This is a genomic window from Sediminimonas qiaohouensis DSM 21189 (assembly GCF_000423645.1).
GTDB classification, from domain to species: Bacteria; Pseudomonadota; Alphaproteobacteria; order Rhodobacterales; family Rhodobacteraceae; genus Sediminimonas; species Sediminimonas qiaohouensis.
Map to the genome: position 1 here is coordinate 223,941 of NZ_AUIJ01000002.1, position 54,554 is coordinate 278,494.

59 protein-coding genes and 1 tRNA gene (2 of these 60 cut by a window edge) are annotated in these 54,554 nt (G+C 63.7%); 31 read left to right on the forward strand and 29 right to left on the reverse strand.

Annotation, left to right across the window (positions count from 1 at the left end):
- Positions 1-736, reverse strand: partial view of an aldehyde dehydrogenase family protein gene (locus G568_RS0103495; RefSeq protein ID WP_026756724.1) — the 5' end (the start) only. Its footprint begins 743 nt before the window's first position; the window shows 736 of its 1,479 coding nt (coding positions 1-736); the start codon lies at positions 734-736; its stop codon lies off the left edge, out of view.
- Between the two features lie 251 nt (positions 737-987).
- Between G568_RS0103495 and G568_RS0103500 the strand changes: the two genes are divergently transcribed.
- Positions 988-2,673 carry a sigma-54-dependent Fis family transcriptional regulator gene (locus tag G568_RS0103500; RefSeq protein WP_026756725.1) on the forward strand — a complete coding sequence of 562 codons (1,686 nt, stop codon included), beginning with the start codon at positions 988-990 and terminating at the stop codon, positions 2,671-2,673.
- 17 nt (positions 2,674-2,690) lie between these two features.
- Here G568_RS0103500 and G568_RS0103505 read toward each other — a convergent pair whose 3' ends face one another.
- The 5 genes from G568_RS0103505 to glnH all read right to left on the reverse strand — a co-directional run bounded on the left by G568_RS0103505 (position 2,691) and on the right by glnH (position 6,771).
- Positions 2,691-3,629, reverse strand: a complete 939-nt coding sequence (locus G568_RS0103505; RefSeq protein WP_026756726.1) for a MurR/RpiR family transcriptional regulator — start codon at positions 3,627-3,629, stop codon at positions 2,691-2,693.
- Positions 3,577-4,599, reverse strand: coding sequence for a C45 family autoproteolytic acyltransferase/hydrolase (locus tag G568_RS0103510; RefSeq protein ID WP_037373575.1), 1,023 nt, complete (start codon positions 4,597-4,599; stop codon positions 3,577-3,579). The genes G568_RS0103505 and G568_RS0103510 overlap by 53 nt, the downstream gene beginning before the upstream one ends.
- Positions 4,589-5,317: a glutamine ABC transporter ATP-binding protein GlnQ gene (gene glnQ, locus G568_RS0103515; protein ID WP_026756728.1), complete on the reverse strand. Its 729-nt coding sequence runs from the start codon at positions 5,315-5,317 to the stop codon at positions 4,589-4,591. Before glnQ ends, G568_RS0103510 begins: the two co-directional genes overlap by 11 nt.
- Complete coding sequence (gene glnP, locus G568_RS0103520; protein ID WP_026756729.1) at positions 5,314-5,970, reverse strand: glutamine ABC transporter permease GlnP; 657 nt, start codon at positions 5,968-5,970, stop codon at positions 5,314-5,316. The genes glnQ and glnP overlap by 4 nt, the downstream gene beginning before the upstream one ends.
- A 63-nt stretch (positions 5,971-6,033) precedes the next feature.
- Positions 6,034-6,771 (reverse strand): glutamine ABC transporter substrate-binding protein GlnH, encoded by a 738-nt coding sequence (gene glnH / locus G568_RS0103525; protein ID WP_026756730.1) that lies wholly within the window; start codon positions 6,769-6,771, stop codon positions 6,034-6,036.
- Positions 6,772-6,983: 212 nt separating this feature from the next.
- On the opposite strand from glnH, the gene G568_RS0103530 reads away from it, so the two are divergent.
- The gene (locus G568_RS0103530; protein WP_026756731.1) at positions 6,984-7,769 is read left to right on the forward strand and encodes a beta-keto acid cleavage family enzyme; all 786 of its coding nucleotides are present in this window, start codon (positions 6,984-6,986) and stop codon (positions 7,767-7,769) included.
- On the opposite strand, the gene hemP is transcribed toward G568_RS0103530, so the two are convergent.
- Entirely contained in the window at positions 7,753-7,929 is a 177-nt protein-coding gene (gene hemP, locus G568_RS19890) for a hemin uptake protein HemP (RefSeq protein WP_084627327.1), read from the reverse strand. The genes G568_RS0103530 and hemP overlap by 17 nt on opposite strands.
- A 20-nt stretch (positions 7,930-7,949) precedes the next feature.
- On the reverse strand, positions 7,950-8,111 hold the full coding sequence (locus tag G568_RS20185; protein WP_157084261.1) for a hypothetical protein: 162 nt from the start codon (positions 8,109-8,111) through the stop codon (positions 7,950-7,952).
- Between the two features lie 257 nt (positions 8,112-8,368).
- On the opposite strand from G568_RS20185, the gene G568_RS0103540 reads away from it, so the two are divergent.
- Positions 8,369-10,507, forward strand: a complete 2,139-nt coding sequence (locus G568_RS0103540; RefSeq protein ID WP_037373578.1) for a protein-disulfide reductase DsbD family protein — start codon at positions 8,369-8,371, stop codon at positions 10,505-10,507.
- Positions 10,508-10,520: 13 nt separating this feature from the next.
- Here the strand turns inward: G568_RS0103540 and G568_RS0103545 are convergent, their stop codons facing one another.
- Entirely contained in the window at positions 10,521-11,225 is a 705-nt protein-coding gene (locus G568_RS0103545; protein ID WP_245582870.1) for an NnrU family protein, read from the reverse strand.
- 87 nt (positions 11,226-11,312) lie between these two features.
- A complete protein-coding gene (locus G568_RS0103550; RefSeq protein ID WP_245582871.1) occupies positions 11,313-11,993 on the reverse strand; it encodes a 5-formyltetrahydrofolate cyclo-ligase in 681 nt (226 codons plus the stop codon).
- Positions 11,994-12,090: 97 nt separating this feature from the next.
- On the opposite strand from G568_RS0103550, the gene G568_RS0103555 reads away from it, so the two are divergent.
- The 8 genes from G568_RS0103555 to G568_RS0103590 all read left to right on the forward strand — a co-directional run bounded on the left by G568_RS0103555 (position 12,091) and on the right by G568_RS0103590 (position 19,573).
- Positions 12,091-12,513 (forward strand): Rrf2 family transcriptional regulator, encoded by a 423-nt coding sequence (locus tag G568_RS0103555; RefSeq protein ID WP_026756735.1) that lies wholly within the window; start codon positions 12,091-12,093, stop codon positions 12,511-12,513.
- A 148-nt stretch (positions 12,514-12,661) separates the two neighbouring features.
- Positions 12,662-13,414: a CbiX/SirB N-terminal domain-containing protein gene (locus G568_RS0103560; RefSeq protein WP_051202699.1), complete on the forward strand. Its 753-nt coding sequence runs from the start codon at positions 12,662-12,664 to the stop codon at positions 13,412-13,414.
- A gap of 204 nt (positions 13,415-13,618) precedes the next feature.
- Positions 13,619-16,504: a monovalent cation/H+ antiporter subunit A gene (locus tag G568_RS18185; RefSeq protein WP_425423399.1), complete on the forward strand. Its 2,886-nt coding sequence runs from the start codon at positions 13,619-13,621 to the stop codon at positions 16,502-16,504.
- A gap of 1 nt (position 16,505) precedes the next feature.
- Positions 16,506-16,850, forward strand: a complete 345-nt coding sequence (locus G568_RS0103570) for a Na+/H+ antiporter subunit C (RefSeq protein WP_026756737.1) — start codon at positions 16,506-16,508, stop codon at positions 16,848-16,850.
- On the forward strand, positions 16,847-18,403 hold the full coding sequence (locus G568_RS0103575) for a monovalent cation/H+ antiporter subunit D (RefSeq protein ID WP_026756738.1): 1,557 nt from the start codon (positions 16,847-16,849) through the stop codon (positions 18,401-18,403). The genes G568_RS0103570 and G568_RS0103575 overlap by 4 nt, the downstream gene beginning before the upstream one ends.
- A gap of 20 nt (positions 18,404-18,423) precedes the next feature.
- Positions 18,424-18,915: a Na+/H+ antiporter subunit E gene (locus G568_RS0103580; protein ID WP_026756739.1), complete on the forward strand. Its 492-nt coding sequence runs from the start codon at positions 18,424-18,426 to the stop codon at positions 18,913-18,915.
- Positions 18,912-19,181, forward strand: coding sequence for a K+/H+ antiporter subunit F (locus tag G568_RS0103585; protein ID WP_026756740.1), 270 nt, complete (start codon positions 18,912-18,914; stop codon positions 19,179-19,181). The genes G568_RS0103580 and G568_RS0103585 overlap by 4 nt, the downstream gene beginning before the upstream one ends.
- A gap of 11 nt (positions 19,182-19,192) precedes the next feature.
- Positions 19,193-19,573 carry a Na+/H+ antiporter subunit G gene (locus G568_RS0103590; RefSeq protein WP_026756741.1) on the forward strand — a complete coding sequence of 127 codons (381 nt, stop codon included), beginning with the start codon at positions 19,193-19,195 and terminating at the stop codon, positions 19,571-19,573.
- Here the strand turns inward: G568_RS0103590 and G568_RS0103595 are convergent.
- Positions 19,570-20,823 (reverse strand): glycerate kinase type-2 family protein, encoded by a 1,254-nt coding sequence (locus G568_RS0103595; RefSeq protein ID WP_037373580.1) that lies wholly within the window; start codon positions 20,821-20,823, stop codon positions 19,570-19,572. The genes G568_RS0103590 and G568_RS0103595 overlap by 4 nt on opposite strands.
- A gap of 85 nt (positions 20,824-20,908) precedes the next feature.
- On the opposite strand from G568_RS0103595, the gene G568_RS0103600 reads away from it, so the two are divergent.
- The 3 genes from G568_RS0103600 to G568_RS0103610 all read left to right on the forward strand — a co-directional run bounded on the left by G568_RS0103600 (position 20,909) and on the right by G568_RS0103610 (position 23,672).
- On the forward strand, positions 20,909-22,243 hold the full coding sequence (locus G568_RS0103600) for a site-2 protease family protein (protein ID WP_169576937.1): 1,335 nt from the start codon (positions 20,909-20,911) through the stop codon (positions 22,241-22,243).
- A 107-nt stretch (positions 22,244-22,350) separates the two neighbouring features.
- On the forward strand, positions 22,351-23,001 hold the full coding sequence (locus G568_RS0103605) for a dienelactone hydrolase family protein (RefSeq protein WP_026756744.1): 651 nt from the start codon (positions 22,351-22,353) through the stop codon (positions 22,999-23,001).
- On the forward strand, positions 22,998-23,672 hold the full coding sequence (locus G568_RS0103610; RefSeq protein ID WP_026756745.1) for a phosphoribosyltransferase: 675 nt from the start codon (positions 22,998-23,000) through the stop codon (positions 23,670-23,672). The genes G568_RS0103605 and G568_RS0103610 overlap by 4 nt, the downstream gene beginning before the upstream one ends.
- Before the next feature lie 150 nt (positions 23,673-23,822).
- Here the strand turns inward: G568_RS0103610 and G568_RS0103615 are convergent.
- Positions 23,823-23,898: transfer RNA gene (locus G568_RS0103615), tRNA-Thr, on the reverse strand.
- Positions 23,899-23,950: 52 nt separating this feature from the next.
- Positions 23,951-25,603, reverse strand: coding sequence for an ABC transporter permease (locus G568_RS0103620; RefSeq protein WP_051202733.1), 1,653 nt, complete (start codon positions 25,601-25,603; stop codon positions 23,951-23,953).
- Positions 25,604-25,701: 98 nt separating this feature from the next.
- On the opposite strand from G568_RS0103620, the gene G568_RS0103625 reads away from it, so the two are divergent.
- Entirely contained in the window at positions 25,702-26,577 is an 876-nt protein-coding gene (locus tag G568_RS0103625; protein WP_026756747.1) for a hypothetical protein, read from the forward strand.
- Positions 26,578-26,582: 5 nt separating this feature from the next.
- On the opposite strand, the gene G568_RS0103630 is transcribed toward G568_RS0103625, so the two are convergent.
- The gene (locus G568_RS0103630) at positions 26,583-26,843 is read right to left on the reverse strand and encodes a DUF2312 domain-containing protein (RefSeq protein ID WP_026756748.1); all 261 of its coding nucleotides are present in this window, start codon (positions 26,841-26,843) and stop codon (positions 26,583-26,585) included.
- Positions 26,844-27,013: 170 nt separating this feature from the next.
- Here G568_RS0103630 and G568_RS0103635 point away from each other — a divergent pair, with 170 nt between their 5' ends.
- Positions 27,014-27,229: a hypothetical protein gene (locus G568_RS0103635; protein ID WP_245582872.1), complete on the forward strand. Its 216-nt coding sequence runs from the start codon at positions 27,014-27,016 to the stop codon at positions 27,227-27,229.
- 6 nt (positions 27,230-27,235) lie between these two features.
- Here G568_RS0103635 and G568_RS0103640 read toward each other — a convergent pair whose 3' ends face one another.
- Both G568_RS0103640 and G568_RS0103645 read right to left on the reverse strand, forming a co-directional pair.
- The gene (locus G568_RS0103640; RefSeq protein ID WP_169576938.1) at positions 27,236-29,335 is read right to left on the reverse strand and encodes a 3-hydroxyacyl-CoA dehydrogenase NAD-binding domain-containing protein; all 2,100 of its coding nucleotides are present in this window, start codon (positions 29,333-29,335) and stop codon (positions 27,236-27,238) included.
- Positions 29,336-29,441: 106 nt separating this feature from the next.
- Positions 29,442-29,768, reverse strand: a complete 327-nt coding sequence (locus G568_RS0103645; protein WP_026756751.1) for a TraR/DksA family transcriptional regulator — start codon at positions 29,766-29,768, stop codon at positions 29,442-29,444.
- Positions 29,769-29,942: 174 nt separating this feature from the next.
- Between G568_RS0103645 and G568_RS0103650 the strand changes: the two genes are divergently transcribed.
- From G568_RS0103650 to G568_RS0103665, 4 genes are all read left to right on the forward strand, one after another.
- Positions 29,943-30,806, forward strand: a complete 864-nt coding sequence (locus G568_RS0103650) for an MBL fold metallo-hydrolase (protein ID WP_037373643.1) — start codon at positions 29,943-29,945, stop codon at positions 30,804-30,806.
- 91 nt (positions 30,807-30,897) lie between these two features.
- Positions 30,898-31,323, forward strand: coding sequence for a YeeE/YedE family protein (locus G568_RS0103655; protein ID WP_026756753.1), 426 nt, complete (start codon positions 30,898-30,900; stop codon positions 31,321-31,323).
- Positions 31,323-31,754, forward strand: a complete 432-nt coding sequence (locus tag G568_RS0103660; protein WP_037373644.1) for a DUF6691 family protein — start codon at positions 31,323-31,325, stop codon at positions 31,752-31,754. The genes G568_RS0103655 and G568_RS0103660 overlap by 1 nt, the downstream gene beginning before the upstream one ends.
- Positions 31,755-31,763: 9 nt before the next feature.
- Positions 31,764-32,198 carry a protein tyrosine phosphatase family protein gene (locus G568_RS0103665; protein ID WP_026756755.1) on the forward strand — a complete coding sequence of 145 codons (435 nt, stop codon included), beginning with the start codon at positions 31,764-31,766 and terminating at the stop codon, positions 32,196-32,198.
- Positions 32,199-32,234: 36 nt separating this feature from the next.
- Here the strand turns inward: G568_RS0103665 and G568_RS0103670 are convergent, their stop codons facing one another.
- From G568_RS0103670 to G568_RS0103690, 5 genes are all read right to left on the reverse strand, one after another.
- A complete protein-coding gene (locus G568_RS0103670; RefSeq protein WP_169576939.1) occupies positions 32,235-33,365 on the reverse strand; it encodes a FliM/FliN family flagellar motor switch protein in 1,131 nt (376 codons plus the stop codon).
- Positions 33,366-33,440: 75 nt separating this feature from the next.
- Complete coding sequence (locus tag G568_RS0103675) at positions 33,441-36,125, reverse strand: sensor histidine kinase (protein WP_026756757.1); 2,685 nt, start codon at positions 36,123-36,125, stop codon at positions 33,441-33,443.
- The gene (locus G568_RS0103680) at positions 36,125-36,424 is read right to left on the reverse strand and encodes a hypothetical protein (protein ID WP_026756758.1); all 300 of its coding nucleotides are present in this window, start codon (positions 36,422-36,424) and stop codon (positions 36,125-36,127) included. Before G568_RS0103680 ends, G568_RS0103675 begins: the two co-directional genes overlap by 1 nt.
- The gene (locus tag G568_RS0103685; RefSeq protein WP_026756759.1) at positions 36,421-36,789 is read right to left on the reverse strand and encodes a response regulator transcription factor; all 369 of its coding nucleotides are present in this window, start codon (positions 36,787-36,789) and stop codon (positions 36,421-36,423) included. The genes G568_RS0103680 and G568_RS0103685 overlap by 4 nt, the downstream gene beginning before the upstream one ends.
- 69 nt (positions 36,790-36,858) lie before the next feature.
- Positions 36,859-38,190: a helix-turn-helix domain-containing protein gene (locus G568_RS0103690; protein WP_026756760.1), complete on the reverse strand. Its 1,332-nt coding sequence runs from the start codon at positions 38,188-38,190 to the stop codon at positions 36,859-36,861.
- 219 nt (positions 38,191-38,409) lie between these two features.
- Between G568_RS0103690 and G568_RS0103695 the strand changes: the two genes are divergently transcribed.
- The 7 genes from G568_RS0103695 (at position 38,410) to G568_RS0103725 (ending at position 46,135) form a co-directional block, all read left to right on the forward strand.
- Positions 38,410-39,756, forward strand: a complete 1,347-nt coding sequence (locus G568_RS0103695) for a substrate-binding protein (protein WP_026756761.1) — start codon at positions 38,410-38,412, stop codon at positions 39,754-39,756.
- A 131-nt stretch (positions 39,757-39,887) separates the two neighbouring features.
- Entirely contained in the window at positions 39,888-40,919 is a 1,032-nt protein-coding gene (locus tag G568_RS0103700; protein ID WP_026756762.1) for a branched-chain amino acid ABC transporter permease, read from the forward strand.
- A gap of 4 nt (positions 40,920-40,923) precedes the next feature.
- A complete protein-coding gene (locus G568_RS0103705; protein WP_026756763.1) occupies positions 40,924-42,138 on the forward strand; it encodes a branched-chain amino acid ABC transporter permease in 1,215 nt (404 codons plus the stop codon).
- Positions 42,139-42,150: 12 nt separating this feature from the next.
- Entirely contained in the window at positions 42,151-42,909 is a 759-nt protein-coding gene (locus G568_RS0103710; protein WP_026756764.1) for an ABC transporter ATP-binding protein, read from the forward strand.
- Positions 42,910-42,922: 13 nt separating this feature from the next.
- The gene (locus G568_RS0103715; RefSeq protein WP_026756765.1) at positions 42,923-43,678 is read left to right on the forward strand and encodes an ABC transporter ATP-binding protein; all 756 of its coding nucleotides are present in this window, start codon (positions 42,923-42,925) and stop codon (positions 43,676-43,678) included.
- A 68-nt stretch (positions 43,679-43,746) separates the two neighbouring features.
- Positions 43,747-45,696, forward strand: coding sequence for an acetate--CoA ligase (acs, locus tag G568_RS0103720; RefSeq protein WP_026756766.1), 1,950 nt, complete (start codon positions 43,747-43,749; stop codon positions 45,694-45,696).
- Between the two features lie 166 nt (positions 45,697-45,862).
- Positions 45,863-46,135, forward strand: a complete 273-nt coding sequence (locus G568_RS0103725; RefSeq protein ID WP_026756767.1) for a glycine zipper 2TM domain-containing protein — start codon at positions 45,863-45,865, stop codon at positions 46,133-46,135.
- Between the two features lie 66 nt (positions 46,136-46,201).
- On the opposite strand, the gene G568_RS0103730 is transcribed toward G568_RS0103725, so the two are convergent.
- Both G568_RS0103730 and G568_RS0103735 read right to left on the reverse strand, forming a co-directional pair.
- Positions 46,202-47,005 (reverse strand): 3-hydroxybutyrate dehydrogenase, encoded by an 804-nt coding sequence (locus G568_RS0103730; RefSeq protein ID WP_026756768.1) that lies wholly within the window; start codon positions 47,003-47,005, stop codon positions 46,202-46,204.
- A complete protein-coding gene (locus G568_RS0103735; RefSeq protein WP_037373584.1) occupies positions 46,998-48,530 on the reverse strand; it encodes a class I adenylate-forming enzyme family protein in 1,533 nt (510 codons plus the stop codon). The genes G568_RS0103730 and G568_RS0103735 overlap by 8 nt, the downstream gene beginning before the upstream one ends.
- A gap of 110 nt (positions 48,531-48,640) precedes the next feature.
- On the opposite strand from G568_RS0103735, the gene G568_RS0103740 reads away from it, so the two are divergent.
- The 4 genes from G568_RS0103740 to aat all read left to right on the forward strand — a co-directional run bounded on the left by G568_RS0103740 (position 48,641) and on the right by aat (position 51,868).
- On the forward strand, positions 48,641-49,183 hold the full coding sequence (locus tag G568_RS0103740; RefSeq protein ID WP_245582876.1) for a LuxR C-terminal-related transcriptional regulator: 543 nt from the start codon (positions 48,641-48,643) through the stop codon (positions 49,181-49,183).
- Positions 49,184-49,323: 140 nt separating this feature from the next.
- Positions 49,324-49,815: an acetyl-CoA carboxylase biotin carboxyl carrier protein gene (gene accB / locus G568_RS0103745; RefSeq protein WP_026756771.1), complete on the forward strand. Its 492-nt coding sequence runs from the start codon at positions 49,324-49,326 to the stop codon at positions 49,813-49,815.
- Between the two features lie 10 nt (positions 49,816-49,825).
- Positions 49,826-51,175, forward strand: coding sequence for an acetyl-CoA carboxylase biotin carboxylase subunit (gene accC / locus G568_RS0103750; protein WP_026756772.1), 1,350 nt, complete (start codon positions 49,826-49,828; stop codon positions 51,173-51,175).
- Positions 51,176-51,217: 42 nt separating this feature from the next.
- Positions 51,218-51,868, forward strand: coding sequence for a leucyl/phenylalanyl-tRNA--protein transferase (gene aat / locus G568_RS0103755; protein ID WP_026756773.1), 651 nt, complete (start codon positions 51,218-51,220; stop codon positions 51,866-51,868).
- Here aat and G568_RS0103760 read toward each other — a convergent pair.
- The 6 genes from G568_RS0103760 to G568_RS0103785 all read right to left on the reverse strand — a co-directional run.
- A complete protein-coding gene (locus tag G568_RS0103760; RefSeq protein WP_245582874.1) occupies positions 51,832-52,227 on the reverse strand; it encodes a DUF2155 domain-containing protein in 396 nt (131 codons plus the stop codon). The genes aat and G568_RS0103760 overlap by 37 nt on opposite strands.
- Positions 52,224-52,691, reverse strand: coding sequence for an outer membrane lipid asymmetry maintenance protein MlaD (mlaD, locus tag G568_RS0103765; RefSeq protein ID WP_026756775.1), 468 nt, complete (start codon positions 52,689-52,691; stop codon positions 52,224-52,226). Before mlaD ends, G568_RS0103760 begins: the two co-directional genes overlap by 4 nt.
- A gap of 13 nt (positions 52,692-52,704) precedes the next feature.
- Complete coding sequence (locus tag G568_RS0103770) at positions 52,705-53,088, reverse strand: NADH:ubiquinone oxidoreductase subunit NDUFA12 (protein ID WP_026756776.1); 384 nt, start codon at positions 53,086-53,088, stop codon at positions 52,705-52,707.
- Between the two features lie 93 nt (positions 53,089-53,181).
- Positions 53,182-53,823, reverse strand: a complete 642-nt coding sequence (locus tag G568_RS0103775) for a helix-turn-helix transcriptional regulator (protein WP_084627330.1) — start codon at positions 53,821-53,823, stop codon at positions 53,182-53,184.
- Positions 53,705-54,163: a hypothetical protein gene (locus tag G568_RS20190; RefSeq protein ID WP_157084263.1), complete on the reverse strand. Its 459-nt coding sequence runs from the start codon at positions 54,161-54,163 to the stop codon at positions 53,705-53,707. Before G568_RS20190 ends, G568_RS0103775 begins: the two co-directional genes overlap by 119 nt.
- A gap of 86 nt (positions 54,164-54,249) precedes the next feature.
- Positions 54,250-54,554, reverse strand: the 3' portion of a protein-coding gene (locus tag G568_RS0103785; protein WP_026756779.1) for a hypothetical protein. The gene runs 226 nt beyond the window's last position; 305 of the gene's 531 nt are visible here — the last part of the coding sequence; its start codon lies beyond the right edge, outside the window; the stop codon is at positions 54,250-54,252.

Below are 54,554 nucleotides of genomic sequence, written 5' to 3' on the forward strand. Positions count from 1 at the left end.
CCACCTTCGCGCCCACCTCGGGAGATCCGGTGAACGACACCATCGCGATGTTGGGATCCTCGCACATGGCGGCGCCCACATCCGCGCCGCCCGGCACGATATGCAGCAGGCCACTGGGCAGGCCGGCATCCTCGAACGCGCGGGCAATCATCACGCCGCCGGTGATTGGCGTGCGCGGATCGGGCTTGTGCACGACGGCGTTTCCGGTTGCCAACGCCGCGGCGATGGCGCGGATCGACAGGATCAGCGGGAAGTTGAACGGAGAGATCACGCCGACGACGCCATGGGCCACGCGGATCAGCTCCTCGCTCGCGCCGCGGCCATCGACCGAGGCAAGCGTTTGCGTCTGGTTTTCCTGCGCGGCCTCGGCGGCGGCGCGCAAAAACCCTGCGCTGTGCTCGATCTCGATGCCAGCCTTGGGCGGGATCGAGCCCGTCTCGCGGATGATCCACGGGATCAACTCGCCTGCGTTGGCCTCGAGGATCTCGGCGGCCTTGTTGAGGATCGCCGCGCGATCTGCGGGGGCGGTTGCCTCCCACGCCGGCTGTGCGGCGCGGGCGGCTTTTGCCGCGGCGCACAGGTCCGCGGGCGTGGCGCGGCCGATGGAGGCGACATGCGCGCCGTCCGCGGGGGCCGTCACCTCATCCGCACCGCCCGAGCCATCCACCCAGCCGCCTGTGTAAATCTTTCCGCTCCACGTCCCGTCATCGAAAAATGAAAATTGCGCGCCGTCCATGGTCTACCTCCCTGGGTTTCTTGCAATTGGGCCATCTGCACACCGTCCTCCACGGTTGAGCCATGCAGCGGACCCCTTGTTTCAGGCAGGTACTGGGCAAAGGATTCACACGATTTCATAGATAAATTTTGTTCATCACTATAACATTTGACGTTACATATTGCTTTAACATGTAAAATATTTCTTGCGATGCGTCGCCAGCACTTCATTATTTGGTGAAACGGGACGCCCTGACATAAGGATTTGATGAAATGGACACGCGTATCTCGCTCACGGAGGCGTCCCGCAGGGCACCGGCGATTCTTGAAAGAGGCGACAGCCTGCTGCTGGACGAAGGCGCGCCCCCCACTTTGAACGACCTCGCCGGCGCCCTTCAGTTCGCCCTTGGCGACGGGCGCATCTGGCTCAATGACGAGCGCATGGTGATGCTGTCGACCAACGTGTTGGGCACGCTGCGCGCGAAGATGATCCAGGATGTCGGCATGGACCGCACGCGCGAGGCCTGCATGCAGGTGGGCTGGGCGCAGGGGGTTCAACTGGCCGAGTTGGTCGCGAAACGGTTCAAGCAGAAGAACGTGACGGCCGCGCTGGCGGCGGGGCCCCGGCTTCATACCATGAAGGGGTATGCCAAGGTTGTGACGAAACGGTTCGAATTCGACGCCTCGAAGAAGGAGTATCTTGGCGAATTCCACTGGCACGACAGCGTCGAAGGCACCGAGTATGTGCGCCATATCGGCATATGCGATTGCCCGGTCTGCTGGATGCAGGTGGCCGTGCCGTCGGGGTATACCAGCACCCTGCTCGGGTATCCGGTGATATTCCGAGAGATGGAATGCGTGGGCCAGGGCGCCGCGCGCTGCGTGGTCATCGGCAAGGACGCCGACAGCTGGGGCGACGAGGTGTCCGAACTGGACACCTTCGGCATAAGGGGAAGAAGCCCCGCCAAATCAGGTCCCTGGGTGCCGCCAAGCGATTTCACCGTCTCGCAAGGGCCGACCCTTCGGGATATGGATAGCATCGTGGGCAAGTCGGCCTCGATCCAGCGGGCGCAGCGCCTTGTCGACAAGGTTGCCGCGTTTCGCGAGCCAGTCCTCTTGATGGGCGAGACGGGCACCGGCAAAGAGCATTTCGCGCGCTACCTTCACAAATGCGGGGTGGATGCCGACGGACCCTTTGTGCCGGTCAATTGCTCGGCCTTCACCGGCACGCCGGAGGCCGAAGCCGAAACCCTGTTCGGCGCTTCCGGCCTTTTGAAAAAGGCGCATGGCGGGACGCTGTTCTTGAATGATTTAGTCGCTCTACCGGCGGGGATGCAGGCCAAGCTTGCGCTAGAGCTGCATGACCGGGACCGCACGCAACGCCCTTACAGGATTGTTGCGGCCACCGGGGTGCACCCGCTGGACGCGGTGACAGAAGGCGCACTTCGCGCGGATTTGCAGTACTTCCTTTCGGTCCTGCCGATCCAGATCCCGCCGCTACGAGAGCGCCGCGATGATATCCCCGAACTGATCAAGCACTTCCTGAACCTGCACCGGGCAAGACATTCCAAGCCCTTGGACGGGTTGACCGGGCCGCTTTACGATATGCTGCTGCGCTATGATTATCCCGGCAACCTGCGGGAGCTGTCGAACCTGATCGAGCGCGGCGTGATCTATGCCGAGCCGGGCGGCATGATCGACATCGCCCACGTCTTTTCAGTCATCGAGAGAGCGCCGCAGAACGCGGGCCGCGTGCACAAGAACGGGGGATTCTACCGGCCGAAGCCCAGCGCCGAGGTCTACGGCAGCCGAACCCTCGAAGATATCGAGGTTGAAGCGGTGCGATCGGCATTGATCGAGGCGGATTGGAATGTCTCGGGCGCCGCGCGCAGGCTTGGGCTGTCGCGGGCCAAGCTCGACTACAGGATGAAGAAATTCGGCATCGAGCGCGATCTTTAAGGCCTTCGTGCGGGGGATTACAGCTCGATCGAGAGGCGTTTGATCATCCTGTCGCGCTCGGCCAGGGCATCCTTGGCGGCGTCCGGCATGACGGCGGCGCAGCCATTGATCACGCATTCCGACACGGCGATGAAGCTGGTCAGGGAATTGGAAATGAAGCTGCTGGCATGCGGGATACCAAGCGCCGCGCGCGACGTGTCCACCAGCGGCGACGACACCGTATCGGTCAGCGCCACCACCGCCACGCCCTTGTCTGCGGCGGCGCGGGCTACCTCGACCACCTGCGCCGAATAGGGCGCGCAACTGGTGGTGATCAACGTGTCGCCCGGTGCCAGCGCCGCGACGCCCTCGGCGGTGCCAAGCGAATTGCCATCCAGCAGGTTGACGTCCGAGCGGATCATCCGCAGGCCGTAGACAAGGAAGCTGGCAACCGCGTGAAACTGCCGGATGCCGTGCACCGCCACGCGCGGCGCGGTGGTGATAAGGCGCACGGCCTCGTCAAACGCGGCGCTGTCGAACCCTTCGACAAAGCGGTCGATATTGGCCTGGTTCTCGCGGCATAGCTGCGTCGCACCGGCCCGGCTCGGCGCATCGCCGCTTTCCAGCGCGGCGCGCGCCTGCCGGGTGTAGAACGCCCCCGGCGCCGCCATTGAGGCGCTGAGCAGCACCTCCTGGAACGCGGCAAAACCGGAATAACCAAGCGTGCGCGCCAGCCGCGTTATGGTCGAGGGGTTGACCTCAAGGCGGTTGGCCAGCGCGGTGATCGACAAAAGCGAGGGATCGCCCTGAAGATCAAGAATACGGCCAAGCGCCGTGCGCGCCTTGGGGCCAAGAACGATATCGGATTCGCCGCGCGCGATGCGCAACAGCAGATCACGCAGCCCCGCGACCGTGTCCGGCGCCTCAGGCGCGTTCGTAGCCGCCTGAGCAGGCGGGCGTTTCCGAGATCCGGTCATAAACTGTCCACTTCAGGCCCTGTTGTCCAACATGAACAAGGGCAGTCGCAAGCGTATTCTCGCAATCGGGATCGTCGGCATCGTCCCGACGGATCGGCAGGCCGCCGCCGCCCGTGTCCCGCAAGATCGCCAGCGGCGCGGCATCGGGCCGCGACACCAGCGTCTCGGCGCGCGCCTGGCGGTCATGCGACGACTGCGTTATCGTTTGCGGCACATCGAGGTGCAGCGCGTGATTGGCGTGCGCCATCGGCTGCGTCACCTCGCGGATCGCCGGGGCGCCGGTGCCGAACTCCACGCTGACGATCCGCCCTGCCCCGGCCTGGGCCAGCGTGAAGTGAAACCCCCCGCTTGGCGGCGCGGCGCTCAGTATCGCAAGCGCCCCGTCGATACCGGCGGCCTGCAACACGGCGCGGCCCAGAACCATGCGCGGCATGCGCGGCGTGATCGCCGTCAGGCGCAGGTTGTTGACCGCCTGCACCAACCCGCCATCCGTTACCGCAAAGGTATGCCCCGGCAGGGAGCCGGGATAGCAAAACGCGGTGAACCCCGGCTCATCTCCAGGCTGCACCCTGGCCATGAAACAGGCGCCGCGAAAGAACGGCAATCCGTCCTCGTTATGGGCGACGACGGGGTTTGTGCCGGGCAACGCAACCGTGGTGCACCCATCCGGCACGCTGGCAAGCAGATCGCCCCGGCAGTTCCACGCCATGACCTCCGCTATTGGCAAATCAAGCCCCTTGGCCATGCCCCGCAGCTCTTGCCAGATACCGGGATATGCGGCGCGAACGGCGCGCGTCATGTCGGCCACGCGGGGGCGCAACCGCGGCGCGTTCACGGACTTCCAGATATCCGATCCGATCAGATGGCGATGCACCGCGCCGCGCCCGGCGCGGCCCAAGGCATAGCCCACCTCGTCCGGCGTGCCGGTTGCATGCACCCGGCCCAAATCGCCCCGGGCGTTATTCGACATGTTGCAAAAAGTCCTTCATCCGGTCGTTGGGCGGGGTATCGATCACCTCGCGCGGGGTTCCATCGACGGCGATCTTACCGTGCTCCATGAAGATCAGGCGCGTGCCGACCTGTTTGGCAAAGCTCATCTCGTGGGTGACGACGACCATTGTCATCCCCTCCTGCGCAAGCGCCCGCATGACGTTGAGCACCTCTTGCTTGAGCTCGGGATCAAGCGCCGAGGTCGGCTCGTCGAACAGCATCACCTTGGGCTTGATCGCCAGGGCGCGGGCAATCGCGACGCGCTGCTGTTGACCACCCGAAAGCTCGGCCGGATAGTGATCGGCCTTGTCGGCCAACCCGACCTTGACCAGCAGATCGCGCGCCTGCTCGCGCGCTGCGGACCGGGACAAGCCGCGCACCTTTTGCGGCCCGAACGCCACGTTTTCCAACGCGGAGAGCTGCGGAAACAGGTTGAATTGCTGGAACACCATGCCCGCCTCTTGCCGGATCTCGCGCAGTATCCGGGCGCCTTGGGTGACGCTGTTGCCATCGACCACCAGGTCGCCGCCCGTGATCATCTCAAGGCCGTTTATGCACCGCAGCAGAGTTGATTTACCAGAGCCGGAAGGGCCGACCAGCACGACAACCTCGCCCTCGTCGATCGACAGCGTGACCTCGTCCAGAACCTTGAGTGGGCCAAAATGCTTGGAGGTATTGCGAAACTCGATGATGCTCATAGGATCCTCATGCGTTTCTCGATGGTGCGCAGGATCAGGCTCAGGCTGCCGGTCATGATCAGGTAGATCACCGCGACTGCGGACCATATCTCAACGGCACGAAAGTTGGCGGCCATGATTTCCTGCCCTGTCCGGGTCAACTCGCCCACGCCGATCACGATGAAAAGCGATGTGTCCTTGAGACTGACGATGAACTGATTGCCCAGTGGCGGGATCAGGCGGCGAAACGCCAGTGGCCCGACGATGTATGTCAGCACCTTCCAGTATGGCAGCCCGATCGCCAGCCCCGCCTCGGTCAGGCCGCGGCCGATGGACAGGAACGCGCCGCGGACGATCTCGGCGATGTAGGCGCCCGCGTTGACGACGATCGCCAGTACCGCGGCCGTCATCGGATCGATCCGCAGATCGGCCAGCACCGGCAGCGCGAAGTACAAAAACATCACCTGCACCACGATCGGCGTACCGCGGATCACCTCGATATAGGCGAACGCGATCATGTTGAGGATGCGCCCCCCGTAGGCGCGCATCAGCCCCGCAAGAGTGCCCAGCACGAGCCCCCCGACAAGGCCGACGACGGTGATGTACAGGGTTGTCCTGGCGCCGGCAAACAGTTGCGGCAAGTAGTCCAGGATGACGGACCAATCCGTTTCCATGGCGGTTTCCTTTGTCATGGAGGGGGCAGGCGCACCGGGCGCCCGCCCCTTCTGTTTGCGCGATCAGTTGGAGGGCGCGGAGCCGAACCACTTGGAATAGATGGCGTCATAGCGGCCATCCGCGCGCATCTTGGCAAGCGCCTCGTTCACCGGGCCGACCAAATCGCTGCCCTTGGGGAACCCGATCCCGTATTGATGGGCCATCATCTGTGTGCCCACGGCCTTGACCTGCCCGTTTCCGGCCTTGGCGATGTAATAAAGCACGTTGGGCGTGTCATGCATCGCGGCATCGACGCGGCCGGTGCGCAGCTCAAGATAGGCGTTGTCGATGTTGGGGAACTTGCGCAGCTCGGTGCCCTCGAAATTCTCTTCGGCATAATCGGACGCCGACGTTCCCGTTTTCACCGCAAGCGTTTTGCCATCAAGATCGGCAGGGCCCGAGACATCGCTATCGCTGGGAACCATCAGCAGAAAGCCACTGTCATAATAGCCGTCGGAGAAATCGATCACTTCCTCGCGCGATGGCTTGATCGTGATCCCGGCCAGTGCGACATCCACCTGCCCCGTTTGCAGGGCGGGAATGATGCCGTTGAAATCCATCGGGCGCAGCTCGTAGCTGGCGCCGATTTCCTCGGCGATGGCATCCCACATATCGATGTCGAAACCCGTGTATGCGCCGTCTTTCTTGAACTCGAACGGCACAAAGGCCGTATCGGTGGCGATAACGAGGTCCTGCGCGGCGGCGACGCTGGCCGTGACCGCAAAGGCGGCGGCGGCGGCGATTTTGTAAAGAGGTTTCATGTCAACTCCCGTGTTGGTGATCGTTTTGGATCGACTGGTGCATTTGCCCTAATCGTGCAAAATAATTTGCACAACGTGATTATAAATGCAAATCTTTTGCGTACCCCGTGAATTTCCCCTGTGGGAGGTACGTTTATGCTTGCCCAAACGGCCCGAATCGGATGCCCCGCACAGGCGGATCATCGCAGCACCTGCAAACGAGAGCGCACAACATGACACCGCTGCCCAAACTGATGGTCGCGCCCAACGGCGCGACGCGCGGCAAGGCCGACCACCCTGCCCTGCCGATCACGATCCCCGAGATCGTGGAAACCGCCAAGGCCTGTCACGCGGCGGGCGCAGGCGGGCTGCACGCACATGTGCGCGACGCGATGGGGCATCATGTCCTTGATGCCGCGCTCTATCGCGAGTTGCTGTTGGAGATGGCGCAAAAGGTGCCGGGCATGTCCGTGCAGATCACGACCGAGGCGCAGGGCCGCTATACCCCGCAACAACAACGCGCGCTAGTCCGTGCCGTGCGGCCCGCCATGGTATCCGCCGCATTGCGCGAGATGCTCGCCGACGACGACAGGCCTGCGGCAAGACGGTTCTACCATGAGACGGCCGAGGCCGGCATCGCCGTGCAGCATATCCTTTATGACACCGCCGATATCGCGCGCCTGGCCGATGAGGCGGTGCACGGGACACTCCCGGAGGGACCGGCCACCATCCTGCTTGTCCTTGGACGGTACAAGGATGGCAAACGCGCGGTGCCCGCCGATCTGGACCCGATGCTAGACACCGTACGAGCCCGCCTGCCCGGGGCCGACTGGGCGGTTTGTGCATTCGGCCCGCGCGAGACGGAGTGCCTGCTGCACGCCGACATGAGCGGCGGCAAGCTGCGCGTGGGGTTTGAGAACAACCTGCTGCAACGCGACGGGCAGGTGGCCCCCGACAACGCCGCGCGGGTTGCCGAGATTGCCCGGCTGACCGGGTTGGCGCCTACTTTGTCAGGATAAGCTTGCCGGCCCTTGTGATGCGCAATGTATAGCTCTGCCCGTCCAGTATGATGCGGGCGGTTTGCGCCCCTGCCGTAAGCGCGCGGGCATCGTGCACACGCTCGCCCGAGGGGCTCTTGTGAACCGTATCCGCCACTGTTGCACCGGTGGCGGAGGACATGGACCGATTGTCGTGACAGCTCATGGCCGCGTCTCGATACGATCAAGCAGCAGGTCGAGCCAGCTTTCGGACATCAGCCCCGATTGCGGTGTCAGCGCGAGCAGGTCGCGCCAAGCTTCGGGCGTGCCGTGGCACACCCTGTCAGGACGCGGTGATGGAAGCGGTTGGGCGCATAAGATCATCGGATTTTACTCCAGATTTGGGAAAACGCGCCGGGCTGCCCCTTGGTCGGGATGGCTGGGCTCGGCAATTTCTGACTTATTCAATCAGGTATGTCAAATGCATTTTCCGAACCCGTGACCACACGCGCACGTGACCGCGCGTGGCTTGACCCGGGCGCATTGGGCGCCCATTGGTCGCGGGTACGTGTCTGGCACCCGCCTGCGACGGGCGGTAAGCTGTGCCACACTGTCCGCATGTTCCAAAGGGAGCGTTGTGCATGTTTCTACCACCGGCCCTGGCCCGCGCTGCGGTGCTCTTGTTGGCGCTGTTTCTCATGTTTCCCGCTGAAGGCGCGGGCGCGACGCAATCTGACGCGGTTGCGCGCGACACGCTGAGCGCACGGCTGATCACGGCCGAGGATGGCGTTGCGCGCCAGACGGGGGCGCTTTCGGCCGGTCTCGAGATTGATCTGCGCAAGGGATGGCACGCCTATTGGCGCGCACCCGGCGAGGTCGGATTGCCCCCCGAGATCGACTGGCAGGGATCGGAAAACATTGCCAGCACCCAGATGTTGTGGCCCGCGCCGACGCGCTTTCGCGCTTTCGGGATCGAGAATTTCGGGTATGAAAACAAGCTGGTGCTGCCCATCAACATTCGCCTGGACGAGCCGGGCGCGCCCGCGCGGCTGCACGCGCAAGTGTCCTTGCTGGTCTGCTCGGATATCTGCGTGCCCGAGCAATTCCTGCTAACACTTGATTTGCCGGGCGGCAGCGGCGGCGTGGATCAGGACGCTGCCGCAAAAATCAGCAAATGGGCCGCCAAGGTGCCCGATGACGGCGGCCCAAGTGGCCTGACCGCTGGAGTGGCAGCATTCGATGCCGCGCAGGAGGCACTTGTCATCACCGCCCGCAGCACGGTGCCGTTCGACGCGCCGGATCTGTTCCCCGAACTCGATGCATTCCCCAAAGCGGCGTTTGGCGCGCCCGATATCCGGCTGGGGGATCGCGGCAGGTTGATGTGGGCGCGCATGCCGGTGCTGACCGATGCCGTCACCGACGCCAAAGACGTGCCAGAACTAAGCGTCACGATCACCGATGGCGACCGGGCCGCCACCCTGCGCCCACAGGCGGTCGGGCAAGCCCCGCCGCCGCCCTTTACCCTTGCGCAGGTGGTGCCCGGCATCGGGCAACTGGCATGGATTGCCGCGCTTGGCGTTCTCGGTGGTCTGATCCTCAACGTGATGCCTTGCGTGCTGCCGGTGCTGTCGATCAAGCTCAGCTCGGCGGTCAAAAGCCACGGGGCGCATCCGGCGCGGGTGCGCGGCGGGTTCCTGATGTCGGCGCTTGGCGTTCTGGCCTTCATGTGGGTGCTGGCGGCGGCGACGCTGGCCACGCGCGCGCTGGGGATGTCCGTCGGGTGGGGGCTACAGTTCCAAAACCCCGTTTTCCTTTCGCTGATGATCGTGATTCTCACCATCTTCTCGGCCAACCTGTTGGGGTTGTTCGAGATTTCCCTGCCTTGGAGCTGGCAGTCGCGGCTAAGCCGCGCCGATGGCAGCCCCGGCTACCTGGGCGACTTCGCCACCGGCGCGTTTGCCGCGGTTCTGGCCACGCCTTGCTCGGCGCCGTTTCTTGGCACGGCGGTGGCATTTGCGCTGGCTGGCCGGGCGGTGGACGTGGTGGTGATTTTCACGGCTATGGGGATCGGCCTGGCCCTGCCGTATCTTGTGGTCGCCATACGCCCGGCCCTTGTCGGGCGGTTGCCGCGCCCGGGGCGTTGGATGGTGGTGCTCAAGATGGTGCTTGGCGCATTGCTGGCGCTGACGGCGCTATGGCTGTTTTGGGTGCTCGACGGGGTGTCGGGCCCTTGGGCGGTCCTGTCTGTCGCCGCCTTGATGGGCATAGCGATCGCGTTGTTGGCGCTGCGCTTGCCGGGGCTTGCGCCGGGACTGCGCGCGGGCGCGCTGACGCTTGTGGCGGGGGCAGCATTGGTCGCGCCGACCCTGGTCCCTGCCCCGGCGCCCATGCGCGCGGCGGCATCCGAGACGGCACAATGGCAAGTGTTCGACCGGGCCGAAATCGCGCGCCATGTGGCCGCGGGCAAGACCGTGTTCGTCGATGTGACCGCCGATTGGTGCCTGACGTGCAAGGCAAACAAGGCATTGGTACTGGACCGCGCGCCGGTGGCGGGTGCGCTGCGGGGCGAAAACGTTGTGCCGCTGCGCGCTGACTGGACCCGGCCGGACGAGAGTATCTCGCGCTACCTTGCAAGCTTTGACCGCTACGGCATTCCGTTCAACGCCGTCTATGGCCCCGGCGCGCCCGAAGGGATCGCCCTGCCCGAGATCCTGAACGCGCAAACGGTGCTGGATGCGCTGGAACGCGCGGGGCGGCGCGAGGTGGCGCAGGGGGGCTGAGACCGCCCGCGCGCTACCACGGCCAGACGGGGACCACGCCCGCAAACCATCCGTGCCCCCATAGCAGCGCCCCATAGCCCCCAACGGCCACGCCGAGCCTGAGCATCGCGCCGGGCCATGACAGCGGGCGCTGAACACGCGGCGCGGCCCGCAGCCTCGCGCGCATATCGTCCCATGCCGCGCCCATGAGGCGCCGCTTGCGCCGGTCCACGATCCACATGCCGAGAACCGCAAACGCCGCGAACAGGCCGAATACCGCGACATGCGCCAGATCACCGTTGGCGATCACATGCGCCAAGGCCCATATCGCCAGCGCCAGCAACAGCGGATGCCGCACCCAGCGTATGATCCCGGCCCGCGTGGGATCGAACCGCGCATCATCGCGTCCGCCAAAGGAAAACGGGTTGGGACGCGCCGCGCCAAAAGCCAGCAACGCGCACACGGCCGCCATTGCCACGAATGGAACCGCCGCAAGCCATGGCGTCCACTCCCATAGCGGCACATGGGGCGCCCGCCCCGCCGCCACGATCACCCAGCCAAGGATGGCCACCGACAACAGCGAATAAGCCGCCGTAAACCCGCGCGCGCCGAGCTGGCGCACCAGGGCCGCGCGCACCGGCGGACGCACCGGCACGGCGTGGCCAACCCCGAACGCGAGCAGCGATAGCGTGAGTTCCGCCCATCCCCACATGACTATGACGCCGCCGGTCTGGGGCACACGGGGACCGTGCCAGAACGGCGTGGGCGAAACCCGAAACCTGGGGCCTTGGAGGAAATCATGCGCGCATGCTTTGAGCGGATGTGGTCATTTCAGCGGCTCCCTTGTCGATTGCACCCCTTGTTCCGTCATGATCCAGGTCATCGCGATGTCGTGGGCCTGGGGAAAGATCGTGGGCAGGCGCGCGGCCTGTAGCCCGACACCGATCGTAAGGGGGGGCGCGCTTATCGCAGCAAGGGTGCGATCATAATAGCCACCCCCATTGCCCAGGCGGTAGCCGCCGGCATCCCATCCGACCAGCGGGGACAGCACGATGTCGGGGGTCACCTGCGCAGCAGAGGCGGGTGGAACGGGGATCGACCATTCGCCGCGCTGTAGCGTGGCGCCCTGGGTCCATTGCCGGAAAACCAGCGGCGCGGCGCGCGTCTCGACCACGGGCAAGGCGAGCTGCGCCCCCGCGGCCCGCCATTCGCGAAGCAGCGGGCGCAGGTCAAGCTCCCCACGGATCGGCCAATAGCCTGCGATAACGCGGCCCTGAACGCCATCGGTCAGATCCGAGATCAGCGCGCGAAGGCGCTCGGACAGCAGGAACGAGACATGCGCGCGTGTTGCCACGCTCAGGCCCTTCCGCTCGGTTGTCAGGCGCTCGCGTTCCGCGCGGCGCCACCGCGCCACGTCGCGCGCTTGCTGCTCATCGCGCGGCACGGCGCCCTGAACTCCGTGATCAAGCTCTTCGGCATAGCAAGGCGGCGAAGCAAGCGGGGGCATGGGGATGTTTGACATGGGCGCCTCAATCGGTATTTGAAATGTGTATTAAAACCCACTAACCTGTCTTTTCAACCCCGGCAATCCATGGAGCGACAATTTGCGCTTAACCTCGTTCACCGATTATGGCCTGCGTGCGCTCATGCGGATGGCCGCGAACCCCGAGCGCGCGTTTTCAACCGCCGAACTGGCTCAGGAATTCGAGATCTCGCGCAATCACCTGGCCAAGGTCATATCGGCGCTGGCCGGGGCGGGAATCGTACGGACCCGGCGCGGTGGCGGCGGAGGCGCGAGTTTGGCGCAACCGGCCGAAAACCTCCGGCTGGGGAAAATCGTGCGGGTGCTTGAGGCGGATCAGGCCCTTGTCGAATGCTTCGGCCCCGGCAACACTTGCGTCCTGACGCCGCGATGCAGGCTGAAGTCGCGACTGGCACGCGCCGAAGCGGCGTTCCTGTCGGACCTCGACCAAAGCACCCTGGCCGACTGCATATACCGACCGAATACCGACAGAATACAGCCTTAGCGCAGCGGCACCGCCAAGCAAGAAATCGAAAATCGTGGACCTGCCGACGATCCGGTCCATATAGTCACGCGAGCCGTATCGCGTGGTGCCCTGTGCGCCCGCAGATAATTGCACCACCCATTGCATCGGGGGCCACCCGGTAAGAGACATGTCCAACACCCAATTGCGTTCACCAAGCGGCCCCCACCCCGACGCGATAATCGTCGCACATGGCGCCCCATCCGATCCGGCCCCACAGGAGGCAGCGCTCCGTGCGCTTGCATCGCATGTGGCCGATCAACTGTCCGGCTGGCGCGTTCGCGGCGCGACGCTGGCCGCCGAAGGGGCACTTGAATCCGCGCTTGAGGGAATGCGCGCGCCATTTGTCTATCCGTTTTTCATGGCCGAGGGGTGGTTCACCGGCACCAACCTGCCCAAACGCCTGACCGAGGCGGGGGTCAAGGACGCGCAGCAGCTACGCCCCTATGGCACCGACCCGGATTTGCCCGCCGTGATGGCGCGCACCGCCCGGCGGGGCGCACAGCAGGCAGGGATGGACACGGCGGATGCGGTCCTGCTGATTGCCGCGCACGGATCGGGGGTCTCGCGCCGCTCGGCCGATAGCACGCACGAGATGGTTGCGCACCTGTCGCGCACAAGCGGCTTTGCCCGTGTCGTGGCCGGCTTCATCGAAGAACCGCCATATCTTGCGCAGGTGGCACGCGATACGGGGCAGGCAGTATGCCTGCCCTTCTTTGCCCTGCGCGCGGGACATGTCTTGTACGATATTCCCAGTGCGCTGCGAGAAGCCGGTTTTGCTGGCCCCACCCTGCCGCCTATTGGCGCATCAGATGAAACGCCCGCGATGATTGCCTCGGCGCTCAGGCGTGCAAGCGAAGGTGGCGACGCGGGGGAGGCATGATGAATGCGCGCGGCACTTATGCAAGACGGGCGCCGTTGGGAGGCAGGAGGCCAAAAAATCGGCAAAGCCGCTTGTCGCCTACCCTTTCCAACGTTTATCAGGGCAGGACAACAGAATAGCCCCGCGGCTGCATATACCGGTGCATGACAACCGCATCGGCACGGACAGTTTGCGCACAGGGGCCGGTGGGAGGGACAGAAACGCATGGACATTCTGCTGCCTGTGATCGCGGCGCTGCCGTTCCTAGGGGCTTTGTTGCCAGGGCTGATGATCCGGGCCGGACGCGCCACCTGCGCGAGCTACACCGCGCTAAGCAGCGGCCTGGCGTTTCTGCTGCTGTTGATTTGCGCCCCCACGGTGATGCAGGGCGAGGTGCTGCACTTCAGGCTGGACTGGCTTCCGGCGCTTGGCCTTAACGTCACGTTCATGTTGGATGGGCTGGGCTTGCTGTTTGCCGGTCTGATCATCGGGATCGGCCTGCTGATCATTCTCTATGCGCGCTATTACCTGTCGCACGACGATCCGATGGGGCAGTTCTATACCTACCTGCTACTGTTCCAGGGGGCGATGGTGGGCATTGTCCTGTCGGACAACATCCTGCTGTTGTTGGTATTTTGGGAGCTAACATCGCTATCGTCGTTTCTGTTGATCGGCTATTGGACGCATCTGCCCGAGGGGCGGCAAGGCGCGCGCATGGCGCTGACCGTGACGGGCCTTGGCGGGCTGGCGATGATCGCGGGCATGCTGATCCTGGGCAATATCGCCGGCAGCTATGACATCAGCGTGATCCTGACCCAGGGCGAGGCGATCCGCGACTCAGAGATGTACGTGCCGGCGTTGCTGCTTATCTTGCTGGGGGCGTTCACCAAATCGGCGCAGTTCCCGTTCCATTTCTGGTTGCCACACGCCATGGCCGCGCCGACGCCGGTGTCGGCCTACCTGCATTCGGCCACCATGGTGAAGGCCGGGCTGTTCCTGATGGCGCGGCTGTGGCCGGTGCTATCGGGCACGCCCGAGTGGTTCTACATCGTGGCCACGACGGGGTTGGTGACCATGATCATCGGCGCGGTGATCGCCCTGTTCAAGGACGATCTCAAGGCATTGCTGGCCTTCTCGACGGTGAGTCACCTTGGCCTGATCACCATGCTATTGGGGTTCGGAACAAAGATGGCGGCGGTCGCGGCGGTGTTTCACATCATCAACCACGCCACCTTCAAGGCGGCGTTGTTCATGACCGCCGGGATCATCGACCACGAGGCACACAGTCGCGACATCAAGCGCCTGGGCGGCCTGCGCCGCCTCATGCCGGTGACCTTTGTCATTGCGACGGTGGCATCGCTGTCGATGGCGGGGATTCCGCTTCTGAACGGGTTCCTGTCCAAGGAAATGATGCTTGAAGAAGCGGTGCACACGGTCTGGATGGGATCGTATTACATGATGCCCGCGCTGGCCACGTTGGGCGCGCTGTTTTCCGTTGCGTATTCGTTCCGGTACATCGTTCACGTGTTCCTTGGGCCGGTGCGCGACGACTACCCCGGCCATCCCCACGATCCCGGCTTTGGCATGTGGGCGGCGCCGGCGCTGTTGGTGGTCGCGGTTGTGGCGATTGGCGTGGCGCCGTTCCTGGCTGAGCCACTGGTTCGCACCACCGCGCATGCCGTGATCGGCGGCGAATTGCCCGAGTTTCACCTCAAGATCTGGCACGGGGTGACGCCGGCGCTGTTCCTGTCGGGCACGGCGGTGATTGGCGGGGCCGTTTTGTTGGCCGCGCACGCGCCGCTCATGCGAGGCTGGCTGGCCGCGCCGCGCCCCGAGGCCAAGGTCATGTTCGACGCCACGGCAAGGGGTGCCACGCGCCTCAGCGGCTGGCTGAGCGACAGTATGCACAATGGCTCCCTGACCCGGTTCGCGGCGATTTTCACGATCACCGTGGTGGCCGCGGGCCTTTGGGCCTGGGGCGGGGCCGGCATCGGCGCGCCCGAGCGCACCATGCTGCCGATCCGGGCCTTGCCCGCGGTGGGGTGGCTGGTGCTGATCGTCTCGACCGGCTGCCTCATCGCGTTCCACCGCAATCGCCTGCTGGCGCTGGTTCTGCTGGCCGGCGTAGGCCTGAGCGTGTCGATGGCCTTTGTCTACCTATCGGCGCCCGATCTGGCGCTGACGCAGATTTCGGTCGAGGTGGTCACCATCATCCTTCTGCTGTTGGCGCTGAATTTTCTGCCCAAGACGACCCCCATCGAAAGCAGCACGATGCGCCGATTGCGCGATGCCGCGCTGGCCATCGTGGGCGGTGTGGCCGTCAGTGCCCTGACCTACGCGATCCTGATCCGCGATTTTGCCTTCGATAGCATCTCGGCCTTTCATCTCGCCAATTCGTACAAGGGCGGCGGGGGGCATAACGTGGTCAACGTGATCCTGGTCGATTTCCGGGGCTTCGACACCTACGGCGAGATCACCGTTCTGGGCATTGCCGCACTGGTGATCTTTGCGCTGACCGATACCGTATTGCGCGGCCCGGGGGGCCGGTGGCTGGTCCGGTGGGGGGCAGGCACCGACGAAGCGGGCGATCGCCACCCTCTCATGATGGTTGTGGCCACGCGCGTGATGATGCCGATTGCGCTGCTGGTCGGGGTCTACATCTTTTTGCGCGGGCATAATGAGCCGGGCGGCGGGTTCATCGCCGGCCTGGTCGTGGCGATCGCCCTGTTGATGCAATATATGGCAAGCGGGTTTGCCTGGGCCGAGGCGCGGCAGCGCACGCCCTATCACGCGCTGATTGCCGCAGGCGTTCTGATCGCGAGCCTGACCGGAGTTGGTGCGTGGCTGGCGGGGCGTCCATTCCTGACCAGCGACTACGGCTACATCACCCTGCCACCGCTCGAGAAGTTCGAATGGGCCACCGCCATGGGCTTTGATCTGGGGGTTTTCCTGACGGTTGTGGGGGCGGTCATGCTTGCCCTCAACAGCCTGTCGAGCATGGCCCGCAGACGCGGCGAGACGATCAACATCTACCCGATGGATATCAACCCAGAACGCCCCGATTCACCGCCGCCGCCGCCGACCGGGCCAGGCGGCGAGAAGGAGACATAGAATGGAGTTGCTGATGGCAAGCGCCATAGGCGCGCTGACCGCCGCGGGGATCTACCTGGTCCTGCGCATGCGGAGTTTTCCGGTGATCCTGGGGGTTTCGCTTCTGTCCTATGCGGTAAACCTGTTCCTGTTCGCGTCGGGACGATTGGCGATCAACCTGCCGCCGATCCTGCACGACGGCGTGCACGACTATACCGACCCATTGCCGCAGGCGCTGGTGCTTACGGCGATCGTGATCTCGTTCGGGATGTCGGCCGTGGTGGTGATGCTGGCGCTCGGCGCCTACCTTTCGGGGCGCAGCGACGCCATCGACATGTCCGCGCAAGATACGGAGAACGGTCAATGAACCACTGGATCATCGTTCCCGTCGTTCTGCCGGCGATCCTTGCCTCGGTCATGGTGCTGTCGATGCGCAATGAACTGACGCTGCAGCGTATTTTCTCGGTGACGGGCGCGCTTGCTGTGCTGGGGATCACGATCGGGCTTGGGATGCAAGCGGCAAGCGGACAGATCCAGGTGTACGAGCTGGGCAACTGGCCTGCCCCGTTCGGCATCGTTCTGGTTCTGGACAGGCTATCGGCGTTGATGGCGATACTGACGGCGTTTCTCGCCGTGGCGGTGCTTCTTTATGCCATGGGAACCGGATGGGATACGCGCGGCAAGCATTTTCACCCGCTGATGCATTTCCAGTTGATGGGCATTTTCGGCGCCTTCCTGACCGGCGATGCCTTTAACCTGTTCGTCTTTTTCGAGGTTCTTCTGATCGCGTCTTACGGGTTGATGATCCATGCCGGCGGGACGATGCGGCTGCGCGCGGGGCTTCAATACGTCGTCTATAACCTGTTGGGCTCCACGCTTTTCCTGTTTGCATTGGGGACGCTTTACGGGGTGACCGGGACGCTCAACATGGCCGATCTCGCCGTGCGGATCGGTGAAATCCCTGCGGATGAGGCCGGGCTTGTTCGTGTCGGCGCGATCCTGCTGCTGCTTGTTTTTTCGATCAAGGCCGCGCTGCTGCCCTTGCATTTCTGGCTGCCCGAGACCTATGCCCGCGCGCCTGCGCCGGTGGCGGCCCTTTTTGCCATCATGACCAAGGTCGGGGCCTATGCGATCATCCGGGTCTTCACCCTGATTTTCGGTCCTGATCTGAGCGCAACCGCGAGCCTGATCGGCCCCGTGGTAAACGTGGCGGCGCTGCTGACATTGACCGTGGGGATGATCGGCATTCTCGGGGCACAGAACCTGGGGCGACTGGCCGCGTTTGCCGCGATCGCCTCGATGGGGACGCTTCTGATCGCTGTTGCCGGGTTCACGCCCGAGGCAACCTCGGCCGCGCTTTATTATACGATGCATTCCACTCTGGGCGGTGCGCTATTGTTCATGACGGTTGACCTGGTACGCGAGTATCGCGGAGCGTGGGCCGGCTCCTTGCTTCCGGGGCCGCGCATGGCCCATCACGGCATGATCGCGACACTGTTCTTCGGGGCGGCGATAGCCACCGCCGGCTTACCGCCATTGTCGGGCTTCGTTGGCAAGCTGATTGTTCTGGACGCGCTGAGAGATGCGCCGCAAGCGGCGCTGATCTGGGCGGTGGTGTTGGGCACGTCGCTGATTGCCGTGTTGGGGTTTGCACAGGCGGGCAGCACCGTGTTCTGGAAGCCGGCCCCCGTTGGGGCCCCTGCCCCTGAGCCACAGGAAGGCACCACCGCGCCAAGCGGCCTGCCACAGGCGAGCACGCATCCAGCGCCGGCGCTGGCGTTCTCGGTGGTCTTTGGCCTACTCTTTGCGGTGGCAGGATTGGCGGCCCTGGCAGGGCCTGTCACCGGCTACCTGGCGCAAACCTCGGCGCAGCTGTTTGCGCCGGATGCCTATATCACCGCCGTCATGGCCGCGCGATGACGACGGAAAGGGGATCGATTATGATACGCAAATTCCTGCCTCACCCGTGGTTAACGCTTCTGCTGGTCGTGGTGTGGCAGATGCTGGTCAACACGCTGACCCTGGGCAACCTGGTGCTGGGGTTGATCCTTGGGTTGACGATCCCGATCCTGACCGCGCCGTACTGGCCCAACCGGCCGCGCTTGCGCAGTCTGCCGCGCATCGTCGAATACATCGTGATCGTTCTTTGGGATATCATCGTCGCCAATGTCCAGGTCGCCGGCGTGATCTTGTTCAAACGCAATGCCGACACCCGCCCCGCGTGGATCGACATACCGCTCAAGCTGCACACACCCGAAGCCATCACCGTTCTGGCCGGCACGATCACCATGACACCTGGCACCATTTCCAGCGATCTGTCGGCCGATGGTCATACATTGCTTGTGCACTGCCTGCACGCCCCTGACCCGGACGCCGTGCGCGCGCAGATCAAGTCGCGATACGAACGCCGCCTGATGGAGATCTTCGAATGATCCAGTTTGCCCTACTTTTTGCCCTGGGATGTTTCGGCTTGGCGATCTTGATCAACCTTTACAAGATCATCACGGCGCCGGGCATCGGGGATCGCATCCTTGCCCTTGATACGCTGGCGATAAACGCGATCGCACTTATCACGCTTTACGGGATATGGATGGAAACCGCGATGTATTTCGAGGCGTCGATGATCTTCGCGATGACCGGCTTCATCTCGACCGTGTCCTACACGCGCTTCATTCTGCGCGGCGACATCATCGAATGACGGAGGGCACCATGATTGTCGATATCCTTATAAGCGCCTTTTTGGTCATTAGCGGCATATTCGGGCTGGTTGGCTCGGTCGGGCTGATCAAGCTGCCGCACCCGATGATGAGGCTGCATGCGCCAACCAAGGCCACGACCCTGGGCGTCGGGGGGGCCTTGATCGCATCACTGTTGTATTTCTATTTCGTAGCGGGGCGGTTTTCCTATCACGAGTTGATGATAACGCTGTTCCTGTTCCTGACTGCACCGATCACCGGGAATTTCATCGCCAAGGTGCATATCCACCGGCACGAGACGCGCGACAGCCTGCCAAGCACCGGCAGCGAACGGCCCTGGGCCACGTTCGAGAGCGACGAGGACCGCATCCGCGCCGAGGGGCATGAGCTTTAACCCTTGATCCAACGGCCAAGCGCAAGCACCTGCAGATCGGCCACATTCGTACCTGTTGCGCCGGTCACCCACAGATCGTCGGACAGGGCAAGCGCATGGTTGCTGTCGTTGTTGGCCAACAGCGCGGCCGCATCGCCCCCTGCCGCCTTGATCCGCGCAATACTGCCGTGATCGACCAGCCCACCGGCGGCATCGGTAGGCCCGTCCCGGCCATCCGTGCCCCCGGACAGGAACGCAAATACCCGCCCCTGCTGGGAGGCCAGCATTGCCACCCTGAGCGCCAGTTCCTGGTTGCGCCCGCCCCTGCCCTGTCCGCGCAGGCGCACTGTCGTTTCCCCGCCAAACAGGACCACGCCCCCGGGCCCATCGAAATACGACAGGACCACCTGCGCGGCATCGGCCACGTCCCCCATCAGCGGGTCGTCGCGCATGCGCGCGCCAGGCGTGGCCGCCGCCATCGCGGCAACTGACGCCGCATTGCCCCCGATCACGCGGTTATCCGCCAATACGGGCCCGGCTTCGCCCTCATCCGGTGCGCTCAGCAGGGATTGCACGGACGCGGGCAGATCCGGCCACACGCCAAGGCGATGCGCCACATCCCGCGCCGCCGCGCGATCCGCGATTGGCGGCGCCGTTGGGCCGCTGGCTACGACGCGCGGATCGTCCCCCACGACATCCGACAGGATCAGCGCCGCAACCTGTGCGGGGGCCGCCAACCGCGCCAAGCCGCCCCCCTTTAGCCGCGACAGGGCCTGCCGCACGATATTGGTCTCGGTGATATCGGCCCCGCTGGCCAACAGCAGCCGATTGACAGCGATCTTGTCGTCCAGCGTCATCCCCGCAAGCGGGGCCGGCAACATGGCAGAGGCGCCGCCCGATACGAGCACGATAAAGACATCCTCGGGCGTCAGCGCGCCTGCCATCGCCTCCAACTTCTGCGCCGCATCGGCGCCGTGCGCGTCAGGCACCGGGTGCCCCGCCGCCATGACCTCGGCCCCGCGCACGGGGGCTACGTTCTCGCGGTTGGTGATGATCAGCGCGCGGCGGGGCGAAAGCAGTGCCATCGCTTCTTCGGCCATGCCGACGGCTGCCTTGCCGATAGCGGCAAGGTATAGCGCACCGCCCGGGCCAGGCATCGGCACATCGGCCTTGCCCAGGGCCTTGCGCACCGCCACGGCCGGATTGGCCGCGTTCAACCCCGCCTGAAACGCCGCTGCGCAGGTTGCGCGCAAAGATTCGGTTTCACTCATGCCGCGCGTCCCTTCCCTTGTATCCGCCGAAACAGATCGCACGGCCCTGCCCGGCAATCAATCATCCAAGGCCACCACCAGACCATTGGCCGAGTGGGGGATTATCCGAATAGATGCGGATTTGTCGTTCTCCTTTGATACATCGCGATTAAGGCATAGGATTAACCCAATGCCCACGACGTGCTGCGGCTCGTTCCGGGCGCGGGGCGGTAGAGGCCGCAACTCAGACAAACTGCCGATCCGTTGGATCGACGAAAGGGAAGTAGAGATGTTCACCAAGAAACTGGATCTGTTCTCGATTCTGGGGTTTCGCGTCAGCCTGGATTTTTCATGGTTCCTGCTGGCGGTTCTGATCGTCTGGTCGCTGTCAGAGGCGTATTTCCCAAGCGTCATAGAAAACCTGCCGCACGAGACCGCAGTTGTTATGGGACTAGGCGGTGCCGCAGGGTTTTTCTTTTCGATCATTTTCCACGAGTTCTCGCACGCTCTTGTCGCGCGGCGCTACGATATTCCCATTTCCGGGATCACGCTTTTCATATTTGGCGGCGTGGCCGAAATGGAAAAAGAGCCGCCAAGCGCCAAGTCCGAGTTCTTGATGGCGATTGCGGGGCCGATTGCCAGTTACGTCCTGGCCGTCCTGTTTTATGCCGGTGCCTACGTGCTGCCGTCGGCGACACCTGACGCTCCGCTGGCCGCGGTTTTCTTCTACCTCGCACTGATCAATACGGTTTTGGCAACGTTCAACCTCCTCCCCGCGTTCCCGCTTGATGGGGGGCGGGTGTTTCGTGCGGCTGTCTGGTGGTGGACGGACAACCTGCAAAAGGCCACCAGCATGGCCGCGATGACGGGGCGAATTCTGGGTACGATGCTTATGGCGCTTGGTGTGTTGAGCGTCATTGGCGGCGCGTTTGTCGCCGGGATGTGGCAAGCGCTTATCGGTTTGTTCATAATCGGCGCCGCACAATCTTCCGAAGTTCAGATGGTGATGAAAACCCTGCTACAGAATGTGCCGGTGAGCCGTCTCATGGTTGCCGATCCGGTGGCCGTGCCATCGGATACGCCCGTCGCCGATATGATCGAGCAGTACTTCTACCGCTTCAGCCACAAGGTGTTTCCCGTGGTGCGCGACGATACGCTGTTGGGGTCGGTGCGGCTCCACGATGTTGGGCAAATCCCCCATGAGGAGCGCAAGACGCTGACAGCGGGGCATGTCCTGTCGCGCGACAGCCTTGACAGAACGGTCACACCCGAAAGTTCAGTGCTGGATGCGCTGGACCTCATGCAAGAGCACAACACCAGCCGCCTGATGGTTACCCGAAACGGAACCCTCAAGGGGATGCTGACCATGCGCGATATCATGAACTATGTTACCATCCGTCAGGAGATTGGTGCCGCTGCTGATACCCCGCGAAGGGCATGACGGGCCAAGGACCATTCGAGATGAGGGATAGAGCGAACGCGACGGAGGTTGGTTGAGAGGGCGAAATGCCCGCCTGTGAACAACATATCAGATAAGGTGCGTAGCCCATGGCCCCACAAAAGCAGACCGTATTCGTAGGCACGTTGGCGCTTGAGGGGTATCTGCGTCTTCCCGCAGACCCGCTTGGGGTGGTGATCTTTGCCCATGGCGCCGGAAGCAGCCATTTGAGCACCCGCAACAACCATGTGGCCGACGCCCTGGGCAAACGGGGCATCGCCACGCTTCTTTTCGATCTGCTGACCGAGGACGAAGCGCGGGACCGGGCGAATGTATTCGATATCACGCTTCTGAGCGCGCGGGTCATTGATGCTATCGCCTGGGCGAAAGCCAACGCGCAGATCGGATCGCTGCCCATCGGTCTTTTCGGGTCCAGCACAGGCGCCGCGGCGGCGCTTGTCGGGGCGGCGAATGCCCCCTCGGACATACAGGCAGTGGTATCGCGAGGCGGACGCCCTGATATGGCCGATGCGGCCCTCCCGAATGTAAAGGCGCCCGTTTTGCTGATCGTCGGAGGGGCGGATTATCAGGTTATCGAGCTGAATGAACAGGCGGCCAAGCGCCTGACGTGCCCCTACAAGCTTGAGATAATCCCGAACGCCACGCACTTGTTCGAAGAGCCCGGCGCACTGGAGCAAGTGGTGGAGATCGCCGGGGACTGGTTCGAAACAAACCTGACAACGGACAGGACGCAATCATGAGCGGCTTTTTCAATCGTACCGAAGCTGGCAAGGCTCTTGCCAAGGCGCTTGCAGACAGGGACTTCCACGATCCTGTCATATTGGCGCTGCCGCGCGGAGGGGTACCCGTGGGGATCGAGTTGGCGCGGGAATTGCACGCGCCGATGGACCTGGTCATGGTCCGCAAGGTTGGCGCCCCAAGGCAGCCGGAACTGGCCGTCGCCGCCGTGGTTAATGGCGACAGCCCTCAGATCGCGATCAACGAAGCCATTGCCGCGCATCTTGGCCTGTCACATGACGAGATCGAGCGCATGGCGCGGCCCCAGTTGGACGAGATACAGCGGAGAAGAGCGAAATACCTGAAGGGCCGCACCCCTGTCGCCATTGAGGGGCGAACGGCCATCGTCGTGGATGACGGCATAGCAACCGGCGCAACCATGCGCGCGTCCCTCAAGGCGATAAGACAACGCGCGCCGGCGAACCTGATCCTGGCGGTGCCGGTCGCGGCGCGCGACGCGCTGAATGATATCCGCAAGGATGTAGATGAGGTGGTTTGCCTTCTCGAGCCCAGGGAACTCCTCGCGATCGGCGCCCATTACTCCGAGTTTGGACAGACCACGGACGAGGAAGTCATGCGCCTGATGGACGAGGCCGCCACGTTTGCTCGGAAAACCGGCCGTGAAACCGAATGACGTGTTGAGATAGCCAGCCGCGCGGATGCGCACTTGGGATAGCTCATATTGCTTTCATATGTACAGCAGGCGCGCCAAAGCAGCCGCGATCTGTACGGCAATGCGAACGCAATTCGCAGAGGGCTCAAGCGGCTGATATCAAGAAATAAATGGTGCCCCCACACGGACTCGAACCGCGGACCTACTGATTACAAATCAGTTGCTCTACCAGCTGAGCTATAGGGGCGCCGGGCAGTCGTTTACGCAAAGCTGCGCGTTGGTGCAAGGGGCAATCCGCGCTAGCGGTTGGCGCGTGCAAGTAGGCCGACAGCGGCGAGGCCCACGCCAATCACCAGGATCGCGGCCGGGGCTGCGTCACCGAGGTTCTCAAGGCTCGCCTGATCGTGCACGCGGGTGGCCAGGGTGTTGAAGTTGAAGGGGCGCAGCAGCAGCGTCGCGGGCAATTCCTTGACGCAGTCCACGAACACCAGCAACAGCGCCGAGCCGATCGAGCCTCGGATCAAGGGATAGTATACCTGCCCCAACACCTGCCCCTGCGTGCGCCCCAGGGACCGCGCGGCCATTGGCAGGCTGGGCGACACGCGCCCCATGGCCGCATCCGCCGCCCCTTGCGCGATTGCGAAGAACCGCACCGAATACGCCAGAACCAGCGCCGTGGCGGAGCCGGTCAGCACCAAGCCGATGTCAATGCCGCTCACCGCTTCGACCGTATCCGCGATTCTGTGGTCCAGGGCGGCCAACGGGATTAGAATGCCAACCCCCAGAACCGCGCCGGGCGCAGCATAGCCGATGGTCGTCAGCGGGAGCAACGTGCGCGGCAACCCCCTGCCCGACAGGCGCACACCATACACCATGAAAACGCCTGCCATCACCGTCAGCACGGCGGCGGCCCCGCCCACCGTCAGGGTGTTGGCAAGCGCGCCCACAAGCGCCGGATCGGCCCAACGTCCGGCGTTGGCCAACGCGTGACGCAAGATCACCCCGGCCGGCAAGACAAAGCCCATCACGAACGGCGCAAGGCAGGCCAATGTCGCGATGAACGCCGTCGCCCCGCGCAATTGCACCCGCGCCACCGGGCGATGCGTGCGCGAGAGGTTGAAAAACCGGATGCGCCGGCGGCTGCTTTTCTCCAAGGTGACCAGAACGATTACCAGCACCAGAACGACACATGCGATCTGCGCTGCGCCCCCTGCGTTGTTGCTTTGCAGCCAGACACTGAAAATTCCCGTCGTCAGGGTCTGCACCGCGAAATAGTCCACGGTGCCGAAATCGTTCACCGTCTCCATCATGACGATGGCCATACCCGCCGCGATGGCAGGGCGCGCCAGCGGCAGCCCGACGCGGACGAACCGCCTCCAGGCGCTGGCGCCCAACGACATCGCCACCTCCTCGGAGGCGCCCGATTGTTCGCGAAACGCGGCCCGCGCCAGCAAGTAGACGTAAGGATATAGCGCGGCCGAAAGGACAATCACCGCCGCCCCGAGCGATCGGATCTCGGGAAACCAGTAGTCGCGCGCGCTCTGCCAGCCCATCAACCCGCGCAGCGCGGTTTGCACGGGGCCCGCGTATTCCAGCAGATCGACCAGCGCATAAGCCCCCACATAGGCCGGAATCGCCAGCGGCAGCAAAAGCAGCCACTCCAACCACCGCGACAGGGGAAACCGGTAATGCGTGATGATCCACGCCGCCCCTGCCCCGACCATGCCCGACAGAACACCCACCGAAAGCATCAAGATGACCGTGTTGCGCAAGTAACGCGGAAGCGTGGATGACAGAAGGTGCGGCCAGATATTGTCGGACGGCGAAAACGCGATCCACACCACCGACGCGATCGGCAACAGCACAATCGCTGCGATCACCGCCGCCCCCAAGGACCAAAGCCCGCCGCCGGCACCGCCGCGCCGCTTGCGCTTGCCCGGTTCTGTCGCCATGATATCGCTCATGCGCATCCCTTGCCCGAAAGCGGTTCAACTGTCCAGAAAAGAGCATATATTGCCGCGCATGCAGAACCTCAATCCATGGGAATAACATGCAGGTCGTAATTCATCCGGGCGTCCATAAAACAGACGACGACCGGCTTATCAAATCGCTCCGTAAGAACAGTGAACTGTTCCAGGCCTCCGGTGTGGCGGTTCCAACGCCGTCCACGTATCGCCGCCTGATCAGGGACACCTTGCAGGCGATGGAGAACGGCCCGCCAGCCGAGGACGCGGCGCAGTTGATTTTCGATGCCATGTTGGACGACGAGCAACCCGAACGGGTCTTGCTGTCGAACGAGAACTTCTTTTGCGTCCCGAAACTGGCGATTTCAAGCGGGATACTCTATCCGAAAGCCGAACAGAAAATCGCACTGTTCACCGAGCTGTTCGACGAGGCCGACATCGAGCTGTGCCTGGCAATCCGCGACCCTGCAAGTTTCCTGCCTGCCGTGTTCGCGGACGCACCGACCGAATCCTTCATGGATTTCATGGATGGCACCGATGCGCTGGATATCCGGTGGTCAAACCTGATCTGGCGCATCCGCGAGGCCGCCCCGGACATAGGCATTACGGTCTGGTGCAATGAGGACACGCCCCTCATCTGGGGCGAAGTGCTGCGCGAGGTTGCCGGCGTCGAACCCATTGTCGCACTTGATGGCAGTTATGACCTGCTGTCCGAGATCATGTCGCAAGAAGGGCTAAAGCGGTTCCGCAGCTACATGGACGCACACCCGAACATGACCGAAGTGCAAATCCGCCGTGTCATCGCGGCGTTTTTGGACAAGTTCGCCATGGAAGACGCGATCGAGGAAGAGCTTGATCTACCCGGCTGGACCGAGGACTATGTCGACCGTATCAGCACACAGTACGAAGAAGACACTTTCGAGATCGGGCGCATTCCAGGGGTTCAGATGATCACGCCCTGATTTGCTCAGGACATCCCAAGCGCCTCTTTGTACATCTCCAGAACGGCTTCTTCCTCGGCGATATCATCCTTGTCGCGCTTGCGCAGGGCGATCACCTTGCGCATCACCTTGGTGTCGTATCCGCGCGCCTTGGCCTCGGCCATCACCTCTTTTTGCTGCTCCGCGATATCTTTCTTCTCTGCTTCCAGACGCTCGTAGCGCTCCACGAACTGGCGCAGTTCGTCGGCGGTCACGCGGTAGTTTGCATCGGTGGATTGCTCGTTCATGCCGGGCTCCGTTCATGGACCTTTGGGGTGGCCCTTCCCCTAGCGCCACCGCCCGCGCCGCACAAGCCCGCGATTGCGAATTCACGCCGCGTTGCCCCGGGCAAGGCGATGCGCTAAGGCGGGCGTGCGCAGGCTCTGGAAACCGCGCAGTGCTACCATGGGGGTTGCTGATGGAAATTTTGATCTGGGCCGGTGCGGCAGTTTCGGTTGCGGGGCTATTGGGGCTTTTCTGGTGCATCATCAAGGTGATGCGCGCGCGCCGCGCGCGGCTCAGTGACGAGGAACTGCGCGCCGTCGTGCAATCGGTTCTGCCCGTAAACATGGCGGCCCTGCTGTTTTCGGTGTTGGGCCTGATGATGGTGGTTGTCGGGATTTTCCTGTCCTGACGCCTGTCAGGTCATCACCGAAAGCCGCCCGCCGGTCTTGATCAGGTCTGCGAACAACGCGTCGGGCGCGTATAGCTCGGGCAAGGTATCGGCCTGCTCTTTCAGCACTTTCACGATCTGCACCAACCCTGCGCGCTCGGCCGCGTGCATCGGACCGCCGCGCCAACGCGGGAACCCCGCGCCGTCCACCATCACCGCATCGATATCCGATGGCCGCAGCGCGCCGCCGCCGCGCAGCAGGCGCGCGCCGGCGTTTGCCATCACCGCCAAGAGACGCAGCCAAATCTGGCTCGCTTCGGGCAGTGGCGCGTCGCTGGGCGGTCTGTCCACCCTTTCGAACATCAAATCAATCACCGCGTCGTCCGGATGCGGCGTACCTTCAGACCATTGGTAGAACCCGGCACCGACGCGCGCACCGCGACGCTCCGCTTCGGTTAACCGTGCCAAACATGAACGCAGCCCATGGGTAAGGTCAGCTCGGCCCGCCTGCGCCGACAGGCGATTGAGAACTACATCCAACCCCACGCGATCCATGGCCTCGAATACGCCGCGTATCATGCCGTGGCGGCGCAGCGCCGCGTCCACGTGATCCGGCGGCACCCCCTGCTTCACCATGTGCCAAGCCGCCTCGCGCAGTGCACACAGAAGCGGCTCACTCATCGGGCCGCGTCCTGTGCCAGACCACACCGCGATCCGGCCCAAGCGGCCACGCACGAAGGCTGCGAGCGTGGCAACGGTGGCATCATCGGTGTCGGGGCCGGGAATAACCTCGGCCAGGCGCGCGTGGTGGGCCGAACCATGAAAGAACAAGCCCACAACATCCTCGGGCCTGCTTGTGGACGCGGCGATCTCGGATATTGGATGTATCATCGACTGGCTCGCAAGAATGGCGCCTTGTGGAGCGACATGCTCCAGCGCCCCGAACACCCGTTGCTTGGTTTCAAGGTTGTCGGCAACCGCCTCGACTATCAGTTGCGCCCGCCCCAGATCGGGCAAGTGAGCCGTGCCGGTCCAAAGGCCAAGCCGCGTGGCACGCATCTCTGCGGTCAAGCGCCCCTCGGACACCGCCGTGTCATAGACCGACGCTAATCGCTTGCGCGCGTCCTCAACCCCGGATGCGACGCGATCGAACTGAACCACGGGCACGCCGGCATCCAGACAACAAAGCGCCACACCCGCGGCGGTAGGGCCGCCACCAACCACACCAACGGTTTCAATAGAGGACGCGTGCGCGGATTTCGCGGCGTCCGGCATACGCGCGGCGCATCGCTCTGCCAGGTACGCATGGCGCAATCCGTCCGAGCCATCGGTTTCCAACACTTCCTCGAACGCTGCACGCTCGAATTCCAGGCCAGCCTCGAACGGCAATAGCTGCGCGGCCTCAACGCAACGTGCGATCTGCTCCGCGATCATGCGCCATGGTCCCTCAGGGGCCTTTGACAGCTCGGCGCGCCGGTCGGCAATGGCACGCGCATAGGCAGCCGGATCTTCTTCACCGGCCACGCGCGCTCGGGCACCAAGCCAAAGTGCACCTGATTGCGCCATATCCAATGCAACCTGCTCCGCCGCGCCCTCTGGGTCGTCATCCACGATCTGTGTGAACAGCTTTGCCATCGGTTCGGTCTGCACCGCCATCACCCGCCCCCCGATCAGCAGATCGAGCGCCGCGCGCGCGCCGATCAGCCGTGGCAGGCGCTGTGTTCCGCCGGCGGCAGGCAACAGGCCGCGCGCGATCTCGGGAAAGCCCGCACGCGTACCGCGCCGGGCGACCCGCGCATGAGCCGCCAGCGCAAGTTCCAACCCCGCACCGGTGGCGTGACCACTTAGCGCCGCCACGACGGGTTTGCCGGCCTGATCCAGTGTTTCGCAAATCCCCCCCGCCTGCGCCGCCAAGGCAGGGCCAAGCTCTTCCATGTCGTCCAGATCAAGGCCGATGGAAAACACCCGCGCATCGCCGCTCAGAACAATCGCGTGAACAGATGCGTCTGCAATCGCGCTGTCCAACACCTCGGACAACTCGCTTAGCGCGGTGCGGGTCAGGCTATTGCGCGGGGGCCGGCTCAGCCGCAAAACGGCCACACCATCCCCCGTCAAGCTGCTACTCACCGCGTTCCTGGCCAAATTCCACCCTCCCGTTCAGGCAATGCCGCCGGGGTTTTCAATGACCATTGTTTAGATAGGCGGCCCTGAATTGCAAGCGCGCCCGCCCTGCTCAGCCGACCTTCGCAGCGCAGTTCTTGCAAAATGGCGTCGCGGGCAGCAGGTCCAGCCGCTCTTGCGATATCTCCTCCCCGCACTGGGTGCAGATACCGTATTCCCCATCGCGGATGCGTTGCAGCGCGGCACGAATCTTGCGGATCTCGTCCTGCCCGGCCTGGCCCAGATGTTCGAGAACCTCGTCGCCTTCCTGCTCCGTGGCGGCATCATCCCAATCCTTGGTATGGGGTGTATCCAGCTCGTCCTCAATCCGGTGCAGGCGGCTGTCCAATTCGCTCAGACGTCCCATAAGCGTGGCGCGGCGTTCATCGAGGGTGGTCATTCTGGATCTCCTGTTGCGTATCATGCGACACCTTACGAACTGGCGTGCCCATTTCATTGATCGAAGTCAACGTTTCCCTCGTTCCGGGGGCACTTGGCACTACATTGCCGATTGCAACATGCGCCTTGAAACACATGCACTAATCAATATATGATCCAGGAAACGGAGGATCTCATGGAACCGCAAGTTAAAGCCTTTTTCGACGACGCGACCAACACGATCTCATATGTCGTGCGCGACCCGGCAGGCAGCGCCTGCGCCATCATCGATTCGGTGCTCGATTTCGATTATGCCTCGGGACGAACCGATACCCGCTCGGCTGATGAGATCATCGAATACGTGCAATCCGAAGGGCTGGAGGTGCAGTGGCTCCTTGAAAGCCACGTGCACGCCGATCACCTCTCGGCCGCGCCCTACATCCAGGAGCGCGTTGGCGGCAAGATCGGCATCGGTGACCGTATCCGCATTGTGCAAGACACCTTTGGCAAGGTGTTCAACGAAGGCACCGAATTCCAGCGCGACGGCAGCCAGTTCGACAAGCTGTTCCAGGAGGGAGACAGCTTTCACATCGGGCAACTGCGCGGCGACGTGCTGCACACGCCGGGTCACACCCCGGCGTGCCTGACCTACGTGATCGGGGACGCGGCCTTTGTCGGGGACACCCTGTTCATGCCCGATTTCGGAACCGCGCGCTGCGATTTTCCCGGCGGCTCTTCCGAGACGCTCTATAACTCGATCCAGAAAATCCTGGCCCTGCCGGACGAAACCCGCATCTTCGTCGGGCACGACTACAAAGCACCTGGCCGCGACGACTACGCCTGGGAAACCACCGTGGGTGAGCAGAAAGCGCGCAACATTCACGTGGGCAACGGCCGTGACAAGGATGGGTTCGTGAAGATGCGCGATGAGCGCGATGCAACGCTGGCCATGCCAAAACTGATTATCCCATCGCTACAGGTGAACATGCGGGCCGGGCAGATGCCGCCAGCGGATGATCAAGGCGACGTGTTCCTGAAGGTGCCCGTCAACAAGTTGTAATTCCTATCACCCCGCCCCTGCCCGCCGCCGCGAACCGGCTGCAGGGGCGGCTCAATGAAAAACAGGACGTTCAAGCAGGAAACGCGACAACATGGAACAAGACTGGATCTGGGGGCTGATCGGCGGTCTGCTTATTGGCACAGGTGGGGCGGTATACCTCCTTGCCAATGGCCGCATCATGGGGGCCAGCGGCATCATCGGCGGATTGGTGGATGGCAGCGGCCGCCACCACTGGCGCGAACGCGGGGCCTTCCTGGTGGGGGTGCTATTGCTGCCAATCCTGCTTTACCCGCTATATGGCGAGGTCGACACGCATATCACGCAAAACTGGGGCGTGCTCATTTCCGCTGGGATTCTGGTTGGCGTGGGAACCCGGGTGGCCAATGGCTGCACCTCGGGCCATGGCGTCTGCGGCATCTCGCGCTTTTCGCTGCGCGGGATCGTCTCGACGGTGTTCTACATTCTTGCCGGCGGTCTGACGGTGGCGGTGTTCCGGCATCTCATGGGGTGGATCTGATGCGCGTGATTTATGCTTTCATCGCCGGCGGATTGTTCGGTGCAGGGTTGTTCGTCTCTGGCATGACCGACACGGTCAAGGTTCAGGGATGGCTTGACGTGTTTGGTGACTGGGATCCGACGTTGGCCTTCGTGATGGGCGGGGCGATCATTCCAATGGCCATCGCCTGGGCCTTGGTGCCGCGCCGCAAGCCCCTGGTCGGGGGTGCGTTTCCGACGCCGCCGGACCCGCAGGTGGGGCGCGAGCTGATCATCGGCTCCACCCTTTTCGGCGCCGGCTGGGGGTTGGCGGGCCTGTGCCCCGGACCGGCAATCGCCTCCTTGTCCTACGGCGGCGCGGGCCACTGGATCTTTGCCGCGGCGATGCTGGTTGGGATGGCGATAACGCCTGGATTGCGCGGCGAACTGGACAGACGCCTGGCACGTGGCTAGAAACGCCGGATGGACATACGCAAGATAACCGACAGCTACAGCGTCACCCCGCAAATCACCCCCGAAGATTTGGCGGCCATTCGCGCCGCGGGCTTCGGCACGGTCATCTGCAATCGCCCCGATAGCGAGGTGCCCGCAGACCTGAATGCAGAAACGATGCGCGCCGCTGCACAGGCCGCCGGCCTGCAGTTTCACGACCTGCCGCTTACGCATGACACCATGACCCCGCAGCGCATTGCGGAGCAGCGCGCGATTTGTGACGATGCAGACGAGCCGGTGCTGGCCTATTGCGCGTCGGGCACGCGCTGCACCGTTGTGTGGGCCCTGGGGCAGGCAGGACAGCGCCCCGTTGACGAGATATTGTCAACGGCACAGGCGGCCGGATATGACCTCGCCCCGCTGCGCCCGCGCCTGGAAGAGCGATCATCCCAAGCCGGGACGTGAAAACGCGCATTGGCGGTTTTGTCAACGCGCGCACGGTCATACCGTTCGCGTCAACGCCTCCAGCTCCTCATCACTGATGTGATCCGAATCATTGAGCTCTTCCAACTCATCCAGAGGGGGCGCAGCCTCCATCCCTGCGGGCATTTCGTCCTCAAGGGGTGGGTCATTCGCGTCTTCGGGCAAGAAAGCCGTAGTGTACTCCGACTGTAGAGGCGCCTCCTCGTCCGGGGCCTCTACCGGAGCGGAAAACCCGGTCGAGACCCAGTCCCCCTGCTGCGTCTCAGCGGCCCCTTGCGGTGCGACAACCGTCAACCGCAATGCGCGCCGCCCCCCCATCTGGCCCAGACGCGCACGGGCCGCGGGCCGGCGCGCCCCTGCCTCAAGCCTCACGTCGCGCAGCGCGTCCTGCGCGATCGGCAACACGTCCCCTTGCCTAAGCGCCAGGACCTGCGACAGCGGCATCTCGATCCGGCAAAGCACAGCATCCAGCCGGATATGGGTACCCAGGATGCGATCCTGCCAGCGCGGATCGGGTGCCGCCGCACCGGGTGATGCGTCTTCGCGCAGGGCTGGCTGTTCGGGAACCGGCAGGGCCATCAGAACAGTCCCCTCGCGCCCGGCCTGGCCAACCCGCAATGCCACGCGGAACACGTGATATCGCGCCGCAGTCAGCGCAATGGGCAGGCTTCTTGGTGTATCCAGCATCGCCCCGCTCGCGAAGCCACTGCTCCAATATGCGTCGGGACCATCGGCAAGGTTGCTTGCAAACCGATCGAGAACGGCATCAATCAAAGGGGCGGACAGGGCGGCATCGATACGCGTGAGCGGGCGCGAGGCCGCTTCGCCCGCCCCGATTGTGCCAGTTGTCTGCACCTCTACCACCGCCGCCGCGATCCCGGGGTCCATTATCAACGCGCCGGTCGCGTCTTGCGGCCCTTGCAACAACAGCACAAGCGCCCCCTCCGGCACCATTTCGGGCAAACTGGCCGGGTCGGAGGTGAATCGATCGGTCCCGGCAACCATCAACGGGTTTTGCAGCACCTCGTCCGCACTGCGTTCCAGGGCCAGCCGCAAAGCACGCGGCGCGGACATCACGCGCGCCTCAAGCTGTTCGCGTGCCGCCTGCGCCTTGCGGCGCAGAACCTGGTTTTCCCTGTCTGCAGCCATGCTTTTCGCCATCCCGCGCCAATTGTGACCAGACTAGGTAACCAGGGTTACCAATTCCTGAACATCGGCAAGGCCCTATTGCGCAGCCAACGCCACGCGGGCCGGCAGGCTTAGGCGAAAGGCGGCGCCCCCTTGCCCCGGCAAATAGGTGATCGCACCACCAAGCCGCATCATGATCTCGCGGCAAATGGCCAGGCCCAGTCCCGCGCCACCGGCCTGACCGTCGCTGACGCGGCTGAACTTTTCGAATACGAGGGCCTGCGCCTGCGACGGGATTCCGGTTCCGTTGTCGACAAAATCCACAACCAGGTCATCGCCACGGCGCGACACCTCGATGCTGAGGACGGGCACCGGCGCATCGCAGTACTTCTGCGCGTTGGCGATCAGATTGATGAACACCTGCGCCAACCGATCCAGATCGGTGTGCAAGGGGACGTTCTCGCGCAAGCGGTCACGACGGATGATCAGGCCGGCACCCTCGACGCCGGCAGCCGCAACGGCATGGTCGATCACGCCCGACAACACGCCGTCGCGCATGTTCAGGCTGACCTGGCCGCTTTCCAGCACGCTGAGATCAAGCAGATCATCTAGAAGGCGCGTCAGGCGCAACGCCTCGTCATGAATGATCGAGGCGTATTTGCTCAATTCCTGCGCCGACAGGTCCGGCGCATCGCGCAGGATCTCGGAAAACGCCCTGATCGAGGTCATCGGCGTGCGCAACTCGTGGCTGATCTGGCTGAGAAAGGCATCCTTTTGCACCGACAGCTGCGTAAGCTTTTCATTCGCCTCGCGCAACTGGCCCGCGGTGCGGGTCAACTCGGCCGACTTGGCTTCAAGCTGGCTGGAGTATTCCATCATCTGCGCGGTCTCGTCGGCCACGGCCAGCAAATCCTCGACCGACACCGTTGCCGCGCCCATGATCTGGCTGACCATCGCATGGGCCGTCGCCGCCCCGACCGAGCCCGACAACTCACGCTCGAGCCGCTGCAGGAACTCCGGCGTCGGCTCTGGCAGGTATCCGCCAAGGCCCTGCCGCGCCGCCTCGGCCTGGAACAGGGCCTGCGCCTGTGCGGCCCCCATCATGCGCTGCGCCATGATCATCAGGTCCTCGCTCTGCGCGATGCCGCCGGACCAGCTTTGTGGATTGCCGGAGTGATCGAACACGTTGACAAACTGCGCCCCCTGCAGCCGCTCCAACGGATGCGGAAAGCTGGCCAAGGATCCCAGGATGAACGCCGAGGTGTTCAGCAACAGCGACCACAGCACGGCATGCACCAGCGGGTCCATCCCGCTGATCCCGAACAACGCCTGCGGACGCAGCCATGCAATACCCCAGGGTCCCTGCGTCATCAGGGCCTCGCTCATGAGGATGCCCTCGCCGAAGCTGGGCAAGAGTAGGCTGTAGCACCAGATCACGAATCCCATGCTCAGCCCGGCAAGCGCGCCCACCCGCGTGGCGCCCCGCCAGAATATGCCGCCCATCAGCGCCGGCAAGAACTGAGCCACCCCCGCGAATGACACCAGCCCGATAGCCGCCAGCGCCGTGCCGCCGCCCGACACGCGGTAGTAGAGGTAGCCAAGCACAAGGATCACCGCGATGGAGACGCGCCGCGCGACCAGCACCACGTGGCGCACATCGCCCGCCATCGCCGCGCCGCCCCCCGCCAGGCGCAGCCAGATCGGCATCACCACATGGTTGGAGACCATCGTGCTTAGCGCGATCGCTGCCACGATCACCATCGACGTGGCCGATGAGAACCCACCCAGAAACGACAGCATCGCCAGCTTGTCCTGCCCCTGGCTCAACGGCACGGTCAGGACGAACTGATCCGGGTTCGAGCCCGCGGGCAATACCTCCAGCCCGACAACGGCAATGGGCACCACGAAAAGGCTCATCAGCATCAGGTAGGTGGGAAACGCCCAGGATGCCGTGCGCAGATGCTGCTCGTCCTCGTTTTCGACAACAAGCACCTGGAACATGCGCGGCAACGTCAGGAACGCCGCCGCCGACAGCATCGTCAAGCCGGCCCAACGACCGCCGTTCATCTGCCATTCCCCGATCTCGGAGGTGTCGATCCGGGCCAGCGTCTCGCCAATACCGCCACCGACACCCCAAACCACGAACACCCCGACCGCCAGCAATGCGAACAGCTTGACCACCGCCTCCAACGCGATGGCCATGACCACGCCGTGATGCCGCTCGTTGGCGTCAAGGTTGCGGGTGCCGAACAGGATCGTGAACAGGGCCAGCCCCACGGCGACCCACAGTGCTGTTGAGCGGCTATCGGCCGGAACGGAACTGTTGGGGTCCGCGCTTGCAAAGCTGGCAAAGGATAGCGTCACCGATTGCAATTGCAGCGCGATATAGGGGGTGGTGCCAATCACCGCCAGGGCGGTCACGAACACCGCCAGCGTATTGGACTTGCCGTAGCGCGACGAAATCAGGTCAGCGACCGAGGTGATCCGTTGCGTCCGGCCTATGCGCACGAGTTTGCGCAAGCCCCACCACCATCCGACCATGACCAGCGTCGGACCGATATAGATGGTCAGGTACTCCAGCCCGCTGCGCGCGGCGTAGCCAACCGCGCCGTAAAACGTCCAGGCGGTGCAATAAATCGACAGCGAAAGCGTATAAACCACCGGAGAGCGGAGCCACCCACCTTGCCCCATCAGCGCCGCGCGCTCGGCCATGAAGGCCACGGCAAACAGCAGTGCGACATAGAGCAAACAAACAACGATCAACACGTTGAGCGAGGCCATCACGCGCCTCCCGGTGCATCCATCTTGTCCACGGACCGATCCAGCCTCAGCGACAGACACAGTGCCAGGATCGCCAAAACGGCCCAAACGCCAAAGATATAGAGCATCGCGTGGGATGTCGGCATGCCGCCGGACCCCGTGCCATCCGCGGCGCCGGCCGCCGGCTCTGGCTGTCCCCACAGCAATGGCACCGCCCACAACACTGCCCCCAGAAGCGGCAACAGGCGCAGCGCATCCATCAGGCGGCGCTGCCGGTAGCTGCGCCGCTCAAGAAAGAGGGCTTTGGCGGCTTTGCTCACGACGGCACCAGCGCGCGCAGCGCGTCCAGAACCTCGGCGTTGGAAAATGGTTTGGTCATGAACCGGCTGGCGCCAAGGCGTTCAGCCAATTCGCGATCCTTTGCCTGACCGCGCGCGGTCAGCATCAGCACCGGCAAATCCCGCGTTTCGGGCGCGGCGCGCAAATCGGTCAGGATGTCATAGCCGCTGCGCCCGGGCAGCATGACGTCGAGTATCACCAGATCCGGCGCGCGCGCGGCCACCGCATCCAGCGCATCATGCCCATTCGAATGCGTATCAACCGTCCAGCCATCGCGCATCAGGATGAAACTGATTGCCTCGATGATGTTCGGTTCATCCTCGATCACAAGGACATGCTTGCCCATGTCATCGCCCCCTCCCCTGGGCGTCACCTTTCGGCCGTTCGCCCGTTATCACCAATGTCGCGGCCCAAGTCAAAACCCATCCGTCAGGATCGACGGCTCGCGCCGGCCGGCGCAGCTTTCGCGCGGGCATATGCGGCAGTTCACGCCAAGCTCCAGAGGATCGCCTTTATCATGGGCATCGCCATCGAGCGGCAGCATCATCATATGCGCCTCATATAACGGGTCCGACAGCGGATCGCCGCGCCTCGCGCAGGGTTGCGCAACCGCGTAGGTCAGGAACACGCCGCCCTCGCGCGCACTTTGTCGCACCACCTGCCGGATCGGCGACAACGGCCTGCTAAGCGCCTGGAATAGGGGCCATAGCGGGCAAGCCGCCCCGAACCGCGGCAACGCGAACCCCGGCAGCGGCTTGCGCAGGATCAGTGTGCCCGACGCATCGCAGCTCACCATTCCCACCGGCCCCGCACCGGCACCTTCGGGAAGCGTTGCAAGTCGCCGCATCACCGCGGCCAGATCGGTGTCGAGCAACTGCGACAGCGCGGCGGGATCCGGCCCGGTACGCCGCAGGGCCTTGATGAACTGGCGCAAAGGCAAACGGCGGGCATCTTGCAGGTACCGCTCAAGATACGCCCGTGCCATTGCCTGTGCGGAGGCGGAATGCAGCCGCTCCTGTCCCTCCTCCAACATCGCCCCGATGCGGTCCGTACCGACCGCCCCCTCGGGCAGGTTCTCAAGCGCGTCAAAGTGATAGCCATGCGCATTGAGGAACGCTTCCAACTCTTCTTGCGGCGACGAGAGCGCCGCATCGGTTTCCCCCGCCGCGTCCAGGTAGGACACAAGCGCTTGGCTGCTATTGGCCAGGCGCGCGCTGTCCTCGTTGATGTTGCGGTGAAAGCGATCTCGCCATTCCGGCTCCAGCTCGCGCGTATCGGCCAGGATGCCGGCGGTGGCGCGGATCGCCGTCACCGTGGACAGCATGTCATGCAAAGCCGCGGCCAAGTGCGGGTCGTGCGCCAGCCTGTCCGTCAGCGTTTCGACCGTGTGCTCCAGGTCCACGGCGCGCCGGTGCCGCCCCGCCAACAGACGCGCCCACCCCGGAAACCGACCTGCAAAATCCTCCAGCGCCTCTGCCTCTGCGCCTGCCATGGGGTCCGCTGCGCGCGCCTCCCGCAGGAGCGTGATAAGCGCCGCCTCTGCCCCCTCGCTCAGGCTGGCGGGTTCAACGCCAAGTACCTGGGCGATATCCAACAGAAGCTTACCCCCGATTCTGCGGCGGTTGTGTTCGATCAGATTGAGGTACGAGGCCGAAATCCCCGCCCTTCTGGCGACTTCCGATTGACGCAGGTCGGCAATCATCCTGCGTTCACGAATGCGAGCTCCGACAAGTTGACGTTGCGGCATGATATTTTTCCAACTGAATCAAGGCGTTTCTGCGGTGCACGCAAGAAACATTTACATTATATACCATGGTATTGTGCATTTCTTTACAAAAAAATTGTTTGGTTCAAGGGATTTGTTGCGAAATTTTCTTTTCCTGCGTGATAATGGATTTGCACAATAGTGCTTGCGGCCCGCGCCCTGAGGAGAGCCGGACCGCATTTCACGAAATGGGAGGATACAATGTCCAACAACACATTTACGCGCCGCGGCGTGCTGAGAACCGGTGCAATCGCCGGCGCCGGCGTTGCACTACCGACGATTTTCACCGCGTCTTCAGCAGCAGCCTACACCAACGAGCCGATGGGCAGCAGCGTGACGCTTGGCTTCAACGTGCCGCAGACCGGCCCCTACGCGGATGAGGGCGCGGACGAACTGCGCGCCTATGAGCTGGCGGTCGAGCACCTCAACGGCGGCGGTGATGGCGGCATGCTAAACACCTTCTCCTCCGACGCGCTGCAGGGCAACGGCATCCTGGGCAAGAAGGTGGAATACGTCACCGGCGACACCCAGACGAAATCGGACGCCGCGCGCGCCTCGGCACGCTCGATGATCGAAAAGGATGGCGCGATCATGGTTACCGGCGGCTCGTCCTCCGGTGTGGCCATCGCCGTGCAGGGCCTCTGCCAGGAGGCCGGCGTGATCTTCATGGCGGGTCTGACCCACTCGAACGACACCACCGGCAAGGACAAGAAGGCCAACGGCTTCCGCCACTTCTTCAACGCCTACATGTCGGGGGCCGCCCTGGCGCCGGTGCTCAAGCAGCTTTATGGCAGCGATCGCAACGCCTATCACCTGACGGCCGACTATACCTGGGGCTGGACGCAGGAGGAATCCATCGTCGCCGCGACCGAGGCACTGGGCTGGAACACCGTCAACACGGTCAAGACGCCGCTTTCGGCGACCGACTTCAGCTCCTACATCGCGCCTGTGATGAACTCGGGCGCCGATGTGCTGGTCCTGAACCACTATGGCGGCAACATGGTCAACTCGCTGACCAACGCGGTGCAGTTCGGCCTGCGTGAAAAGGTCGTCAACGGCAAGAACTTCGAAATCGTCGTGCCGCTGTATTCGCGCCTGATGGCTCGCGGCGCCGGTGAGAACGTGAAGGGCATTCACGGCTCGACCAACTGGCACTGGTCGCTGCAGGACGACGCCTCCAAGGCATTCGTCAAGTCCTTCGGCACCAAGTACGGCTTCCCACCCAGCCAGGCAGCGCACACCGTCTATTGCCAGACGCTGCTCTATGCGGATGCGGCACAGCGCGCGGGCACCTTCAACCCCTGCGGCATCGCAGAGGCGCTGGAAGGGTTCGAGTTCGACGGTCTGGGCAACGGCAAGACGCTTTACCGCGCAGCCGACCACCAGTGCTTCAAGGACGTTCTCGTTGTGCGCGGCAAGGAAAACCCGCAGTCCGAGTTCGACCTTCTCGAGGTCGTCGAGGTGACCCCGGCCGAGCAAGTGACCTATGAGCCCGACCACCCGATGTTCGCCGGTGGCGCCTTGGGTGAGTGCAACCCCGGCTCCTGAGGTCAGACCAAACTACCAAGCCGGAGGATGCGCGGGCCCCGCCCGCGCATCCTCAGCTGACAACCGTACCCGCGCCTGCGGGAACGGGGCGGCTGACCAACGGTCACTCCTGACAACCCAAGGTGGGGACAATGGACGCAATCATCCTGCAAATACTTAACGGGCTCGACAAGGGCTCGGCCTACGCGCTGATCGCGCTTGGGCTTACATTGATCTTCGGCACCCTGGGTGTCGTGAACTTCGCCCACGGGGCATTGTTCATGATCGGCGCGTTCTGCGCCGTCACCTTCTCCAAGATCCTGCACAGCAGCTACACCGTCATCGACGAGACCAAGACCGACTTCTTGGGAAACCCGCTCAAGGTTGACATGACCTATGTCGAGAAATGGTTCGGCAACGCGGCGGGCGGTACGATACTGGACTGGGCGGTGCCGCTATCGATCCTGTTCGCGATCCCGGTGATGATCATCATCGGTTTTGTCATGGAACGCGGCCTGATCAAGCATTTCTACACGCGCCCCCACGCGGATCAGATCCTCGTCACGTTCGGCCTGGCCATCGTCTTGCAGGAACTGATCAAGTACTTCTACGGCGCCAATCCGATCCCCACCGGAGCGCCAGAAATGTTCCGTGGCTCATTCGATTTCGGGGCGCTGCTGGGCTTTGATGCCAATACCATCATCTACCCGTACTGGCGCCTGGTATATTTCGTCTTCTCGGCAGTCATCATCGGTGCGGTTTTCTCCTTCCTTAGGTTCACCACCTTCGGGATGGTGGTGCGCGCAGGCATGGCCGACCGCGAGACCGTTGGCCTACTGGGTATCAACATCAACAAGCGCTTCACGCTGATGTTCGGCATGGCCGCCGCCGTCGCGGGGCTGGCGGGGGTGATGTACGCACCTATCAACTCGCCAAACTATCACATGGGCATGGATTTCCTCGTGCTCAGCTTTGTCGTGGTCGTGGTGGGCGGCATGGGCTCGCTGCCGGGCGCGGTTCTGGCGGGTTTCCTGCTGGGTATCCTCGAATCCTTCGCCTCGATGAATGAGATCAAGTCGATCCTTCCGGGTATCGACCAGATCATCATCTACCTCGTCGCAATTATCATTTTGCTTACACGTCCGCGTGGCCTCATGGGCCGCAAGGGCGTGATGGAGGAGTAAGCCCATGCTGGGACTCAACAAGAAAGACTCGGTCCTCCTGCTGGTCGTGACGCTTCTGGCGATCTGCGCGCCGTTCATCCTGAACCCGTTCCCGACCGGAAGCGCCATGGCACAATTCAACGCGGGTTACCCCGACCTGATGCAGCGCTTCGTGATCTTCGGCATCTTCGCCATCGGCTTCAACATCCTGTTCGGGTTGACCGGCTACCTGTCCTTCGGGCACGCCGCGTTCCTGGGGGTGGGTAGCTACTCGGCGGTCTGGATGTTCAAGCTGCTAAGCATGAACATCATTCCCGCCATTACCCTCAGCGTTCTGGTCGCCGGTGTCTTTGCCCTGCTCATTGGCTATGTCAGCCTGCGCCGCTCGGGCATCTATTTCGCGATCCTGACGCTGGCTTTTGCGCAGATGTCGTTCAACCTTGCCTACTCGGTTCTGACGCCGATCACCAATGGCGAGACCGGGCTGCAACTGGCGCTGGACGATCCGCGCATCCTCGATGCCGCGCCGGCCAACGCAGGCAGCCTGCCCTACCCCTCGCTCTTCGGCTTCGAGATGAGCGATACCTATATCATGAGCGCGGGCGCATGGCAGTTCCAGTTCTCGGTCGGATACTACGTCTGTGCAATCGTGCTGCTGGTGTCCTTTTACTTGGCCATGCGCCTGTTCCGCTCGCCTTTCGGGATGATGCTGCGGGCGATCAAGTCCAACCAGCAGCGGATGAACTACACCGGCCTCAATGCGCGCCCCTACGCGCTGGCGGCCTTCGTGATCTCGGGCATGTATGCCGGCCTCGCGGGCGGGCTGATGGCCTCGATGGACCCGCTGGCCGGGGCCGAGCGGATGCAATGGACCGCCTCGGGCGAGGTGGTTTTGATGACCATCCTGGGCGGCGCGGGAACACTGATCGGTCCCGTCCTTGGGGCCGGCTTCATCAAGTACTTCGAGAACATCTTCTCGAAGATCAATGACAACATCCTGCACCAGTGGTTCGCCTTCATGCCCGACGGCATCGAGGATATCATGGTTACCATCGTCCACCCGTTCATCGGCAAGGGCTGGCACCTGACGCTTGGCATCCTGTTCATGCTGGTGGTCACCTTCCTGCCCGGCGGCCTGGTTGAGGGCGGTCAACGCATCGGCCGGCTGTTCCGGCGTCGCAAGACCGGCAGGAATGACAACGCAGACAGCACCGACAGCACCAAGAAACCCGCGGAATAAGGAGCGCATGACATGGGTATCCTAGAAGTCAAAGGCGTCAACAAGCGCTTCGGCGGTCTGCAGGCCCTCGGGGATGTGAACCTCGATGTGGCCGAAAACAGCGTGCATGCCATCATCGGGCCCAATGGCGCGGGCAAGTCCACGCTGCTCAACTGCCTGGTGGGCAAGCTGATCCCCGACACCGGCTCGGTGATGTTCGAGGGGCAGTCGGTGTTGGGGCGAAAACCCTACGAGATCAACCAGATGGGCATTTCCCGCGTGTTCCAGACGCCCGAGATATTCGGCGACCTGACCGTGCTGGAAAACATGATGATCCCCTGCTTCGCCAAACGCGACGGCGCCTTTCGCATGCACGCGTTCGAGCACAGCTTCAATGAAAAGGGCATCATCGAACACGCCGAGGCGATGCTTGAAGACATGAACATGGCCGACAAACGAAACGAGCATTCCGCCTCGATGTCGCGCGGCGACAAGCGCCGGCTTGAGATCGCGATGTGCCTGGCCCAGGACCCCAAGCTGCTGTTGCTGGACGAGCCGACGGCCGGCATGGCACGGGCCGACACGAACAACACCATCGACCTGCTCAAGCGGATCAAATCCGAACGGGAGATCACCATCGCGATCATTGAACACGACATGCATGTGGTGTTTTCATTGGCCGAAAGGATCACCGTGCTGGCGCAAGGCTCGCCGCTGGTCGAGGACACGCCCGAAAACATCAAGGGCCACCCCAAGGTGCGCGAAGCATATCTCGGCGAAGCGGCAGCCTAAGAAAGGACACGACATGAACGTCAAACCCGACTTTTCCAAGGGCAAGAACTACGCCGAAACCGCGCCGGCCTTCCTGTCTGTGTGGAACATGGAAAGCTATTACGGCGAAAGCTACATCGTCCAGAACATCAGCTTCAACGTGCACGAGGGCGAAATCCTCGCGCTTTTGGGGCGCAACGGTGCGGGCAAGACGACGACGCTTCGCTCGATCGCGCGGATGGACAGCCCACAGGTCGTGCATGGCGAGATCTGGCTTGACCATCAGCCGTTGCACACCATGAGCAGCCACCAGGCCGCCGTGGCCGGCATTGGCCTGGTGCCCGAGGATCGCTGCATTATCCCGGGCCTGACCGTCGAGGAGAACCTGGAACTGGCCCAGATCACGCCGCCCATCGGCTGGTCGATCGACCGCCTGTTCGAGCTGTTCCCGCGTCTCAAGGAACGCCGCAGGCAAGAAGGCGTCACCCTTTCGGGCGGCGAGCAGCAGATGCTGGCCGTGGCGCGCGCCCTGGCACGCGACATCAAGGTGCTGCTGCTGGACGAGCCGTACGAAGGCCTTGCCCCGGTGATCGTGGACGAAATCGAGAAAACCCTTCGCATCATCAAGGAGCAGGGCATCACCACCGTCATCGTGGAACAGAATGCCGTGCGGGCGCTGGAACTGGCCGACCGCGCCGTGATCCTTGACACTGGCGGTATAGTGTTTGACGGCACTGCTGCGGAAGTTCTTGAAAACGAAAGCCTGCGGGCCGAGTATCTCGCCATCTGAACCGCCCGTTAGCGGGCGAATGACGGCCACCATTGCAAGAAAAATTGACAGAAAGACGAAAGTTCATCATGTCCGACAAAACCTACGAACCCTCCGCTGACTTCGCCGCGAAAGCCCACGTGGACGCGGCGAAGTATCGCGAAATGTACGACGCCTCGGTCAAGGACCCCGAAGGTTTCTGGGCCGAGCATGGCAAGCGCGTCGACTGGATCGAGCCGTTCACCAAGGTCAAGAACACCACGTTCGACTATGGCAACGTCGACATCCGCTGGTTCGAGGATGGCGTCCTGAACGTCGCGGAAAACTGCATCGACCGCCACCTTGCGACGCGCGGCGATCAGACCGCGATCATCTGGGAACCAGACGAGCCCGACGCAGAAACGCTGCACATCACCTACCGCGAACTGCATGAAAAGGTGAACCGTTTCGCCAACGTGCTGCTCAGCCAGGGCATCATGCGCGGCGACCGGGTGGTGATCTACCTGCCCATGATTCCCGAAGCCGCCTACGCGATGCTGGCCTGCGCCCGCATCGGCGCGATCCATTCCGTCGTATTCGCCGGCTTCTCGCCCGACGCGCTTGGCAACCGCATCAACGATTGCGGCGCCAAGCTGGTCATCACCGCCGATGAAGCCCCGCGCGGCGGCCGCGTGACCGCGCTCAAATCCAACACCGACGCGGCGCTGCTGCACTGCTCGGACAAGGTGCGCTGCCTGGTGGTCAAGCATACCGGCGGTCAGACGACATGGATCGACGGGCGCGACGTGGACGTGAACGCGATGATGAAAACCGTCAGCCCCGAATGCCCCGCGCGCCCGATGAACGCCGAGGATCCGCTGTTCATCCTCTACACCTCCGGCTCCACCGGCAAACCGAAGGGCGTCGTGCACAGCGCGGGCGGCTACCTCGTCTATGCCGCGATGACGCACCAATACACCTTCGACTACCATGAAGGCGATGTGTTCTGGTGCACGGCCGATGTCGGCTGGGTAACCGGGCACAGCTACATCATCTACGGGCCGCTGGCCAACGGCGCGACCACCCTGATGTTCGAAGGCGTGCCCACCTACCCCGACGCCGGCCGCTTCTGGCAAGTGTGCGAAAAGCACAAGGTCAATCAGTTCTACACCGCCCCGACGGCCATCCGGGCGCTGATGGGCCAGGGCGACGAGTATGTCACCAAGTACGATCTGTCGGATATCAAGGTGCTGGGCACCGTGGGCGAGCCGATCAACCCCGAGGCGTGGAACTGGTACAATGACGTGGTCGGCAAGGGAAATGTCCCGATCGTCGACACCTGGTGGCAGACCGAAACGGGTGGGCACATGATCACCCCGCTGCCCGGCGCCACGCCGACCAAGCCCGGCTCGGCCACCGTGCCCTTCTTCGGGGTGCAGCCGGTCGTGCTTGAGCCCGAATCCGGCAAGGAAATCACCAGCACCGAGGCCGAAGGCGTGCTTGCCATCGCCGATAGCTGGCCAGGCCAGATGCGCACCGTTTACGGCGACCATCAGCGCTTCATGGATACCTATTTCCAGCAGTACAAGGGCTACTACTTCTCCGGCGACGGCTGCCGCCGCGACGCGGACGGCTACTACTGGATCACTGGCCGCGTCGATGACGTGATCAACGTGTCCGGACACCGCATGGGCACCGCCGAGGTGGAAAGCGCCCTGGTCGCACACGCAAGCGTCGCCGAGGCCGCGGTTGTCGGCTACCCGCATGACATCAAGGGTCAGGGCATCTATGCCTACGTCACCTTGATGAACGGCGTCGATCCCAGCGAGGAGTTGCGCAAGGAGCTGGAAAAATGGGTCCGCACCGAAATCGGCCCCATCGCCAAACCCGACCTGATCCAATGGGCGCCGGGCCTGCCCAAGACGCGCTCGGGCAAGATCATGCGCCGCATTCTGCGCAAGATCGCCGAGAACGACTTCAACTCGCTCGGGGATACATCGACACTCGCCGACCCGTCGGTCGTGGACGAATTGATCGAAAACCGCATGAACCACGGCTGAGCAATCAACCCTGAGAGCGAAACACGTGCGCGCCCCGTACCATGATGGTGCGGGGCGTTGCTCATTTGCCGGACCGCAACAGCAAGATGTTGAAATATGGACGATATCACGTCACTGTGGGCTGCGCGGACACTCTCTGCGTTCGCGAAGCGAAAGGAATGAATTCATGCGTAAAGCCATTCTCACAACATCCACCGTCGCGCTACTGGCCCTCACGGGCTGCATGACGCCATCGGAACAGCGCGTCGCAGGCGGGGCGGCCATCGGCGGCGCCCTGGGGCTGATCACGGCCAAGGCGCTCGGCTCCAATGACAACTGGACGGTTCTGACCACGCTGGGCGGCGCTGCTGCCGGTGCCATGGTCGCGCGCAACCAGGAAACCCGCGAATGCGCCTATGCACGCGGCGACGGCACCTACTACGTGCGTCCCTGCCCCTGATCGTGGCAACCTGACCAAATCTCTGAGCGGCCCGGCAATGCCGCCGGGCCGCCCAGATGCGGCATATCATTGCGCGGTCCAGCCGCCATCGATCGGAATTGCAGTGCCCGTCACGTTATGCGCGATCGGCGCACAAAGCCACAAGGCCAGCGCGCCGATCTCGCCGGGGTCCGACATGCGCCGCGAGGGCTGCTTTTCTGACAGCAAATCGGCAATCGCCGCCTCCCTGTCGCCGCCGAACGCGTCGGCGCGCGCCTTGATCTGCGGGGCTAGGATGGCGGTTTCGGTCCAGCCCGGACAGATGCAATTCACCGTCACACCGCCGGCCCCGCGCGATCCGGCATCGGCATATTCCAGCGCCGCCACCCGGCTAAGCCCTACCAGCCCATGCTTGGCCGCCACGTAGGGCGCCTTGTCTTTTGACGCGACAACCCCGTGCACCGACGCGATATTGATCACCCGCCCATACCCGCGCGCGGCCATCCCCGGCATCGCCGCCTGCATGGTCTGGAACGCGGCGGACAGGTTCACCGCAAGGATGTCGTCCCACGTGGCCCGCTCCATCTCGGCCAGCGGCGCGGTCTTTTGAATGCCCGCGTTGTTGACCAGGATATCCGGTCCGCCCCAGGCCGCGACCGCGTCCATCAACTCGTCGATCTGCGCGGCATCGCGCAAATCACCGTGAAAGAACTCCGCCTGCGGCGCCCCGGCCGCGCGCAACTCCTCGCACACCTCGTGCACCTGCACATCGCCCGCCAGCCCATGCACCGCGATACGCGCCCCGGCCCCCGCCAGCGACCGGGCAACCGCCAGGCCGATCCCCTGCACCGATCCCGTGATCAGCGCGGTCTTTCCGTTCAACTCACTCATCGCCTTTCTCCTCCAGCAGTCGGCGCAGCTCGGTCTTGAGAACCTTGCCGTAGTTGTTCTTGGGCAACTCCCGCAGATGCACGTAGCGCTTCGGGCGCTTGAACCGTGCGATCCGCTCAAGGCAATGCGCATCAAGCGCGGGTTTGTTCACCTCGCGGCCCGGTGCCGCCACTATGAAGGCGACGACAATCTCGCCCCATTCCGGGTCGGGCGCCCCCACCACCGCAGCCTCAAGCACCGCGTCATGGGTCATCAGCGCCTCTTCCACCTCGCGCGGATAGATGTTTGTGCCGCCCGAAATGATCATGTCCTTGGACCTGTCGCGCAACGTCACTAACCCTGCCGTGTCCATCACGCCGACATCCCCGGTCATCAGCCAGCCGTCGACCAGCGCCCGCTCGCTGGCCGCGTCATTGCGCCAATAGCCCGGCATCACCGCATCGCCGCGCACCATGATCTCGCCCGCGGTGCCGGCGTGCGCGGTGCCGCCCGCCCCGTCGCTGATCGCCACCTGCACGGCCGATTGCGCCCGTCCCACCGAGGCCAGCCGCGCCTGCCAGTCGGGATGCGTGCGATCGGCGACCATCGCGCGCGGCAGGGCGGTTATGCACATCGGGCACTCCCCCTGCCCGTAGATCTGGATGAACACCGGGCCGAAGTGATCTACCGCCTCGATGATATCGGCGCGGTACATCGGCCCGCCGCCGTAAACGATGCTGCGCAACCCCGCCCCGCTCGCCCCATGCGCCTTGGCGTGCCGGGTCAGCCGCTGCACCATCGTCGGCGCGGCAAACATGTGCACACGGTCGAAATGCGCGGCCAGATCAAGGATCTCGCCGGGGTCAAAGCCCCCGGACGGCGGACACACATGGCGCGCGCCAACCAGCACATGCATCACGTTGTAGAGCCCGGCGCCATGGCTCATCGGGGCGGCGTAGAGCGTGCAATCCTCGGCCTCCACCGCGTCGACATCCGCGAAATAGCTTAGCGCCATTGCCGACAGCATCCGGTGCGTGATCATCACCCCCTTGGGCGTTCCCGTGGTGCCCGAGGTGTAAAACAGCCACGCCAGGTCCTCCGCCGCCCGGTCAAGCGGGGCCGCCAGCGGATCGGCAGCGAACACGTAGCTATCCTCGCCATTCCCCGGCAGTACGACCACTTCGCCGTCGCAGCTTTGCGCTTGCAATGCGGGTGCCAGATCGGGCGTGGCGAAGACGATGCGCGCCCCGCTGTCGCCGATAATCCATGCCATTTCGCGGGCATGCAGCTTGGCGTTGATCGGCACCACCGCCGCCCCTGCATACCAGGCGCCGTACATGGCGCACAGGTAGTCGGGGCAATTGCGCATCGCCAGCGCGACACGGTCCCCCGGCATGACGCCGCGCGCGGCAAGCCACCCGGCCACCGCGCCCGCACGGGCGTCAAACCCGGCGTAATCCGCCACCATGTCGCGCCCCAGGAACAGCGCCGGGCGATCCCCGTCCACCGCCGCGCGCCGGTCCAGCCAAGTCGCGATATTGACCATTCTCACCTCCCTTGATCCGGCTTACACAAGCACCCCCCGCGCCTCCGATCAATCGGTAGAAATACGCGACTGGGCTTTTCATGGCGGCGCATTCAGGGCATGACATGCCCATGCAGATCGGGGATATCGCATTTGAGCACGCGCCCATTGGGCTGGCCATGCTGGAGAATCGCGTGATACGCGGCTGCAACCGGCAGTTCGCGCAGATCTTCGGCGGCGCGCCCGATGACTACCAAAACGTGCCGCTGGCGCATTTCTATCCCTCGCGGCAGGACTACGAGACAATCGGCGCGCGCGGCCTGGCCGAGATGCGCAAGACAGGCCGCTACAGCGACGAGCGCGTCATGCGCCGCGCCAACGGGGCGCTGTTCTGGTGCCGGGTGCGGGGGCAATCCCTGACGCCCGACGCGCCGTTCATGCGCGGCATCTGGTCCTTTGCCGACCTGTCCGAAGAACGCCCCGTGGTCGAGCTGACACAACGCGAGCGCGAGGTTGCGATCCTGACTTGCAGGGGGCTGACAAGCAAGGAAATCGGGCTCGAGCTGTCGCTGTCATACCGCACGGTCGAGGTGTATCGCGCCCGGCTTCTTGAGAAATTCCGCGCCCGCAAACTGGCGGAACTGGTGGCCAAACTATCGGGCATGCCACTGTGACGGCGCGCCGCTCGCCGATCGAAATAGCACCGCCCACAATGCAATTGCATGCTTTTCCAGCGCCGATAGATCGCCTATAAGCGCAACAGATTGTCACGGGGCCATGGCGCGCCCACCCCTGCAAACCGGTCGAGGACACTATGACAAAGAAAACCCATGACTCCGACGTGACCTTCATTCAGGCGCTGGCGGAACTGCTGCGCGAGAATGACCTTACCGAGCTGGAGGTCATGCGCGAATATGGCGACAACGACAGCCTCAATGTCCGCGTCAGCCGCAGTCAGCCGACCGCGCCCGCCGCGCCGCAACAACAAATCGCAGCACCCGCACCGGCCGCCGCCTCCGCCCCCGAGGCACCATCGGCCCCCGCCCAGGCGGTCGAGGACCCCGCCAGCCATCCCGGCGCGGTCACCTCGCCGATGGTCGGCACCGTCTACCTTCAGGGCGAGCCGGGCGCGCCGCCCTTTGCCAGCGTCGGCAGCCAGGTCTCCGAGGGCGACACCCTGCTGATCATCGAAGCCATGAAAACGATGAACCACATCCCCGCCCCGAAATCCGGCACCGTCAAGCGGATCCTGATCGAGGATGGCGCCGCGGTCGAGTTCGGCGCGCCCCTGATGATCATCGAATAAGGCATCGCACATGTTCGATAAAATCCTGATAGCCAATCGCGGCGAAATCGCCCTGCGCGTGATCCGCGCCGCGCGCGAGATGGGCATTCAATCGGTCGCGGTCCACTCGACCGCCGATGCCGATGCGATGCATGTGCGCATGGCCGATGAAACCGTGTGCATCGGCCCGCCCTCGGGCACCGACAGCTACCTGTCCATCCCCGCGATCATCTCGGCGTGCGAAATCACCGGCGCGCAGGCGATCCACCCCGGCTATGGCTTCCTGTCCGAGAACGCGAATTTCGTCCAGATCGTCGAGGATCACGACCTCACCTTCATCGGCCCGACCGCCGAACACATCCGCATCATGGGCGACAAGATCACCGCCAAGGACACAATGAAGGCGCTTGGCGTGCCGTGCGTGCCCGGCTCGGACGGCGGCGTTGCGACCTTGAAAGAGGCGCAGAAACTAGGCGCGGAAATGGGCTACCCGGTGATCGTCAAGGCCACCGCCGGTGGCGGCGGGCGCGGCATGAAAGTGGCCGAAACAGCCGCCGACATGGAAAGCGCCTTTCTCACCGCGCGCTCCGAATCCAAGGCCGCCTTCGGCAATGACGAAGTCTATATCGAGAAATACCTGACCACACCGCGCCATATCGAGGTGCAGGTTTTCGGCGATGGCAAGGGCCAGGCTGTTCACCTGGGCGAACGGGACTGCTCGCTTCAGCGGCGCCACCAGAAGGTGTTCGAAGAGGCCCCCGGCCCCGTCATCACCCCCGAAGAACGCGCCCGCATCGGCAAGATCTGCGCCGATGCGGTGGCCAACATCAACTACGCCGGCGCCGGAACCATCGAGTTTCTCTATGAAAACGGCGAGTTCTATTTCATTGAAATGAACACCCGCCTGCAGGTCGAACACCCCGTGACCGAGGCGGTATTCGGTGTCGACCTGGTGCGCGAACAGATCCGCGTTGCCGAAGGCTGGCCCATGTCCTTCACGCAAGATGGCCTGCGCCTGAACGGCCACGCCATCGAGGTGCGCATCAACGCCGAGAAGCTGCCCAATTTCTCGCCCTGCCCGGGCAAGATCACGCAATATCACGCGCCCGGCGGGCTGGGCATAAGGATGGACAGCGCCCTCTACGACGGCTACTCGATCCCGCCTTATTACGACAGCCTGATCGGGAAACTGATCGTGTACGGGCGCGATCGTCCCGAGGCGCTGGCGCGGCTTAACCGGGCCCTGGGCGAGTTGATCGTCGATGGCGTGGATACGACCGTGCCACTGTTCCACGCGCTACTGGCCGAGCCGGATATTCAAAGCGGCGATTACAACATTCACTGGCTGGAACACTGGCTAGAAACCAACATGGGCGGCTAACGGGCCGCCCCGCCTTTTCCATCCTGCGCGCGCAGGTCCGTCATGCCCCGCGACGACGAGCCGACAATCACGCCCGAACTTGTCCTGCACGCCTACGCGTCGGGCATTTTTCCGATGGCTGAACACCGCGACGACCCCGAGGTCTTCTGGGTCGAGCCGCGCCGCCGTGGGATCATCCCGCTTGACGGGTTCCACATATCGCGCTCACTCGCGCGGCGCATCCGGCAGGGGCGCTACGAGATCACCATCGACACCGCGTTCGACGCCGTGATGGATGCCTGCGCCGACCGTCCCGAGACGTGGATCAACGATCAAATCCGATCCCTCTACAGCCAGCTGCACGCCATGGGGCGCGCCCATTCCCTTGAGGTCTGGCAGGATGGGCAGCTCGCCGGCGGGGTCTACGGCCTTGCCATCGGCGCGGCGTTCTTTGGCGAAAGCATGTTCTCGCGCCGGCGCGATGCGTCCAAGATCGCGCTTGCGTGGCTGGTGGACAGGCTGCGGCGCGCTGGCTTTACGCTGCTAGACACGCAGTTTATCACACCGCATCTCGCCTCCCTCGGCGCGATCGAGGTGTCGCGCGCCGACTACCGCCGCAGACTAGATGCCGCGTTGAGCCGGAGCGCCGATTTCACCGCGCCGCCCGCCGCCACGCCTCAGGGCGTGGTGCAGCGCAACACCCACACGTCATAGCGCGGATGATCCAACGGGTTGAGCGCCGGCGATGTGGCCAGCATCCAACCCTCGAACTCCGTCGTGCCCGCCTCGCGGTCCTGGATCACCAGGTAGGCATAGGCCTCGCCCGCCGGGTTGTCCGTGGGATAGCGGCATTCGCGCAGCGTTATATCCATCCGGTTCAGTGTGCCGGTCTCGCCGCTGCGCAACTCCATGTCGCGGGTTGCGCCTTCCATCTTGTCCAGCGTGCGCAACACGGCGCCGGCGCCCTTTGTCACGGACTGTCCTTCTTGCGCCTGCTCTTCCTGCGCCAGCCCCGACAAGGCCGACGCCAGAACCATCGCCGCAGCGATACCCGCTCGCGCCCCGCCGATCATTGCGCCGCACCACCTGATTGCTCCGATCCGGTCACGAACTTCATGAGCAGCGAAACGAGGCTAACCGCACCCTGCGTATCCTCGATCTCGGCGCCCGGCTCGAAATAGAAAAGCGAGCCACCCGGCACGATCTCCACGAAGTTGCCGCCAAGCAACCCTTCCGAGGCGATCACGATCGCGCTGTCGTCTGGAATCTCGACCCCTTTGCGCACCTCGATCTCGGTATCGGCGCGGTAGGTCTGCGGGTTCAAGTCGATATCCGTGACCGTTCCGATCTTGACGCCCGCCAACCGCACATCGGTGCCCACTGTCACCCCTTCCAGCGATCTGAACGAGGCCGTCAGAGGATAGCCTTGCCCCCCACCGGCGGATAGCCCGGTCATTTGCCCCGCATAGACCAGAAAGCCAATTGCAATGGCCAGAACCGCGCCGCCGACAATGACTTCGGTTGTGTTCTCAGACATTTCGCCGCCTACCCTATTCCGGCGTCCACGCCTCGTAGTCGCTGGATGTTTTTGGATGGGCGCGGCGGATTGACCCGCTCGGCGCATAGGCCATCGCGGTGCCGGTCAGGTTTTCCTGGTGCGGCATTTCCCACGGCTTGTGCGCCAAGGGCTTGTCGCTCGGTGCCTCGTCATAGGTATAATGCAGCCAGCCGTGCCAATCGGGGCTGATGCGGCTTGCCTCGACCTCGCCGTTGTAGATGACCCAGCGGCGCTTGCCGTCGCGGCTGACGTAAAACTTGTTACCTTGATCGTCATCGCCCACGTGAACGCCCTTGCGCCAAGTATAGAACTGGGTGTTGAGGGTCTGGCCGTTCCACCAGGTCACGCTGCGCAGCAAAGTGTTCAGGATGCCCATCGATCTCTCCGCATTTTCCAAACCCGATATGGACCATTTGCGTGCAAAGGTCCAGTGGCCCGGCACCACAAATGGCGGCCATCCACAGCCTGCCTATAAAAGCACGTCTTCAACCAATAGCGAAAAAAGCTGCGACTTGCCGCTGACCCCCGCCTTTCTGTAGATCGCCGTGCATTGCGCCTTGACGGTCCCCTCGCGGGTACTGCGCAGATCGGCGATCTCGGTCAACGACATTCCCTTGAGCAGGAACCACGCCACCTCGGTTTCCGCGGGGGTCAGATCGAGTTTTCGCAGGTAATCCTCTACAACCTCGGTGAACTCGCCCGACGTCACGCGGCGCGCCGAGTCGGCCCGCCTGATCGCGCGGCTCGCGTTGATGGCAAGCACAACACCAAGCACCGCCCCCAATACCAGCCCCAGACTGGCGCCGATATCGACAAGCTCCCGCGTCTGCCAGCGCAATGGAATGGTCGGCAGCCCCAGGATGGCCGCCAGGATCTCCCACAGGAAATAGGCCCCGCAGCCGACCTGCACCAGCACAAGCGCCCACAGCAGCCAGGGATGCCTCAGCATGCTGGCACCCGCGCGCCCGGTCCGGCTTTCGGCGGGTGCGACATCATTGGCCGATTCCTCCGACCCCGCCGCCGACGCCCCCAACGCCGCCTCCGGCGCCACCGGCCCCTGTGCCATCAGCCCCTGTGCCGCCGCCGGATACATCTCCGCCGGTCGCGCCATCCACCGCACCAGTTACGCCATCGATTACACCGCCGACGCCATCACCGGGATCCTTGGACATGTCCTGCTCAGCTGTTTCGGGGGTAGCCTGATCCGACAGCGGAAAAACCTGGTCCCGGATAATCCGCCCTGTGGCGCGGTTTAGCACGACTTCGCGCAGGTAGTCGTCGCTCCGTGCGGTGATCAGGATACGGCCCAGCCAGGTGCGCTTGACCTCCGTCACCGCGTATCCCTGCTTCTCGACCAGGTTGACCACCGGCCGGGCCACTTCGGGCTCGGCAAAGGCCGGAACAGCAGCAAACACAAGCGCAGCAAATGCAATGGCAACAAAAGGTCTCATGACGGCATCCGGGTCCAAGGCAAACAGACGTAGGATCACGGGGGGTGGGCTGTCAATGCCCACGCCCCCGGTCCGCTCGACGGGTATCAGAAGCTGACGCCGGCTGCACCGCCAACGGCGCCGCCGACACTTCCGCCAACGCCGCCGCTACCGGCCGATGCACCGCCGCCGGCGCTACCCGAAGCGTCGGCACCAACGGACAGCCCGTCCAGCGCAGAACTGACGGCCCCGTTGATCGCGCCAACAGCGGTTTCGGCCTCGGCCCGGGCCCTGCTTGCGGTGCTTCCTGCGGCTTCGACGGCCGTATCCGTGCCGACCGTCGCCCGCAGTTTGGCCTTGGTGCCGGCGTCGCTCTCCGCCTCGTCACCCTCGGCGCTTTCTTCGTCCGAGC

Excerpts from the sequence above, each read along its gene's own strand:
- glnQ (WP_026756728.1), bottom strand. The coding sequence starts at position 5,317 with ATGAGCATCATCGAGTTTCGCAATACCTCCAAGCATTTTGGCCCACTC.
- G568_RS0103500 (WP_026756725.1), top strand. The coding sequence starts at position 988 with ATGGACACGCGTATCTCGCTCACGGAGGCGTCCCGCAGGGCACCGGCG.
- G568_RS0103710 (WP_026756764.1), top strand. The coding sequence starts at position 42,151 with ATGGGTATCCTAGAAGTCAAAGGCGTCAACAAGCGCTTCGGCGGTCTG.
- G568_RS0103700 (WP_026756762.1), top strand. The coding sequence starts at position 39,888 with ATGGACGCAATCATCCTGCAAATACTTAACGGGCTCGACAAGGGCTCG.
- aat (WP_026756773.1), top strand. The coding sequence starts at position 51,218 with ATGCCCCGCGACGACGAGCCGACAATCACGCCCGAACTTGTCCTGCAC.
- G568_RS0103730 (WP_026756768.1), bottom strand. The coding sequence starts at position 47,005 with ATGAGTGAGTTGAACGGAAAGACCGCGCTGATCACGGGATCGGTGCAG.
- G568_RS0103695 (WP_026756761.1), top strand. The coding sequence starts at position 38,410 with ATGTCCAACAACACATTTACGCGCCGCGGCGTGCTGAGAACCGGTGCA.
- G568_RS0103575 (WP_026756738.1), top strand. The coding sequence starts at position 16,847 with ATGAACCACTGGATCATCGTTCCCGTCGTTCTGCCGGCGATCCTTGCC.
- G568_RS0103580 (WP_026756739.1), top strand. The coding sequence starts at position 18,424 with ATGATACGCAAATTCCTGCCTCACCCGTGGTTAACGCTTCTGCTGGTC.
- G568_RS20190 (WP_157084263.1), bottom strand. The coding sequence starts at position 54,163 with ATGAGACCTTTTGTTGCCATTGCATTTGCTGCGCTTGTGTTTGCTGCT.
- G568_RS0103675 (WP_026756757.1), bottom strand. The coding sequence starts at position 36,125 with ATGGCCTCGCTCAACGTGTTGATCGTTGTTTGTTTGCTCTATGTCGCA.
- G568_RS18185 (WP_425423399.1), top strand. The coding sequence starts at position 13,619 with ATGGACATTCTGCTGCCTGTGATCGCGGCGCTGCCGTTCCTAGGGGCT.
- G568_RS0103725 (WP_026756767.1), top strand. The coding sequence starts at position 45,863 with ATGCGTAAAGCCATTCTCACAACATCCACCGTCGCGCTACTGGCCCTC.
- glnH (WP_026756730.1), bottom strand. The coding sequence starts at position 6,771 with ATGAAACCTCTTTACAAAATCGCCGCCGCCGCCGCCTTTGCGGTCACG.
- G568_RS0103585 (WP_026756740.1), top strand. The coding sequence starts at position 18,912 with ATGATCCAGTTTGCCCTACTTTTTGCCCTGGGATGTTTCGGCTTGGCG.
- G568_RS0103645 (WP_026756751.1), bottom strand. The coding sequence starts at position 29,768 with ATGACCACCCTCGATGAACGCCGCGCCACGCTTATGGGACGTCTGAGC.
- G568_RS0103605 (WP_026756744.1), top strand. The coding sequence starts at position 22,351 with ATGGCCCCACAAAAGCAGACCGTATTCGTAGGCACGTTGGCGCTTGAG.
- G568_RS0103595 (WP_037373580.1), bottom strand. The coding sequence starts at position 20,823 with ATGAGTGAAACCGAATCTTTGCGCGCAACCTGCGCAGCGGCGTTTCAG.
- G568_RS0103590 (WP_026756741.1), top strand. The coding sequence starts at position 19,193 with ATGATTGTCGATATCCTTATAAGCGCCTTTTTGGTCATTAGCGGCATA.
- accC (WP_026756772.1), top strand. The coding sequence starts at position 49,826 with ATGTTCGATAAAATCCTGATAGCCAATCGCGGCGAAATCGCCCTGCGC.
- G568_RS0103560 (WP_051202699.1), top strand. The coding sequence starts at position 12,662 with ATGTCCAACACCCAATTGCGTTCACCAAGCGGCCCCCACCCCGACGCG.
- G568_RS0103670 (WP_169576939.1), bottom strand. The coding sequence starts at position 33,365 with ATGGCTGCAGACAGGGAAAACCAGGTTCTGCGCCGCAAGGCGCAGGCG.
- G568_RS0103625 (WP_026756747.1), top strand. The coding sequence starts at position 25,702 with ATGCAGGTCGTAATTCATCCGGGCGTCCATAAAACAGACGACGACCGG.
- G568_RS0103685 (WP_026756759.1), bottom strand. The coding sequence starts at position 36,789 with ATGGGCAAGCATGTCCTTGTGATCGAGGATGAACCGAACATCATCGAG.
- G568_RS0103610 (WP_026756745.1), top strand. The coding sequence starts at position 22,998 with ATGAGCGGCTTTTTCAATCGTACCGAAGCTGGCAAGGCTCTTGCCAAG.
- G568_RS0103570 (WP_026756737.1), top strand. The coding sequence starts at position 16,506 with ATGGAGTTGCTGATGGCAAGCGCCATAGGCGCGCTGACCGCCGCGGGG.
- acs (WP_026756766.1), top strand. The coding sequence starts at position 43,747 with ATGTCCGACAAAACCTACGAACCCTCCGCTGACTTCGCCGCGAAAGCC.
- G568_RS0103620 (WP_051202733.1), bottom strand. The coding sequence starts at position 25,603 with ATGGCGACAGAACCGGGCAAGCGCAAGCGGCGCGGCGGTGCCGGCGGC.
- G568_RS0103775 (WP_084627330.1), bottom strand. The coding sequence starts at position 53,823 with ATGGCGCGACCGGCGGAGATGTATCCGGCGGCGGCACAGGGGCTGATG.
- G568_RS0103505 (WP_026756726.1), bottom strand. The coding sequence starts at position 3,629 with ATGACCGGATCTCGGAAACGCCCGCCTGCTCAGGCGGCTACGAACGCG.
- G568_RS0103770 (WP_026756776.1), bottom strand. The coding sequence starts at position 53,088 with ATGGGCATCCTGAACACTTTGCTGCGCAGCGTGACCTGGTGGAACGGC.
- G568_RS20185 (WP_157084261.1), bottom strand. The coding sequence starts at position 8,111 with ATGATCTTATGCGCCCAACCGCTTCCATCACCGCGTCCTGACAGGGTG.
- G568_RS0103530 (WP_026756731.1), top strand. The coding sequence starts at position 6,984 with ATGACACCGCTGCCCAAACTGATGGTCGCGCCCAACGGCGCGACGCGC.
- hemP (WP_084627327.1), bottom strand. The coding sequence starts at position 7,929 with ATGTCCTCCGCCACCGGTGCAACAGTGGCGGATACGGTTCACAAGAGC.
- G568_RS0103510 (WP_037373575.1), bottom strand. The coding sequence starts at position 4,599 with ATGTCGAATAACGCCCGGGGCGATTTGGGCCGGGTGCATGCAACCGGC.
- G568_RS0103635 (WP_245582872.1), top strand. The coding sequence starts at position 27,014 with ATGGAAATTTTGATCTGGGCCGGTGCGGCAGTTTCGGTTGCGGGGCTA.
- G568_RS0103665 (WP_026756755.1), top strand. The coding sequence starts at position 31,764 with ATGGACATACGCAAGATAACCGACAGCTACAGCGTCACCCCGCAAATC.
- G568_RS0103735 (WP_037373584.1), bottom strand. The coding sequence starts at position 48,530 with ATGGTCAATATCGCGACTTGGCTGGACCGGCGCGCGGCGGTGGACGGG.
- G568_RS0103650 (WP_037373643.1), top strand. The coding sequence starts at position 29,943 with ATGGAACCGCAAGTTAAAGCCTTTTTCGACGACGCGACCAACACGATC.
- G568_RS0103705 (WP_026756763.1), top strand. The coding sequence starts at position 40,924 with ATGCTGGGACTCAACAAGAAAGACTCGGTCCTCCTGCTGGTCGTGACG.
- G568_RS0103690 (WP_026756760.1), bottom strand. The coding sequence starts at position 38,190 with ATGCCGCAACGTCAACTTGTCGGAGCTCGCATTCGTGAACGCAGGATG.
- G568_RS0103760 (WP_245582874.1), bottom strand. The coding sequence starts at position 52,227 with ATGATCGGCGGGGCGCGAGCGGGTATCGCTGCGGCGATGGTTCTGGCG.
- G568_RS0103660 (WP_037373644.1), top strand. The coding sequence starts at position 31,323 with ATGCGCGTGATTTATGCTTTCATCGCCGGCGGATTGTTCGGTGCAGGG.
- G568_RS0103655 (WP_026756753.1), top strand. The coding sequence starts at position 30,898 with ATGGAACAAGACTGGATCTGGGGGCTGATCGGCGGTCTGCTTATTGGC.
- G568_RS0103540 (WP_037373578.1), top strand. The coding sequence starts at position 8,369 with ATGTTTCTACCACCGGCCCTGGCCCGCGCTGCGGTGCTCTTGTTGGCG.
- G568_RS0103550 (WP_245582871.1), bottom strand. The coding sequence starts at position 11,993 with ATGCCCCCGCTTGCTTCGCCGCCTTGCTATGCCGAAGAGCTTGATCAC.
- glnP (WP_026756729.1), bottom strand. The coding sequence starts at position 5,970 with ATGGAAACGGATTGGTCCGTCATCCTGGACTACTTGCCGCAACTGTTT.
- G568_RS0103740 (WP_245582876.1), top strand. The coding sequence starts at position 48,641 with ATGCAGATCGGGGATATCGCATTTGAGCACGCGCCCATTGGGCTGGCC.
- mlaD (WP_026756775.1), bottom strand. The coding sequence starts at position 52,691 with ATGTCTGAGAACACAACCGAAGTCATTGTCGGCGGCGCGGTTCTGGCC.
- G568_RS0103715 (WP_026756765.1), top strand. The coding sequence starts at position 42,923 with ATGAACGTCAAACCCGACTTTTCCAAGGGCAAGAACTACGCCGAAACC.
- G568_RS0103630 (WP_026756748.1), bottom strand. The coding sequence starts at position 26,843 with ATGAACGAGCAATCCACCGATGCAAACTACCGCGTGACCGCCGACGAA.
- accB (WP_026756771.1), top strand. The coding sequence starts at position 49,324 with ATGACAAAGAAAACCCATGACTCCGACGTGACCTTCATTCAGGCGCTG.